At 72.5% G+C, this 57,671-nt stretch carries 43 protein-coding genes and 1 pseudogene (1 of these 44 only partly in view); 26 read left to right on the top strand and 18 right to left on the bottom strand.

What is annotated here, in order from left to right:
• The first annotated feature begins 93 nt into the window (after positions 1-93).
• Positions 94-1,041, top strand: a complete 948-nt coding sequence (locus ACFC96_RS00925; protein WP_376609895.1) for a DUF3048 domain-containing protein — start codon at positions 94-96, stop codon at positions 1,039-1,041.
• Positions 1,042-1,070: 29 nt separating this feature from the next.
• Here the strand turns inward: ACFC96_RS00925 and ACFC96_RS00930 are convergent, their stop codons facing one another.
• A complete protein-coding gene (locus ACFC96_RS00930) occupies positions 1,071-1,532 on the bottom strand; it encodes a MarR family winged helix-turn-helix transcriptional regulator (RefSeq protein ID WP_376251677.1) in 462 nt (153 codons plus the stop codon).
• A gap of 280 nt (positions 1,533-1,812) precedes the next feature.
• Here ACFC96_RS00930 and ACFC96_RS00935 point away from each other — a divergent pair, with 280 nt between their 5' ends.
• The 7 genes from ACFC96_RS00935 to pcaD are packed head-to-tail and all read left to right on the top strand — an operon-like array spanning position 1,813 to position 8,305.
• Complete coding sequence (locus ACFC96_RS00935) at positions 1,813-2,595, top strand: CoA transferase subunit A (RefSeq protein ID WP_376609418.1); 783 nt, start codon at positions 1,813-1,815, stop codon at positions 2,593-2,595.
• Positions 2,595-3,239, top strand: coding sequence for a CoA transferase subunit B (locus tag ACFC96_RS00940; protein WP_376251674.1), 645 nt, complete (start codon positions 2,595-2,597; stop codon positions 3,237-3,239). Before ACFC96_RS00935 ends, ACFC96_RS00940 begins: the two co-directional genes overlap by 1 nt.
• Positions 3,236-4,438, top strand: a complete 1,203-nt coding sequence (locus tag ACFC96_RS00945; protein WP_376251672.1) for a thiolase family protein — start codon at positions 3,236-3,238, stop codon at positions 4,436-4,438. Before ACFC96_RS00940 ends, ACFC96_RS00945 begins: the two co-directional genes overlap by 4 nt.
• 18 nt (positions 4,439-4,456) lie before the next feature.
• A complete protein-coding gene (gene pcaH / locus ACFC96_RS00950; RefSeq protein ID WP_372564424.1) occupies positions 4,457-5,227 on the top strand; it encodes a protocatechuate 3,4-dioxygenase subunit beta in 771 nt (256 codons plus the stop codon).
• A complete protein-coding gene (pcaG, locus tag ACFC96_RS00955; RefSeq protein WP_340460221.1) occupies positions 5,224-5,802 on the top strand; it encodes a protocatechuate 3,4-dioxygenase subunit alpha in 579 nt (192 codons plus the stop codon). The genes pcaH and pcaG overlap by 4 nt, the downstream gene beginning before the upstream one ends.
• Positions 5,799-7,145 carry a 3-carboxy-cis,cis-muconate cycloisomerase gene (gene pcaB, locus ACFC96_RS00960; RefSeq protein WP_376609420.1) on the top strand — a complete coding sequence of 449 codons (1,347 nt, stop codon included), beginning with the start codon at positions 5,799-5,801 and terminating at the stop codon, positions 7,143-7,145. Before pcaG ends, pcaB begins: the two co-directional genes overlap by 4 nt.
• Positions 7,142-8,305 (top strand): 3-oxoadipate enol-lactonase, encoded by a 1,164-nt coding sequence (gene pcaD / locus ACFC96_RS00965; protein ID WP_376251667.1) that lies wholly within the window; start codon positions 7,142-7,144, stop codon positions 8,303-8,305. The genes pcaB and pcaD overlap by 4 nt, the downstream gene beginning before the upstream one ends.
• Before the next feature lie 102 nt (positions 8,306-8,407).
• On the opposite strand, the gene ACFC96_RS00970 is transcribed toward pcaD, so the two are convergent.
• The gene (locus tag ACFC96_RS00970) at positions 8,408-11,080 is read right to left on the bottom strand and encodes an AAA family ATPase (RefSeq protein ID WP_376609422.1); all 2,673 of its coding nucleotides are present in this window, start codon (positions 11,078-11,080) and stop codon (positions 8,408-8,410) included.
• Positions 11,081-11,253: 173 nt separating this feature from the next.
• Between ACFC96_RS00970 and ACFC96_RS00975 the strand changes: the two genes are divergently transcribed.
• Positions 11,254-12,333 carry a DUF2510 domain-containing protein gene (locus ACFC96_RS00975; protein ID WP_376609424.1) on the top strand — a complete coding sequence of 360 codons (1,080 nt, stop codon included), beginning with the start codon at positions 11,254-11,256 and terminating at the stop codon, positions 12,331-12,333.
• Between the two features lie 193 nt (positions 12,334-12,526).
• Here the strand turns inward: ACFC96_RS00975 and ACFC96_RS00980 are convergent, their stop codons facing one another.
• Positions 12,527-13,147 (bottom strand): TetR/AcrR family transcriptional regulator, encoded by a 621-nt coding sequence (locus ACFC96_RS00980; protein ID WP_376251663.1) that lies wholly within the window; start codon positions 13,145-13,147, stop codon positions 12,527-12,529.
• A gap of 149 nt (positions 13,148-13,296) precedes the next feature.
• Here ACFC96_RS00980 and ACFC96_RS00985 point away from each other — a divergent pair, with 149 nt between their 5' ends.
• The gene (locus ACFC96_RS00985) at positions 13,297-14,343 is read left to right on the top strand and encodes a phosphatase PAP2 family protein (RefSeq protein ID WP_376609426.1); all 1,047 of its coding nucleotides are present in this window, start codon (positions 13,297-13,299) and stop codon (positions 14,341-14,343) included.
• The gene (locus ACFC96_RS00990; protein WP_376251659.1) at positions 14,340-15,371 is read left to right on the top strand and encodes a DMT family transporter; all 1,032 of its coding nucleotides are present in this window, start codon (positions 14,340-14,342) and stop codon (positions 15,369-15,371) included. Before ACFC96_RS00985 ends, ACFC96_RS00990 begins: the two co-directional genes overlap by 4 nt.
• Positions 15,372-15,437: 66 nt before the next feature.
• On the opposite strand, the gene ACFC96_RS00995 is transcribed toward ACFC96_RS00990, so the two are convergent.
• Entirely contained in the window at positions 15,438-16,028 is a 591-nt protein-coding gene (locus ACFC96_RS00995; protein ID WP_376609427.1) for a TetR/AcrR family transcriptional regulator, read from the bottom strand.
• Between the two features lie 304 nt (positions 16,029-16,332).
• Here ACFC96_RS00995 and ACFC96_RS01000 point away from each other — a divergent pair, with 304 nt between their 5' ends.
• A complete protein-coding gene (locus ACFC96_RS01000) occupies positions 16,333-17,847 on the top strand; it encodes an MFS transporter (RefSeq protein ID WP_376609429.1) in 1,515 nt (504 codons plus the stop codon).
• A 27-nt stretch (positions 17,848-17,874) separates the two neighbouring features.
• On the opposite strand, the gene ACFC96_RS01005 is transcribed toward ACFC96_RS01000, so the two are convergent.
• The 4 genes from ACFC96_RS01005 to ACFC96_RS01020 all read right to left on the bottom strand — a co-directional run bounded on the left by ACFC96_RS01005 (position 17,875) and on the right by ACFC96_RS01020 (position 25,755).
• Entirely contained in the window at positions 17,875-18,831 is a 957-nt protein-coding gene (locus tag ACFC96_RS01005) for a phospholipid scramblase-related protein (protein WP_376609431.1), read from the bottom strand.
• Between the two features lie 151 nt (positions 18,832-18,982).
• On the bottom strand, positions 18,983-21,040 hold the full coding sequence (locus ACFC96_RS01010) for a phosphocholine-specific phospholipase C (protein WP_376251654.1): 2,058 nt from the start codon (positions 21,038-21,040) through the stop codon (positions 18,983-18,985).
• 192 nt (positions 21,041-21,232) lie between these two features.
• Complete coding sequence (locus tag ACFC96_RS01015) at positions 21,233-24,322, bottom strand: alpha-mannosidase (protein ID WP_376609433.1); 3,090 nt, start codon at positions 24,320-24,322, stop codon at positions 21,233-21,235.
• Between the two features lie 104 nt (positions 24,323-24,426).
• Positions 24,427-25,755 carry a 6-phospho-beta-glucosidase gene (locus tag ACFC96_RS01020; protein ID WP_376609435.1) on the bottom strand — a complete coding sequence of 443 codons (1,329 nt, stop codon included), beginning with the start codon at positions 25,753-25,755 and terminating at the stop codon, positions 24,427-24,429.
• Positions 25,756-25,811: 56 nt separating this feature from the next.
• Between ACFC96_RS01020 and ACFC96_RS01025 the strand changes: the two genes are divergently transcribed.
• From ACFC96_RS01025 to ACFC96_RS01035, 3 genes are all read left to right on the top strand, one after another.
• Complete coding sequence (locus ACFC96_RS01025; protein WP_376609437.1) at positions 25,812-26,651, top strand: hypothetical protein; 840 nt, start codon at positions 25,812-25,814, stop codon at positions 26,649-26,651.
• Between the two features lie 99 nt (positions 26,652-26,750).
• Positions 26,751-28,094: an MFS transporter gene (locus ACFC96_RS01030; protein ID WP_376609438.1), complete on the top strand. Its 1,344-nt coding sequence runs from the start codon at positions 26,751-26,753 to the stop codon at positions 28,092-28,094.
• Positions 28,095-28,192: 98 nt separating this feature from the next.
• Positions 28,193-29,329 (top strand): lactonase family protein, encoded by a 1,137-nt coding sequence (locus tag ACFC96_RS01035; protein ID WP_376609440.1) that lies wholly within the window; start codon positions 28,193-28,195, stop codon positions 29,327-29,329.
• A gap of 387 nt (positions 29,330-29,716) precedes the next feature.
• Here ACFC96_RS01035 and ACFC96_RS01040 read toward each other — a convergent pair whose 3' ends face one another.
• A complete protein-coding gene (locus tag ACFC96_RS01040; RefSeq protein ID WP_376251643.1) occupies positions 29,717-30,331 on the bottom strand; it encodes a hypothetical protein in 615 nt (204 codons plus the stop codon).
• A 396-nt stretch (positions 30,332-30,727) separates the two neighbouring features.
• Here ACFC96_RS01040 and ACFC96_RS01045 point away from each other — a divergent pair, with 396 nt between their 5' ends.
• From ACFC96_RS01045 to ACFC96_RS01075, 7 genes and pseudogenes are all read left to right on the top strand, one after another.
• Positions 30,728-30,955 carry a type A2 lantipeptide gene (locus tag ACFC96_RS01045; protein WP_376251641.1) on the top strand — a complete coding sequence of 76 codons (228 nt, stop codon included), beginning with the start codon at positions 30,728-30,730 and terminating at the stop codon, positions 30,953-30,955.
• Positions 30,956-31,056: 101 nt separating this feature from the next.
• Positions 31,057-31,860 carry an HlyD family efflux transporter periplasmic adaptor subunit gene (locus tag ACFC96_RS01050; protein WP_340458961.1) on the top strand — a complete coding sequence of 268 codons (804 nt, stop codon included), beginning with the start codon at positions 31,057-31,059 and terminating at the stop codon, positions 31,858-31,860.
• Positions 31,845-34,100 (top strand): NHLP family bacteriocin export ABC transporter peptidase/permease/ATPase subunit, encoded by a 2,256-nt coding sequence (locus ACFC96_RS01055; protein ID WP_376251639.1) that lies wholly within the window; start codon positions 31,845-31,847, stop codon positions 34,098-34,100. Before ACFC96_RS01050 ends, ACFC96_RS01055 begins: the two co-directional genes overlap by 16 nt.
• Positions 34,101-34,167: 67 nt before the next feature.
• On the top strand, positions 34,168-36,960 hold the full coding sequence (locus tag ACFC96_RS01060) for an NHLP bacteriocin export ABC transporter permease/ATPase subunit (protein ID WP_376609897.1): 2,793 nt from the start codon (positions 34,168-34,170) through the stop codon (positions 36,958-36,960).
• A 265-nt stretch (positions 36,961-37,225) separates the two neighbouring features.
• Entirely contained in the window at positions 37,226-39,850 is a 2,625-nt protein-coding gene (locus ACFC96_RS01065) for a TIM-barrel domain-containing protein (RefSeq protein ID WP_376609899.1), read from the top strand.
• Positions 39,851-40,394: 544 nt separating this feature from the next.
• Positions 40,395-40,556 (top strand): annotated as a pseudogene (locus tag ACFC96_RS01070) (type VII secretion integral membrane protein EccD); the annotation flags it as partial.
• An 11-nt stretch (positions 40,557-40,567) separates the two neighbouring features.
• Positions 40,568-42,598, top strand: coding sequence for a hypothetical protein (locus tag ACFC96_RS01075; protein ID WP_376609442.1), 2,031 nt, complete (start codon positions 40,568-40,570; stop codon positions 42,596-42,598).
• A gap of 199 nt (positions 42,599-42,797) precedes the next feature.
• On the opposite strand, the gene fabG is transcribed toward ACFC96_RS01075, so the two are convergent.
• From fabG to ACFC96_RS01105, 6 genes are all read right to left on the bottom strand, one after another.
• Positions 42,798-43,535 (bottom strand): 3-oxoacyl-ACP reductase FabG, encoded by a 738-nt coding sequence (gene fabG / locus ACFC96_RS01080; protein ID WP_266675428.1) that lies wholly within the window; start codon positions 43,533-43,535, stop codon positions 42,798-42,800.
• Positions 43,536-43,560: 25 nt separating this feature from the next.
• On the bottom strand, positions 43,561-44,718 hold the full coding sequence (locus ACFC96_RS01085) for a thiolase (RefSeq protein WP_376251635.1): 1,158 nt from the start codon (positions 44,716-44,718) through the stop codon (positions 43,561-43,563).
• Positions 44,715-45,107, bottom strand: coding sequence for a Zn-ribbon domain-containing OB-fold protein (locus tag ACFC96_RS01090; RefSeq protein WP_376251634.1), 393 nt, complete (start codon positions 45,105-45,107; stop codon positions 44,715-44,717). The genes ACFC96_RS01085 and ACFC96_RS01090 overlap by 4 nt, the downstream gene beginning before the upstream one ends.
• Entirely contained in the window at positions 45,104-47,257 is a 2,154-nt protein-coding gene (locus ACFC96_RS01095; protein WP_376609444.1) for an acetate--CoA ligase family protein, read from the bottom strand. The genes ACFC96_RS01090 and ACFC96_RS01095 overlap by 4 nt, the downstream gene beginning before the upstream one ends.
• On the bottom strand, positions 47,254-48,402 hold the full coding sequence (locus tag ACFC96_RS01100; RefSeq protein ID WP_376251630.1) for an acyl-CoA dehydrogenase family protein: 1,149 nt from the start codon (positions 48,400-48,402) through the stop codon (positions 47,254-47,256). The genes ACFC96_RS01095 and ACFC96_RS01100 overlap by 4 nt, the downstream gene beginning before the upstream one ends.
• A gap of 70 nt (positions 48,403-48,472) precedes the next feature.
• Complete coding sequence (locus tag ACFC96_RS01105; protein ID WP_376609446.1) at positions 48,473-49,807, bottom strand: MFS transporter; 1,335 nt, start codon at positions 49,805-49,807, stop codon at positions 48,473-48,475.
• A gap of 251 nt (positions 49,808-50,058) precedes the next feature.
• Between ACFC96_RS01105 and ACFC96_RS01110 the strand changes: the two genes are divergently transcribed.
• Positions 50,059-50,964 (top strand): LysR substrate-binding domain-containing protein, encoded by a 906-nt coding sequence (locus ACFC96_RS01110; protein WP_127826439.1) that lies wholly within the window; start codon positions 50,059-50,061, stop codon positions 50,962-50,964.
• Between the two features lie 29 nt (positions 50,965-50,993).
• Here ACFC96_RS01110 and ACFC96_RS01115 read toward each other — a convergent pair whose 3' ends face one another.
• The 3 genes from ACFC96_RS01115 to ACFC96_RS01125 are packed head-to-tail and all read right to left on the bottom strand — an operon-like array spanning position 50,994 to position 54,171.
• Positions 50,994-51,890, bottom strand: coding sequence for an HpcH/HpaI aldolase/citrate lyase family protein (locus ACFC96_RS01115; RefSeq protein ID WP_376609448.1), 897 nt, complete (start codon positions 51,888-51,890; stop codon positions 50,994-50,996).
• The gene (locus tag ACFC96_RS01120; RefSeq protein ID WP_376251625.1) at positions 51,887-52,780 is read right to left on the bottom strand and encodes a MaoC family dehydratase N-terminal domain-containing protein; all 894 of its coding nucleotides are present in this window, start codon (positions 52,778-52,780) and stop codon (positions 51,887-51,889) included. The genes ACFC96_RS01115 and ACFC96_RS01120 overlap by 4 nt, the downstream gene beginning before the upstream one ends.
• A 5-nt stretch (positions 52,781-52,785) precedes the next feature.
• On the bottom strand, positions 52,786-54,171 hold the full coding sequence (locus tag ACFC96_RS01125; RefSeq protein ID WP_376609450.1) for an MFS transporter: 1,386 nt from the start codon (positions 54,169-54,171) through the stop codon (positions 52,786-52,788).
• A 282-nt stretch (positions 54,172-54,453) separates the two neighbouring features.
• Here ACFC96_RS01125 and ACFC96_RS01130 point away from each other — a divergent pair, with 282 nt between their 5' ends.
• The 3 genes in view from ACFC96_RS01130 to ACFC96_RS01140 are tightly spaced (each overlapping or abutting the next) and all read left to right on the top strand, a layout consistent with a single transcriptional unit that may run on beyond the window.
• Complete coding sequence (locus tag ACFC96_RS01130) at positions 54,454-55,659, top strand: MmgE/PrpD family protein (protein ID WP_376609452.1); 1,206 nt, start codon at positions 54,454-54,456, stop codon at positions 55,657-55,659.
• Positions 55,656-56,888 (top strand): CaiB/BaiF CoA transferase family protein, encoded by a 1,233-nt coding sequence (locus tag ACFC96_RS01135; protein ID WP_376609454.1) that lies wholly within the window; start codon positions 55,656-55,658, stop codon positions 56,886-56,888. Before ACFC96_RS01130 ends, ACFC96_RS01135 begins: the two co-directional genes overlap by 4 nt.
• Positions 56,885-57,671, top strand: the 5' portion of a protein-coding gene (locus tag ACFC96_RS01140) for an acyl-CoA dehydrogenase family protein (protein ID WP_376609456.1). Its footprint extends 380 nt past the window's final position; the window shows 787 of its 1,167 coding nt (coding positions 1-787); its start codon is at positions 56,885-56,887; the stop codon falls past the right edge of the window. Before ACFC96_RS01135 ends, ACFC96_RS01140 begins: the two co-directional genes overlap by 4 nt.

Raw genomic sequence — 57,671 nt, forward strand, 5'->3', positions numbered from 1 at the left:
CCGCTCAGCAGTGAGTACCGTTTCGAACATTTTCGACCTGAGCCGATCCATCCGCCCCCGGGCGGGTATCACCCACACGTGCGCATACGACGGATGCGGGTGACGCGCGTACGGCGGGCCGCGCTCGTCGCGGCGGTCCTGGCCGCCACGGCTGCCGGATGCACCGTGGGCGACGGGCACCCTCCGGACGGCCACTCCGCGACCCCCACCGGCGAGGGGGCCCGCGGCCCCGTCCTCGCGGTGAAGATCGACAACGTGGGTCCGGCGCGCCCGCAGACCGGCATCGGCCGGGCGGACATCGTCTACGCCGAGCAGGTGGAGAGCGGCCTGAGCCGGCTGATGGCCGTGTACGCGACCCGGCTCCCGCCCGTGGTCGGCCCCGTGCGCAGCGCCCGTGAGACCGATCTCGAACTGCTGCGGCAGTTCGACCGTCCCGCACTCGCCTTTTCCGGCGCCCAGTCGAAGCTCCTGCCGCTGATCGCCGAGGCCCCGCTCACCGCGCTCCCGCCCGGCAAGGCGCCGGCCGCGGCATACTTCCGCGGCAGCGACAGGCCGGCGCCGCACAACCTCTACCTCCGCCCGGCCGACCTGGGAGTGACACCGAAGGCGAGCGCGCTGGCGGCGGCCGGGGTCACGTTCGGAGCGCCCCCGGCGGGCGGACAGCCGAAGAACGCCCTCACCGTGCGCTTCCCGGCGGCCCGCTTCGCTTTCAACTGGTCCGCGCAGAGCGGCAGTTGGCAGGTGTCGATGGACGGCACCCGAGCACGCACCACGGACGGCGGCGCCCTGAACGCCTCGACCGTCGTGGTCCAGTACGTGGATGTCCGCGGTTCGCGGTTCCACGACCGGTCGGGAAGCACGTCACCGTTCTCCGACACCGTGGGTACCGGCAAGGCGACGGTGCTGCGGGACGGGCGGTCCTACGACGTGCGGTGGGAGCGGCGTTCGGCGGCCGACGGCACACAGTTCACGACGGCGGCGGGCGGCAAGCGCATGACGTTCGCGCCCGGACAGGTGTGGATCCTCTTCGCCGAGCGGTGAGAGCCCCGGCTCCTCCCGGGACGCCGTCCTCAGGCCTTCGCGACCGGCTCCGCCGGGTGACGGAGCCCTTCCGCGGCGTCCGAGACGCGCTGGATCAGGTCGAAGAAGACGGCCTGCTCCTCGGCCGACAGCGGGGCGAGGAAGATCTGGTTCATCCGGGCCGTGCGCACGGTCAGCTTGCGGTGGACGCGCGCGCCCTCGTCGGTGAGACGCAGCAGGGAGCGGCGGCCGTCCTGCGGGTCGCGCACCTTGTCGATCAGCCCGCGGCGACTGAGGCGGCTGATGACCTCGGCGATGGTCGAGCGGTCGAGGCCGACGCGCTCGCCCACGGTGCGCTGGTCGAGGCCGGGCTCGGCGACGAGCGCGTTCAGGACGGCGAACTGCGGTGAGGTGATCTCCTCGGAGACCATCGTGTTCCACAGCAGGTAGTGCGCCTGCTGGAGGCGCCGGGCCAGGTGCCCCGGGTGGGTGGTCAGGTCCACCGCGGCCATCGCGGACCTCCGGTCTTGAGTCGGCGGGGCTTGCGGGCCGCGCCGCCCCGCGCCGTGCGGGGCGTCCGATCCACGACCCGCTTTTCGGGTGTGTACTGACCAATACTCGACCATAGGGTGCCCCGTGTCGAGTCGACTCCCCACACCAACCGTCCCTACCCTGGACTATTGACGGTCCGGACAAGCGGTGGCACCGTAAGCGCCAGTCACATAAATGCTCAGTGCGCTGAGTAATTGAGTGGCGAGTGATCGGTTGACGTACGTGGAGAGGCTGGCTCGGATGGACAAGGTGGTGGCGACGGCCGCGGAAGCGGTCGCCGATGTGGGGGACGGGGCGTCCCTCGCGGTCGGCGGGTTCGGTCTCGTCGGCGTCCCGAACGTGCTCATCGGCGCGCTCCACGAGCGCGGCACCACGGGCCTGAGCGTGGTCTCCAACAACTGCGGGGCGATGGACTCGGGCCTGGCCGTGCTGCTCGCGGCCGGGCGGATCGCCCGGGTCACCGGGTCGTACATCGGCGCCAACAAGGAGTTCGCCCGCCAGTACCTGGCCGGCGAGGTCGAGGTCGAGATGATCCCGCAGGGCACACTCGCCGAGCGCCTGCGGGCCGGTGGCGCCGGCATCCCCGCCTTCTACACGCCCGCCGGCGTCGGCACCCAGGTCGCCGAGGGCGGACTCCCCTGGCGCTACGACGGTCAGGGCGGCGTGGCGCTGGCGTCCCCGCCCAAGGAGGTCCGCACCTTCGACGGCACGGACTACGTCCTCGAACACGGCATCCGTACCGACTACGCCCTCGTGCGCGCCGCCAGGGGCGACCGCCACGGGAACCTCGTGTTCAACAAGTCCACCCGCAACTTCAACCCCCTCGCCGCGACGGCCGGACGCATCACCATCGCCGAGGTGGAGGAACTCGTCGAACCCGGCGACATCGACCCCGACGCCGTGCACCTGCCCGGCATCTTCGTCCAGCGCGTCGTCGCGCTGACGCCCGAGCAGGCGACCGACAAGCAGATCGAACGGCGCACCGTCTCCGCGCCCGTGGCACGAGGAACGGTGAGCAGCTGATGGCCTGGACCCGCGAAGAGATGGCCGCGCGCGCCGCCCGCGAGCTGCGCGACGGCCAGTACGTCAACCTCGGCATCGGCCTGCCGACCCTCATCCCGAACCACCTGCCGCCCGGCGTCGAGGTGATCCTCGAATCCGAGAACGGCATCCTCGGTGTCGGCCCCTACCCTGCCGACGACGAGGTCGACCCCGACCTGATCAACGCCGGCAAGGAGACCGTCACCGTCCTGCCCGGCGCCTCCTACTTCGACTCGGCGCTCTCCTTCGGCATGATCCGCGGCGGCCACATCGACGTCGCCGTGCTGGGCGCGATGCAGGTCTCCGCCCGCGGCGACCTCGCCAACTGGGCCGTCCCCGGCAAGATGATCACCGGCATCGGCGGGGCCATGGACCTCGTCCACGGCGCGCGGACGGTCATCGTCGCCATGACCCACACCGCCAAGGACGGCACACCCAAGATCGTCGAGGACTGCACGCTGCCCCTGACCGGAAAGTCCTGCGTCGACCGCGTCATCACCGACCTCTGCGTCCTCGACGTCACCGCCGACGGGCTCGAACTCGTCGAGCTGGCCCCCGGTGTCACCACCGCCGACGTCACCGCGAGGACCGCCGCCAAGGTCCGCATCCCGGAGGAGACCCGATGAAGGACGTCTACGTCGTCGATGCCGTCCGCACCCCGTTCGGCAGGTACAACGGCTCCCTCGCCACCGTCCGCCCGGACGACCTCGGCGCGCATGTCATCCGTGAGCTGCTCGCGCGGACACCGGAGCTGGACCCGGCCCTGATCGGCGACGTGTACTTCGGCAACGCGAACGGCGCGGGCGAGGAGAACCGCAACGTCGGCCGCATGGCGGGCCTCCTCGCCGGGCTGCCCACCTCCGTGCCCGGCGTCACCGTGAACCGGCTGTGCGCCTCCGGCCTCGAAGCCGTCATCCAGGCCGCGCGGGCCATCGCACTCGGCGACGTCTCCATCGCCCTGGCCGGCGGTGTCGAGTCGATGACCCGCGCCCCCTACGTGCTGCCCAAGAGCGACCGGCCGTTCCCCGCGGGCAACGCGGAGCTGTACTCGACGACCCTGGGCTGGCGCATGGTCAACCCGCGGATGGAGCCGCAGTGGACCGTGCCGCTCGGCGAGTCGGCCGAGCTGATCGCCGACAAGCACGGGATCACGCGTGAGCAGCAGGACGCGTACGCGCTGAGCAGTCATCGGAAGGCGTCCGCCGCCCACAAGAACGGACTGTTCGACGCCGAGATCGTGCCGGTGGCCGTCCCGCAGCGCAAGGGCGACCCGCTTGTCGTCGCACACGACGAGTGCGTGCGCGAGAGCGCGTCGCTGGACGCCATGGCCACGCTCAAGCCGTCGTTCCGCACCGGGAACGGAACGGTGACGGCGGGCAACGCGTCACCGCTCAACGACGGCGCCGCCGCGCTGCTGCTCGTCGACGAGGAGGGGCTGAAGGCCACCGGCCGCGAGCCCCTCGCCCGGGTCACGGCCTCCGGGGTCGCCGGGATCGACCCGCACTACTTCGGGCTCGGCCCCGTCGAAGCGGTCGACCGCGCGCTCGCCAGGGCCGGCAAGGGTTTCGGCGACCTGACCACACTCGAACTGAACGAGGCGTTCGCCGCTCAGGTCCTCGGCTGTGTCGCCGAGTGGCCCGAGTTCGACCCCGCGATCCTCAACCCCCGCGGCGGCGCCATCGCGATCGGCCACCCGCTCGGCGCGTCCGGCGCACGGCTCGCCGGATCCGTCGCGCACCAGCTCAAGGCCGCCGGTTCCGGGACCGGCGTCGCCACCCTCTGCATCGGTGTCGGACAGGGCCTCGCGCTCGTCCTCGAACGCTGAAGGACTCAGGAACCCACCATGGCACTCACCCAGTCGGACATCGACGTCGAGGTCGCGGACCTCCAGAGCGCGTACGACAAGGCGCGCGCGGGCGGCGCGCCCGTCCAGCACCACCCGGCGCGTGACTACGCGCCCTACCGCAGCTCGCTGCTGCGCCACCCGCAGCAGCCGCTCGTCGCCGTGAACGGCGGCGACCCGGAGACCGTCGAGCTGTCCGGGCCCGTCTTCGGCGCCACGGACATCACCGACATCGACCAGGACCTGACGCGTCAGCACGCGGGCGAGCCGCTCGGCGAGCGCATCACCGTGTCCGGACGGCTGCTCGACAGCGACGGCCGCCCCGTGCGCGGCCAGCTCGTGGAGATCTGGCAGGCCAACGCGTCGGGCCGCTACGCGCATCTGCGCGACCAGCACCCGGCGCCCCTCGACCCCAACTTCACCGGCGTGGGACGGACCCTGACGGATGATCAGGGACGGTACTCCTTCACCACCGTCAAGCCGGGCGCGTACCCGTGGCGCAACCACACCAACGCGTGGCGCCCCGCGCACATCCACTTCTCCCTGTTCGGCGACGCGTTCACACAGCGGCTGGTGACGCAGATGTACTTCCCGAACGACCCGCTGTTCCGCTACGACCCGATCCTGCGCTCGGTGACGGACGAGTCGGCCCGCAACCGCCTGGTCGCGGCGTACAACCATGACCTGTCGCAGCCCGAGTTCTCGCTCGGCTACGAGTGGGACATCGTCCTCGACGGTCCCTCCGCCACCTGGATCGAGGAAGGCCGATGACCTCCGTGCCCGAGAAGCTGCTCCCCACGCCGTCACACACCGTCGGCCCGTTCTACGGCTACGCCCTGCCCTTCCCCGAGGGCGAGCAGGTCGCACCGAAGGGGCATCCCGACACGATCGTCCTGCACGGCCACGTGCTCGACGGCCAGGGCGACCCGGTGCCGGACGCCATCCTCGAGTTCTGGCAGGCAGGACCCGACGGCTCGCTCACGGGGGCGCCGGGCTCGCTGCGCCGCGACACCACGACCGGCGGCCACCTCGGCCGCAACGGCACGGACTTCACCGGGTTCGGCCGGGTCGCCACGGACGCCGACGGGCACTACGCCCTCTTCACCCTGCCGCCGGGCAACGCGGGACTGCCGTACATCAGCGTGTGCGTGTTCGCGCGCGGACTGCTGCACCACTTGTTCACCCGCGCCTACCTCGCCGACGGCGCGGACCCGCTGCTCGACGCCCTGCCCGCAGAGCGGCGCGCGACGCTGCTCGCGCAGCCGCAGGAAGGCGCGCACCGCACGTACCGTTTCGACATCCGCCTTCAGGGCGAAGGCGAAACGGTCTTCCTGGAGTTCCAGTGACACATGTCGGTCCCGACGCCGATCCCGACGCCGGGCTGCTCTCCCCCGGCCGGGCGGGTTCCCCCGCCGAGTCGGCCACCTCGGACGCCGCGGTCCTGCGCGGCCTGCTCGACGCGGAGGCCGGGCTCACGCGGGCGCAGGCCGCCCTGGGCCTGGCGCCCGCGGCCGCGGCGGACGCGGTGACGCGGGCTGCCGCGGACGAGGGGCGCTTCGACGCCCGTGACCTCGCGCTGCGCGCCCGCTCCGGGGGCAACCCGGTGATCCCGCTGGTCGCCGACCTGACGGCCGCGGTGGCCGGTGAGCACGCCCCGTACGTCCACCGGGGCGCCACCAGCCAGGACATCCTGGACACGGCGCTCATGCTGGTCGCGGCCCGGACGCTGGACGGGCTGCTCGGCGACCTGGCGCGCACGGAGAGTGCCCTCGGGCGGCTCGCCGCCGCGCACCGGGACACCGTCATGCCGGGCCGTACGCTCACGCAGCACGCCGTGCCGACGACGTTCGGTCTGAAGGCGGCGGGCTGGCGCTCCCTCGTCCTCGACGCACGCGACCGGCTGCGCACCGTACGGGCCTCGCTGCCCGTCCAACTGGGCGGTGCGGCGGGCACGTTGGCTGCCTTCGGCGTGTTCGGCGCCACGCACGCCGGTCGGCTGACCGAGGGGTACGCGACCGAACTCGGCCTGGTCGCGCCCGTGTTGCCCTGGCACACCCTGCGCACCCCGGTCGCCGACCTCGCGGGCGCGCTCGCGTTCACGGCCGGCGCACTCGGCAAACCGGCGGCGGACGTGCTGACGCTGTCCCGTACCGAGATCGGCGAGCTGAGCGAGGGTGCGGGCGGCGGCTCCTCGGCGATGCCGCACAAGGCGAACCCCGTCAGGGCCACGCTCGTCGCGGCGGCCGCCCGCCGCGCCCCCGCGCTCGCCGCGACGCTGTACGCGTCGATGGCGGCCGAGGACGAGCGCCCGGCCGGCGCCTGGCACGCGGAGTGGGAGCCGCTGCGCGACCTCCTGCGGCTCGTGGGCGGCGCGGCACGCGACGCGGCCGAGCTCGCCGAAGGGCTTCAGGTCCACGCGGACGTGATGCGTGAACACCTCTTCGCCACCCATGGGCTGATCGTCTCGGAACGCCTGGCCGCCGAGCTCACCCCCCTTCTCGGGCGAGCCCGCGCGAAGTCCCTGCTCACCGAGGCGGCGCGGCGCACCCGCGCCGAGGGCAGGACACTGGCCGGGATCCTGGCCGACGAGCCCGACCTCAAGGGCGTCGACCTGGCCGACCTCACCGACCCCGTCCGTTACACCGGCTCCGCAGGAGCCCTCACCGACCGCGCTCTGGAGCGACGTTGAGCACTGCATCCCCCGACCACGGCACGCACGGCGAGCTGTTGCATCACCGCGCCGAAGGCCCGGCCACCGCTCCCCCGCTCCTCCTGGGCCCCTCGCTCGGCACGTCCACCGCACTGTGGGACGCGGTGGCGCCCGAACTGTCCGTCACCCACCGGGTGGTGCGCTGGGACCTGCCGGGGCACGGCAGGTCCCCGGCAGCGCTGATCGCCCCCGGCGCGACCGTCGCCGATCTGGCCGGGCTCGTCCTGGACCTCGCCGACTCCCTCGGCATCGAGCGCTTCGCGTACGCGGGGGTGTCGCTCGGCGGCGCGGTGGGACTGCACCTCGCGGTCCACCACCCGGAGCGGGTCACGAGCCTCGCGGTGATCTGCTCGTCGGCGCACTTCGGCGGCTCGAAGCCCTGGGAGGAACGGGCAGCGCTGGTGCGCAGCGAAGGGCTCGGCCCGGTCGCCGAGACCGCCGACCGGCGCTGGTTCACCCCCGGCTTCACCGTGCCGGCCCTCGTCGAGGACCACCGCACCGCCGACCCCGCGGCGTACGCGGCCTGTTGCGACGCGCTCGCCGCGTTCGACATCCGCGCGGAACTCTCCTCGATCACGGCTCCGACGCTGCTCATCGCGGGCCGCGAGGACCCGGCGACCCCGCCCGCGCATCTGCGGGAGATCGCCGACGCGGTGGCGGGTTCGTCGCTCGTCGAGATCGCGGGCGCCTCGCACCTCGCCCCCGCCCAGTGCCCCGAACCCGTGATCACGGCGCTGCGCGCCCAGCTCGGCGGGGGTGCCCGACGTGGGATGGAGGTGCGCAGGCAGGTGCTCGGCGACGCGCACGTCGACCGCGCCCAGGCGCGGCAGAGCGCGTTCACGGCCCGCTTCCAGGACTTCATCTCGCGCTATGCGTGGGGCGAGATCTGGACGGACCCGACGCTGGCGCGCCGCGAACGCTCCATGATCACGATGACCGCGCTGGTGGCCCACGGCCACTACGACGAGCTGGCCATGCACGTGCGCGCCGCACTGCGCAATGGCCTGACGCCCGACGAGATCGGCGCCGTACTGCTGCAGACCGCGGTGTACTGCGGTGTCCCCGCGGCCAATTCGGCGTTCGCGGTGGCGCAGCGGGTCCTCGCCGAGGAGAGCGGAGAGGACCTGTCCGGCGTCTGACCCCTGCGCACCGACTGCCCGTCACCTCCTGGACAGCGGTGACGGGCAGTCGGCGTACCGGCAGTCGGCGGCGGTCGGTGTCCGGGCGCACCGCCGCCCGCGTCAGCGCAGGCCGCGTCCCGTGTCGAGCACCTCGCGGGCGCGGGCGGCCAGGCCGTCCGCGCCGCACGACTTGGCCAGGGTGAGACCGCGGGTGAGCTCCGCGACCGAGCGGGCCGCGATGCCGTACTCGACGCGAGCCACCGCGTGTTCGTACGCGCAGGGTGACGCTTCGAGGTACGTGACCGACTTGGCGTACAGGGTCAGGGAGCGCTGGCCGGTCTCCAGGGCGGCCTCGCAGCGCAGGGCCTCACCGATCGCCGTGTCCGTACCGAAGCGCTCGGCCTGGAGCCGGGCGTCGGCGGCGAGTTCCCCGGCACGCCCGGGGTCCTCGGTGGCGAGCGCGCGGGCCAGGTCGCAGGCCCAGGGCGCCATGATCGTGTTGTGTCCGCCGCGGGCGGTGGCCGCCTTGGCCGCCGCCTCCAGCTCGCTGACGCCCTCCTCCGTGCGGCCCGCGGCGATCAGCAGGCGGCCGCGGACGGAGTGCGCGTCGGGCAGGACGATCGTCGAGGGGTAGGGCGGGCCGAAGGAGTAGCGGTCCGCGATCTCCATGGCCTCGCCGATCCGGCCGCGTGCCACGAGCGTGTCGATGAGCATGCACGCGGCGTCCCAGTGCATGGGCAGACCGCGGCCGACGCGGTCTGCCAGGCGCAGGCTCTCGCGCAGAACGGCCTCGGCGTCCGTGAGACGCCCGCGCCTGCGGTGGACGTAGCCGACGAAGGCGTGCGCGAGCGCCAGATGGCCGCCGCTCCAGCCGGCGGTCTCGTAGGCGCGTACGGCCTCGGTGAACAGGCTCTCCGCTCGGTCGAGCCGGTCGGAGAAGAGATACGCGCTGCCGAGCATGGCCAGAAGTTCGAAACCCCACTCGGGGTCGGTCCAGCCGAGGCCCGGCGCGAGGCGTTCGTTGACGAGGGACCGGTCGCAGAGTTCGACCACCACCTCAGCGTTCTCGCCGCGGGTCATCGCGTCGAAGGCGCGCAGGACGAGCAGGACCCGCTCGGGGTTGTCCCGGCCGGTGAGGGAGCCCGCGAGGGCGGCGAGGCTGCGGGAGCGGCCCGGGGAGTCCTCCTCGCCGGCGTGGATGCCCTCCCACATGTAGCGCATGGCCTGGAGGCGCAGGCGGGCCGGGCCCGGATCGAGCCGCGCGGCCTCGGCGTCGATCTCGCGCAACGCCTCTTCCAGCTGGTTGTTGTGGACGAGGGCCTGGGACAGCCGGCACACGGCGTCCACGCGCGCGTCCCCGTCGAGCCCCGGGGTGGTGTCGAGGGCCTGGCGCAGGTGGCCGATGGTGACGGCGGGCGAGGTGAGGAGGGTGGCGCAGCCCAGTTCGTAGAGGAGTTCGGACCGTACGTCGGGCAGCGGCGGCTCCTGGAGCGCGCGCTCCAGACAGCGGCGGGCGGCCTCCGGGGCGCCGACCGCGAGGTGTTCACCGGCCGCCGTGCGCAGTTGCTCGACGAGTTCGGGGTCGTCGTCCGGGTGCACCTGGAGCAGATGCCGGGAGGCGGCCGCGGCGCCGTGGCCCGAGGCCGTGACGGCCCAGGCGGCCTGCCCGTGCATGGCGGTGCGGGTGGCCGGCGGGATGGAGCGGTACACGGCGCTGGCGATCAGCGGGTGCACGAACTCCAGCCCCACGGCGCCGCCTTCGTACGTCGCGTCGGTGAGGATGCGGGCGCCGCGCAGCCGCTCGGCGCAGCGGTCGGCCTCGCCGGGGGTCATCCCGGCGAGCCGCGCCGCGAGGTCGGGGGCGATCCGGGTGCCGAGGATGGCGGCGGCCCACGCCAGGCGCGTCGCGTCGGTGCCGAGGCCTTCGAGGCGGTCGACGAGGCCGCGGCCGCGCGCCGACTTGTTCAGGGCGCGCAGCTCGCCCGCCGAGCCCTCGGCGGGTTCGAGATCGCTGTCCTGGACCTTGGCGAGGAGCTCCACGGTCTCGTACGGGTTGCCGCCGGTGACGGCCCACACTTCACGGCAGAACGGGGCGTCGGCATGCTCGCCGAGGGTGGCGCGGGTGAGTCCGGCGGTGGCGTCGGGGGTGAGGGCGGACAAGGTGGTGCGAGGCCGGGCGGCGGCGCCCACGGCTTCGAGGTGGCCGGTGGAGGCGGCGGTGGCCTCGCCGTCGCGGTGGGCGACCACGACGAGGACGGGCAGGTCGTCGAGGCGTTCGGCGAAAGCGGCGAGCCAGTGGAGGGTCTCCTCGTCGGCCCACTGCGCGTCGTCGACGAGCAGGACGAGCGGCCAGTGCAGCCGGGCGAGCCGGGACACCGCCGCGACGAGACCGTCGCGCACACCCTGCGGGTCGGCCTGGCGGCCGCCCGGTTCGGCTATGCCGAGGGCGGGGCCCGCGATCTCGTACCAGTCGCCGAAGTACTCGCGGGCCTCCTCCTGCGAGAGCGCGAGGAGGGCGGGCTGCAGCAACTGGCGTACGACGTTGAAGGGGACGGAGGTGACGGTCTCGCCGCCGCGGGCCGACCAGACCGTGGCCCGTCCCGCCGCGATGCGGCGCACCTCTTCGAGGAGGGCGGTCTTGCCGATCCCCGCTTCGCCCCTGAACACGACGAGGCTGCCCGACGACGCCGCGTCCCCGCAGAGTTCGCCGAGCGCCCGCTCGACGACCGCGATCTCCCTGTCCCGCTCCCACAGGGCTGCCGAGGCGGCTCCGTCAGGCCGACTCTGCGTCATCCCGCACCCTCCCGAAGTCGCTCGATCGACGTACAGATGTCGAGAGTAGTCGCAGCCGGAGGGTTGTGGGTGGGGTCTGCGCAGGTCCTCTTCATAAGTGGGAAGGTGCCCTTCCGGAAAGGGACCCGCCCCCTCTCATGCCTCTTTCACGCACGCCTCATACTGTGGCGCCCATGACCCAGGTGACTCCCCCCGGCTGGTACCCCGATCCCGGCCAGAAGCCCGAAGGCCCCCGCACCGAACGCTGGTGGGACGGCAGTGTGTGGACGGAGCAGACCCGTGCCGCCGAGACCGGCGCCGCGCCGGGCCTGCCCGCGTACGCGCCGGCGGCTCCCGGCGCGCATCCGCAGGCGTACGGCTATCCGCAGACCTCGCAGCCGCCGGGGCAGTTCGGCCACCTCGGGTACCCGGGCTACCCCGCGTACCCGGAGCCGAAGCCGAGGCGCGGCCTCAAGATAGCCATCGCCGCCGGCGTCGCCGTGGTGGTGCTCGGCGGCATCGTCGGCGGGGTGTACGCGCTGACCTCCGGTGACGGCGACGGGAAGAGCGACCGGGCCGGCTCGTCGTCAAGTCCCTCCGCGCGTCCGGGACTTCCCCAGGGGCCGGGCGACGGTCCCGGTGGGGGTGGGGGCAGTGGCGGCCCCGGCGACTCCGGCGGCCTCGGCGGTTCCGGCGGGGAGAGCGGCGCTCCGCAGGCGCCGGGTCCGGGCGACGGTTTCGCCGCGGACCTCGTCAACGGGGTGTCGATGCCCGTGCTCGACGGCTGGACCGGCGGCACGACGAAGGGCGGCAACGCGGGGGTGACGACCGGCCCGTACGCCTGCCCCGGCGACACGAAGCAGCAGTGCGTGCGCGGCGGCGCGTTCTCGTCGTCGGCCGAGGCGCTGAAGCTCAAGGCGACGGGCGCGGAGGCCGCGGCGAAGGAGGACATCTCCAAGAACGCGCAGCAGTCGTACGGCGGCGCGATCTACGGGAAGATCACCTCGCACAAGGAACTGGCGTCCGAGGCCGTCACCGTGGCCGGCCAGAAGGGCTACCTGGTGCGCTGGCAGGTCGTCACGGCCAAGGGCGACGACGGCTACGTCGAGTCGCTGGTCTTCCCCGCGCCCGCCAACCCCAAGTCGCTCGTCGTCGTCCGCTTCGGCATCGACGTGAACGACAAGGCGCCGGACGTGACGTCGATGGACAAGATCACCAAGGGCATCAAGAAGTCCGCGATCGCCGAGGGCGGCGGCAACGGGCAGAACGTCTAGCACCCGCGCAAAGACGTGCGGACCCCCGTGGGACACCCGGGGTGTCACCCCCGAGAAGACCCAGGGGCCGGGCAGGTCCCCCTCCGCTCAAGGAGGGACCCGCCCGGCCCGGGGGTGCGCGCCGCGCCCGTCCCCACGGTGCGGCGCGGGCAGACCGCCGTCCGGTCATCCCGACAGACGGCGGTCTCCCGTTTCAGGTGGCTTCGCCCAGGCCGAGTGCGGGCAGCACCACGGCGTCGACGAAGCGGGTGAGGTAGTCCGCGTCCGCGTACCGGCCCTCCAGGACCGGGCGGATGCGCTGTACCCCGAGCAGTTGGGCGGCCAGGAACTCGACGGCCGGATGGTCCGCGGCGATCTCGCCGCGCGCCACCGCGCGGTCGACCATCTCTCCGAGCGCGGCCAGCTCCGGCTCGACCAGGGCCTCGCGCAGCGCCCCCTGGAGTTCCTCGTCGCTGAGGACCGCGTGACCCAGGGCCTGGACGAGCTGGGTGTCACGTCCTGCCTGCTGCGCCGCCGCGCGGGCGGCCGAGCGCAGGTCCCCGGCGAACGTTCCCGTGTCGACACTGGCGAACTTCACGCAGCGCCCCGCCCGCAGGGCGGCGGCCACGAGCTGCGGCTTCGTCTTCCACTGCCGGTAGAGCGTGGACTTGCTGCAGCACGCCTGGGCCGCGACGCCCTCCATGGTGAGCGCCTCGTAGCCGTTCTCACGGAGCTGGTCGAGGACCGCGTCGTAGAACTCCTGCTCGCGCTCTGGAGTGATCTTGGAGCGGCGCGAAGTGGTCACTGATGTGCCTGCCTGCTCCTGGGACGTCATGGCTCTTCTCCTCGCGATCTTCGCTATCGATACGCCAGTGTACCGGTACGCCAGCGTTTCGGTACACTGGCGTATCGATGAGCACGGTTCATGCCGCGCTCACCTCCGCATCACCGCACCACCCAGTCGTCATGAAAAGGGGCCGGGGGATGAATTCCCTTACCGAGCCTGCCGAACCGGAGCCGGACACAGCCGGCCGCGAGACGGACGCCGTCGGCCACCAGCCGGACGTCGTCGCCCGCCCGCCCCTGGTCCGGGAGCTCCTGCTGGTCGTCGGACTGTTCCTCGTCTACAAGTTCGGCAGGCAACTGGCCAATGGCCACACCGGCGAGGCGTACCACAACGCGCACCGCGTGTGGGACCTCGAACGCGCCGTCCACCTGCCGGGCGAGGGCGCGGTGCAGCACGTGCTGATGCACAGCGACGACCTCGTACGCATCGCGAACACGTACTACGCGACGGTGCACTTCCCGGCGACGGCCGGCTTCCTGATCTGGCTGTATCTGCGCAGGCCCCGGCACTACACATGGACGCGCCGGGTACTGGCCGCGCTCACCGCCGCGGCCCTTGTGCTGCATCTCACCTTCCCGCTGGCACCGCCCCGGATGCTGGCCGCTGCGCACCTCGTGGACACCGGCCAGGTGTACGGGCCGACCGTCTACGGCGCCACGCCGCAGACCGACTCGATGGCCAACCAGTTCGCCGCGATGCCGTCCCTGCACTTCGGCTGGGCCCTGATGGTCGCCGTCGGCCTCATCGCCGCGACCCGCTCGCGGCTGCGCTGGCTGTGGCTGCTGCACCCGGCACTCACCCTGTTCGTCGTCGTCGGCACGGCGAACCACTACTGGCTGGACGCGATCGTGGCGACAGCCCTCCTGGGCACCGCGCTCGCCGTGATCAGGCCGCCCGGCACCCCACAGGCCGCGAAGCCCGGACAGTCCATCGGCCGGCGCCTGCTGCCCGCCCCGCGGCCCGCCGCCTCGCTCATGGCGACGGCGCAGACCATGGGCGCGGCACTGCCCGCCCCGTGGACCCCGGCGCACCAGCGCGGCGGATCCCTCTCCGCGTCCGAGGTACTCGCGCGCATCCCGGTGTCGGTGACCGCGGGCTCCGCGTCCGCCATAGACGCACCGGTCCCGTCGGGAGCGACGGGTCCGGGTCGCACCGTCCTCACGGCGACGGGAGCGCACCGGTGAACGCCACCCTCCTCGCCGTCGCGCTCTCCCTCGTCTCGGCGGTCGCCTACGCGGCTGCCGCCGTCGCCCAGGAACGCCTCGCGTCACGCACCGCGGGGACCGACTCCGGTGTCCTGCGCCTGCTCGGCACCGGCGCCTGGTGGGGTTCGGTCCTGCTCAACGCGTCCGCCGCGCTGCTGCACGTGGCGGCCCTCAAGTACGGCCCCCTCACCCTCGTACAGCCGCTGGGCGCGCTGACGCTCGTCGCGGCGGTGCCCCTCGGGGCGCGCATGGCAGGACGGCGTGTCCTGTCCGTCGAATGGCGCGGCACCGCGCTCACGCTCGCCGGGCTCGGCGCGCTCCTGCTCACGGCCTCGGGTCCGGCCCCCGACGACACGCTCAGCCTCGGCGAGGCGCTCACCGTCGCCGGTACGACGGCCGCGCTGATCGGCCTCCTGTCGCGGCGCGGCGCGAAGCCGGGACTGCGACACGCGACGGCCTCCGGTCTCGCCTCGGGCATCGCCTCGGCGCTCGCCCAGACCGTGACCGTCGCGGTCACCGACCGGACGGGGTCGCTGCTCAGCGTCGAGGTGATCGTCGTGGCGCTGCTGATCGCGGCGTTCGCCGCGGGTGGCCTGCTCCTGTCCCAGGTCGCCTACCGCGGTGGCCTCGGCGCCCCGCTCGCGATGGTCACCCTCTCCAACCCGGTGGCCGCGGCGGTCATCGGTGTCACGCTGCTCGGCGAGCGGCTCCAGGGCGGGCTCACGGGGATCCTGCTCGCGGCGGCGGGGGCGACGCTCGCGACCCGGGGGGTCCTGCTCCTCACGCGTACGTCGCCGAACGCTCAGGAGTCCCGACCGGAACCGTCGCTCATCGCGGCGGAACGCCGGCCCGAACTGCCGCCCCGGGCGACGGAGACGGGGCCGCTCGCGGCCCTGCCGGACCTTCAGGGTCTTCCCCCGATGCCCGTACTGCCCGGCACCGTCGTCGTCCTGCCGTCGATCCCCCCGCAGCCGGAGGCGACACCGGGCGCGCTCCAGCCCTCCTGAGCGCGATCCCTTCACGGGGCCGCGCGACGAGTTCCGCCCCAGAGGTTCCGCCTCACGGGTTCCGCGTCACGGCTTGCCCGGCGCGGGACGCGTCCTCATCCCGTCGAGTGTGATGCCGAAGACGCGGTCCCGCTGCTCGGTGTCCACGTAGGCAGCGCCGGTGACGCCCGAGACCAGGCGGAGCAGGTCGTCGAACGACATGTCCGAGCGGACCTCCCCGGCGGCCTGCGCGCGCAGCAGCAGCGGTTCGCCGGCGTCGAGCATGGCGCGGCGGCAGGCGACGAAGATGTCGGACTCCCCGCTGAGCGCGTCCCTGATGGCGCGCTTCGTGACGGTGTAGTCCACGAAGCGGCGCAGCCAGCCGGCGAGCCCGTCCCACGGCGGGGCGTCCGCGAGTTCGTCGGCGCGCCGGCACAGGGCGTCGACCTCTTCCGCGTAGACCGTCTCGAAGAGGTGCCTGCGCGTGGGGAAGTTGCGGTAGAGGGTGCCGATACCGACCCCGGCCTGGCGGGCGATGTCCTCGAGTGACGCCTCCGCGCCCTTCTCGGCGAACGCGTCGCGCGCCGCGGCCAGGAGAGCGTCGAAGTTGCGGCGCGCGTCCGCGCGGCGCGGGCGCTGGGCCGCGACGATCCCGCCGACGAGTTCCCTGTCCGTCATGCGTGCCACTCCCGGGGTGAGGCAGCGCGGGCTGCCGAGGTTGTACCGGAGGCTTCCCTCCGCTATCGTTATCTAAGTCGAGGGATGCCTCCACTTTAACAGTCGACGCACCCCGCGCCCCGCCGCACAGCGCTGCGGGCAGACCGGCCGAAGCGGCCGGAACCCACATCCTCCCAGCTCGTGCGCGCCCGCGGACCGCGGCTCCTGCCGCAGGTCACGCCGGTGTGCCCGGCCACCTTCCGTTCAGAGAGACACCGCCTTGAACCGGAATCGCACGCCCGCTCGTCGCACGACCAGGAACCACATGCCCGGGAATCCCTCGTCCGGGAATCCCCTGCCCGGCACGCCCGTCGCGCCGGGCCCGGCGCCCAGAAGCTCCAACCGCCTCACCTTCGCGGTCCTCGCGACCGGTGCCGGCGTGTTCTCGATGATGCAGTCGCTGGTCGCTCCGGCTCTGCCCACCGTCCAGCACGCGCTGCACACCAGCCAGGCCACCTCGACCTGGGTGATGACCGCCTATCTGCTGTCCGCCTCGATCTTCACGCCCATACTCGGCCGGGTCGGCGACCTCGTCGGCAAGAAGCGCACGATGGTGGCCGCGCTCGTCGCGCTGACCATCGGCTGTCTGCTCGCGGCCCTCGCCCCCAGCATCACCGTGCTCATCGCCGCCCGCGTCGTCCAGGGCATCGGCGGCGCGCTCTTCCCGCTGTCGTTCGGCATCATCCGCGACGAGTTCCCCGGCCACCGGGTCAGCCCCAGCATCAGCAACCTCTCCGCGGTCATCGCGGCGGGCGGCGGTGTGGGCATGGTCGCGGCCGGGCCGATCGTGGGCGCGCTCGACTACCGCTGGCTGTTCTGGCTGCCCGCGGCCGTCGTCGCGGCGACGGCGCTGATCGCGCACCGCTACGTGCCCGAGTCGCCGACACGCGGCACGGGACGCGTGAACTGGCTCGGCTCCGTGCTGCTCTCCGGCTGGCTCGTCGCCCTGCTGCTGCCCATCAGCCAGGCCACGTCCTGGGGCTGGGCGTCGATCAAGGTCGTCGGTCTGCTGGCCGCCGCCGTGGTCCTGTTCGCCGCATGGGTGCTGTCCGAGGCCCGCTCCGCGAGCCCGCTGATCGACCTGCGCGTCATGCGGCTGCCCGCCGTGTGGACCACGAACACGGCCGCGCTGCTCTTCGGCGCCGGGATGTACGCGGTGTGGTCGTTCCTGCCCGGCTTCGCCCAGACGCCTTCGTCCGCCGGCTACGGCTTCGGGGCGAGTGTGACGGGTGCAGGGCTCCTGATGCTGCCGATGCTCGTGGCGATGTTCCTCGCCGGGGTGCTCAGCGGCAGGCTCGAACCGGTCGCAGGGGCCAAGGCGTTGCTCACCACCGGCGCCGCGCTCGGTGCGGTCTCCTGCGCGATGCTCGCCGCCTGGCACACCGAGCAGTGGCAAGTCGCCCTCGCGGCAGGCGTGTTCGGGCTCGGCATCGGGCTCGCGTTCGCGTCCATGGCGAACCTGATCGTGCAGAACGTCCCGGCCGCGCAGACCGGAGCGGCCACCGGCATGAACGCCAACATCCGCACCATCGGCGGCTCGATCGGCGCCGCCGTGATGAGCAGCCTGGTCACGGGGCACCTCCAGGCGTCGGGACTCCCCTACGCCTCCGGGTACACCCACGGCTTCACGCTGCTCGCGGCGCTGTGCCTGGCCGCCGCGCTCGCGGCCCTGCTGGTCCCGGCCGCGCGCCGCGCGGGCGGACCGCGTGTCCCGGCCGCGCACGGGACGACGGCCGGGGCGGACGAGCGGGCCGGCCTGGAGCAGCCGACGCCGCGGTGAACCGGCGCCCGCCGGGCGCCGGTCCGGTCAGCCGAAGCCGCGCGCGTCCTGCTTGAGGGCGGTGTCCACGGTGAGGGCGGTCGCCACGACGAGGCTCAGGAGCGGCTCGGGCAGCTGGTAGTGGATCTGGAGGACGTAGTTGTCCGCGGTCGTGAACATCGTCTTGGCGAGTCCCTCCCACGTCTTGGTGATGCGGGCGACCTCGTTGTCGGCGTGGTCGACGATCGAGAAGTTCCAGGCCCGCCAGTTCTCGGCCTTGATGGCGCCGATCTGCTGACCGTTCACGTTGATCGCGAAGTTGATCTTGCCGATCATGTTCTGCTGGACGATCTCGCCGACCGGCGAGCCGTCCGGACGCTCCACCACGACACGCGACTTCATGAACTTCGCGGGCCGCGTCATGACGAGCTGCGGCTGCCCGTACGCGTCGCGGATCTCCAGCTTGTGGGTCATGAACTGGTCGAGGCTGGAGACGAAGCGCGCGACCTTCTTGAGCGTGCTCTGGCCGACCTGGACGACGGACCCGATCTGGCCGCCGTTCTGATCCATGACGGTGTACTCGTTCGTCAGCTCGATCAGCTTGGCCTTCTGGTTCACCACCAGGACCGGCTCGGTGAAGAGGCTGCCGCCGCCCGGCGCGGTGGGGGCGACACCGGCCTGGTGCTGCACCTGGCGCTGCACCTTGGCGGGGTCGACGTAACTCTGCTGCTGCGGGGCCTGCTGACCGTACGGACCGGCGGCATGCTGCTGGGGCTGCACAGGCTGCTGCGACTGCTGCTGCTGAGGGGCGAACTGGCCCTGGGCCGCCTGCTGCACGGGCTGCTGCTGAGGCTGCTGCGCCTGATGCGGAACCTGCTGGCCGGCGGGCTGCTGCACGGGGCTGGTGTGCTCGGTCCACTGCGCGCCGTCCCACCACCGCAGGGTCTGGGGCGCGCCCTGGGGGTCCGGGTACCAGCCTGCAGGGGTGTTCGATTGCGTCGTCACCCGGGCACACTATCGCGCCATCCTGTGGCGGTATCCCGTGCGGACAGATGTGACGTACGCCGCCGCCCGAACCGGCACGGAACGGGCGGCGGCGCGAATTTCGAACGCCTTCAGGATCGACGCGCCGTCGGGATCGGCGCGCCTACGGAGGTCAGACCGTGAGGATCCCGGGGTCGCTCACGCCGGCCTGTCCGTTCTCGACATGACCCGCGAGGCGGCGCAGGTACGTGCTGTCACTGTCGGCGGTCACCTTCAGGTCGTACCAGCGCTTGGTCGCGCGCAGGTCGACGGTCTGCGTGACCGTGGCACCGGCCCGCACGGTGTACGTCTGCGGCTGTCCGCCGTAGGCGTTGGTGACGGTGAGGTGGACGTCGGCGCCGGTGGGGTTCGTCAGCGTGAGCGTGAGGTTGCCCGTGCTCGCGTCGTGGCGGGCCGTGAGCCCGGGCTCGGCGGCGGTGTTGGTGCCCTTGAAGGCGCGCAGGAATCCGTTCGGGCCGTGCACCGTGAGGTCGTACTTCCCGGCGGAGTAGGCGGAGTTCCAGGCGTCCGAGATCGACTTTCCGGCCTCGGTGGAGTACGTCCAGGGGCCGTCCGTGCGGTTCTGCGACCTGACCTGGAAGGCCGCGCCCGCGGAGGGGCCACCGCTGAACGTGAGCTGGAACTTGCCGGTCGACGGCGTGGAGACCCCGTCGACGTACGGCGCGTACGGCAGCGGGCGCGCGGGCCGGGAGCCCGACTCCTGCTTGGGCAGCACGGGCGTGGACGGCGGCTTCGGCACGTAGCTGGAGTGCCGGTCGTGGTCCGGCGGCACATAGCCGGCGGTGCTGGGCAGTTGCGCCGGGGCCGTGTTCGTGAGGGAGAAGTCGAAAGCGGAGGAGAGGTCGCCGCAGATCGCGCGGCGCCACGGCGAGATGTTGGTCTCCTTGACGCCGAAGCGCTTCTCCATGAACCGCAGGATCGAGGTGTGGTCGAGCGTCTCGGAGCAGACGTAGCCGCCCGTGGACCAGGGCGAGACGACGATCATGGGGACGCGCTGGCCGAGGCCGTAGGGGCCCGCCGCGTAGCTCGCGTTGCCCTTGAAGTAGTCGAGCGTGGTGTCGGCGGTGGACAGGCCCTGGTTCGCGGAGGCGGGGGCGTAGGGCGGCACGACGTGGTCGAAGTAGCCGTCGTTCTCGTCGTACGTGATGAACAGGGCCGTCTTGCTCCACACCGCCGGATTGGAGGTGAGCGCGTCGAGGACCTGCGAGATGTACCAGGCGCCGTAGTTCGCGGGCCAGTTGGGGTGCTCGGAGAACGCCTCGGGCGCCGCGATCCAGGAGATCTTGGGGAGCTTGCCGGCCTTGACGTCGGCCTTCAGGACGTCGAAGTAGCCGTCGCCCGCCTTGGCGTTCGTGCCGGTGCGGGCCTTGTCGTACAGGGCATCGCCCGGCTTGGCGTTGCGGTAGTTGTTGAAGTACAGGAGCGAGTTGTCGCCGTAGTTGCCGCGGTAGGCGTCGTCGATCCAGCCCCAGCTCCCCGCCGCGTCGAGACCGTCGCCGATGTCCTGGTAGACCTTCCAGGAGACCCCGGCCTTCTCCAGACGCTCGGCGTACGTCGTCCAGCCGTAACCGGCCTCCTGGTTGCCGAGGACGGGCCCGCCGCCGGTGCCGTCGTTGCCGACGTGGCCCGACAGCATGTAGTAGCGGTTGGGGTCGGTGGCCCCCATGAACGAGCAGTGATAGTCGTCGCACACCGTGAACTTGTCGGCGAGCGCGTAGTGGAACGGGATGTCCTGGCGCGTCAGATACGCCATCGTGCCGGTGCCCTTGGCGGCGATCCAGTTGTCGTACTTGCCGTTGTTGAACGCGCTGTGCCCACCGGCCCAGTCGTGGTCGAGGCCCGCGATGAACTGCATGCCGAGGTCCGCCGCGTCGGGGTGGTACGGCAGGACCTCCTTGCCGCCGCTCGCCTGGTTCCACACGGGCTTGCCGCTGGGGAGCGTCACCGGACGCGGGTCACCGAAGCCGCGGACGCCCTTCATCGTGCCGAAGTAGTGGTCGAAGGACCGGTTCTCCTGCATCAGGACGACGATGTGCTCGATGTCCTGGACGGTTCCCTTGACGCGGGCGGCCGGGATGGCCGCGGCGCGGTCGATGCTGTTCGACAGGGCGGTGAAGCCCGCGGTCGCGCCCGCTATCTGCAGGAAACGACGCCGGTTGAGTTCAGGCATGGGTATGGAGCCTCTTGGGTGTGTGGGGACAGAAGCGAGCAGAGTGTTCCAAGAGGACCGGCCAGAGGGGAAGGGGTGATGACACTTGCATGAAAACTCGCCGTATGCGTCAGAAACAATCACCCCTGTCTGCGAGCCTCGACCGGCGGGGAGGACCGGCCGGATACCAACCGGTCCTCCCCGCCGCCGACTTCAGCTCCGCCCGCCCACCGCGAGCCGCAGCGTCACGATCTGGAACGGCCGCAGCGCCACCCGCACCGCGTCACCGGCGTCCGCCGACTGCCCGACCTGGTCCGGCTGTTCGGACAGCGGCCGCTCCAGGAGGTCGGTCACCTGCACACCGGCCAGCGGGAAGCCCGTCCGCAACATGCCCGCCGCCCGGCCGCCGAGCGACTCGTAGAGCCGCACGACGACATCGCCCGAGCCGTCGTCGGCGAGCTTCACCGCCTCCACCGTCAGACCGTCGCCGTCCACCGACACCACCGGGTCGGGCGCACCACCCGAAGCCGCCACGCGCAGCGGCAGGTTGAGCGCGTACCCCTCGGCGACGGCGTCGGCGACGCTCGCGCCGGGCAGCAGGGAGTAGGTGAAGCGGTGCGCGCCCTGGTCCGCCTCCGGGTCGGGGACCCGCGGGGCGCGCACCAGGGAGAGGCGGACGGTGGTGGTCGTGCCGCCGTCGTCGCGGGTCGTGCGCGACACGTCGTGGCCGTACGTGGAGTCGTTGAGGACCGCGACGCCGTAGCCGGGTTCACCGATGTGGACCCAGCGGTGGCCGTAGACCTCGAAGCGGGCCGCCTCCCAGCTGGTGTTGGTGTGCGTGGGGCGCTTGACGTGGCCGAACTGGATCTCGGCGCTGGAGTGGTCGGCGCGGACGTCGACGGGGAACGCGGCCTTGAGGATCTTCTCGGTCTCGTGCCAGTCGATCTCGGTCTCGACGTCGACGCGCTTGCTGCCCGCGCGCAAGGTCACGGTCTGCGTGATGCGGGAGCCCTTGCCGAAGGCGCGCTCCACACGGACGGCCGCGAGCAGCGGTCCCTCCTCGCTCACCGTCACGGACTCCGCGTCGAGGAGGTCGCGGTAGTGGTTCTTGTAGTGCTTGTCGATGTCCCAGGCGTCCCAGTAGTTGGGCAGGTCGCTGTGGAGGCGGAGCAGGTTGCCGGGACCGGCGAGGACCTCGCGTTCCGCTGTCAGGTCGTACACGGAGGCGAGCGTCCCGTCGGGGCCGAGGACGACCCGCACGAGCCCGTTGTCGAGGGTGCGGCCGTCCGTGACGGTGACCGGGTGGTCGGGGGCGGTGGGGGCGAGGGGCGCCGACCCGCCCGCGGGCACGTGGGTGCGCGCCGACTCACCGTCCGGGGTGCGGATCACTTCGGTACGCGCGTACGGGCTGGTGTTGAAGACGTGCGGCACGCCCTCCCCGGGTGCGCCCTCACCCAGCGCGGCGACCGCCTCCGCCGTGATCGCTTCGAGTTCGCCCGCCACGCGCGCGTACTCCGCCTCGGCCTCCCGGTGCACCCAGGCGATGGACGACCCGGGCAGGATGTCGTGGAACTGGTGCAGCAGCACCGTCTTCCACAGCCGGTCGAGCTTCTCGTACGGGTACGCGTACCCCGGCGCGCGCAGGGCCGCGGCCGTGGCCCACAACTCGGCCTCGCGCAGGCGGTGTTCGCTGCGGCGGTTGCCCTGCTTGGTGCGGGCCTGCGACGTGTACGTCGCGCGGTGCAGCTCCAGATAGAGCTCCCCCGACCACACCTGGTCCTTGGGGATCTCCTTGCTCGCCTGCGTGAAGAAGGCGTCCGGATGCTCGACCCTGACCCTCGCGGAGCCCTCCAGGTCCGCGAGCCGGCGGGCGCGCTCCAGCATCTCGCGGGTGGGGCCGCCCCCGCCGTCGCCGTGTCCGAAGGGCGCGAGGGAGAGGGTGCCGCGTCCCTTGTCCTGGTAGTTGCGGACGGCGTGCGCCATCTCGCGGCCGGAGAACTCGACGTTGTAGGTGTCGACCGGAGGGAAGTGGGTGAAGATCCGCGTGCCGTCGATGCCCTCCCACCAGAAAGAGTGGTGGGGCAGCTTGTTGGTCTGGTTCCAGGACAGCTTCTGTGTGAGGAACCACTCGTTCCCGGCGAGCCTGGCGAGCTGCGGGTACGCGGCGTTGTAGCCGAACGAGTCGGGCAGCCACACGCCCCTGGTCTCGACGCCGAAGTGCTCGATGAAGAAGCGCTTGCCGTGGACGAGCTGGCGGGCGATGGCCTCGCCGCCGGGCAGATTGCCGTCGGACTCGACCCACATCCCGCCGACGGGCGCCCACTGGCCCTTCGCGACGGCCTCCTTGATGCGGTCCCACACGTGCGGGTGGTTGTCCTTGACCCACTCGTACTGCTGGGCCTGCGAGCAGGCGAAGACGAACTCGTCGTACTCCTCGGCGAGCGCCGTCACGTTCGAGAAGGTGCGGGAGGTCTTGCGTTTGGTCTCGCGGATCGGCCACAGCCAGGCCGAGTCGATGTGCGCGTGGCCGACGGCGGACAGGGTGTGGGCGCCGGCGTGCGCGGGCTTCGCGAGGGCGGGGGCGAGGACGGCGCGGGCCGCGGCGGCCGTGCCGGCGACGTCGTCGAGGTCGAGGGTGTCGAGCGCCGCTTCGAGGGTGTGCGCGATCTCGTGGCGGCGTGGCTCGTGTTCGCTCAGTTCCAGCATCAGCTCGCGCAGGACCTGGAGGTCGAGCGACAGGTGGAAGACGTCCTCGTCGAGGATCGCGAGGTCGGCGCTCCTGAAGGTGTAGAGCGGCTCGTCGCCCGCCGTGCGCGGGTCGCCGAGCGGCGTCGGGTGGGCGAAGCGGTCGGCGAGGATGTCCGGGTTGGAGGCGGCCTCGATGAGGTACTCGACCTCTTCACCGCCCTGGGCCGGGCGGGCCACGGGCACGTACTGGTTCTGCGGGTTGACGGCCTTGAGGGGGCGGCCGTCGGGGAGGTGGACGAGGGCCTCCGCCTGGTTGCCGGGCCAGTCGTTGACGAAGCCGAGGTCGAAGACGGCCTCGACGCGGCGGCCCGCCCACTCGGCGGGGACGGTGCCGTGCGCCGTGAACCAGGTGGTGCCCCAGGGCGGCCCCCACGGGGTGCCGACGCCGAACGGCTTGTACGCGGCCGCTTTCGCCTCGGCGAAGGGGACGGGCTCACCGGGGGCGTGCCAGGCCTGGAGGGCGAGCGGGACCCTGGCGCCGTGGACGGCGGGCTTGACGCGCTGGTCGTGGACGCGGGCGACACGCTGCTCGATGCGGCGGAGTTCGTCGTGCATACCTGCTCCTCTGCTAGGGGTGCCCGGCGGATCCCGGACGGGGGCGCGACGCCCGGCACGGCACCTCGCCGCGACCTACCCGAGGCTGCCCCGCCGGACACCCCCTAGCGGGTCAGGTAGGCGAGGCCGGGGTGGGCCGCCGTGTATCCCTCCAGGAGGCGGCGGGCCACGGTCACGGAGTCGACGAGGGGATGCAGGGCGAACGCCTTGACGGCGGTGGCGCGCGAGCCGCCCTCGGCCGCGGCGAGCACCTCGCGCTCGACGGCCTTGACGCAGGAGACGAGGCCCGTGGCATGGCCGGGCAGCGGGGCCACGTTCATGGGGTGGGCGCCGTTGGCGTCGACGAGGCAGGGGATCTCGACCACGGCGTCGTCGTCGAGGGACGGCAGGGCGCCGCGCCCGCGCACGTTGAGGATCAGCGTCGCGCGCTCGTCGCGGGCGATGGCGCGCATCAGGGCGAGCGCCACCTTCTCGTAGCCTCCCGACTCTTCAAGGTCGGCGGCGTCCCGCTCGCCCGCGCCGGACGCCTCGCGGTTGTGCGCCATGTACGTGGCCTCGCGCTCGGCCCGGGTGCGGTCCCAACTGGCGTACGACGGGTCGGAGTAGAAGGCGGCCTGCTGGTCGAGCAGGAAGGCGCCGCGGGTGCGTTCGGCCTCCTGATAGGCGCGCACCGTCTCGCGGTTGAAGTAGTAGTAGTGCAGGTACTCGTTGGGGATCGCGCCGAGGGAGCGGAGCCAGTCCGGGCCGAAGAGGCGGCCCTCCTCGAAGGAGCCGAGCAGCTTCTCGTCGGCGAGGAGCCGGGGCAGCTCGTCATGGCCGTTCACCCTGAGTCCGCGCAGCCAGCCGAGGTGGTTGAGACCGACGTAGTCGATCCAGGCCTCGCCCGGGTCGGCGCCGAGGACGCGCGCCACGCGACGGCCGAGTCCGACGGGCGAGTCGCAGATGCCGATGACGCGGTCGCCGAGGTGCCGCGACATGGCCTCGGTGACCAGGCCGGCCGGGTTGGTGAAGTTGATGACCCAGGCGTCGGGGGCGAGTTGCCTCACGCGGCGCGCGATGTCGACGGCGACGGGCACGGTCCTCAGGCCGTACGCGATGCCGCCCGCGCCGACCGTCTCCTGGCCGAGCACCCCTTCGGCGAGGGCGACCCGCTCGTCGGCCGCGCGGCCCGCGAGGCCGCCGACGCGGATCGCGGAGAAGACGAAGTCGGCGCCGCGCAGCGCCTCGTCGAGGTCGGTGGTGGCGCGCACGGCGGGCGCGTCGGGGACGCCGGTGGCTTGTTCCGCCAGTACGCCGGTGACGGCCCGCAGCCGGTCCGGGTCGGTGTCGTGCAGCGTGACCTCGGTGACCCGGCCTTCGGCGTGGTCGCCGAGCAGCGCTCCGTACACCAAGGGCACTCGAAATCCGCCACCGCCGAGAATCGTCAGCCTCATGCGCCGATCGTAGGGCAGCCTGGTCCGCGACCCGATCTTCGACCGGCGGAGGCCGCATGAAACCCCCCACGCAACGACGGACGAGACGCCAACTCCTCACTCTGGCCGTGACCCTGGGCGCCCTGTCGCTCGGCGCGGGCACGGCGTCGGCCGCGCCCGCCTGGACCGAGACCGGCACCGCGCGGGTGAGTTCACTCACCGGCGGCCAGGGCCTGGCGAGCCGCGCCGACGGCTCGCTGGTGTACCGGGGCCTCGCCTCCGTACCGCTCGACCTGCGCACGGCGGGCTGGTCACACATAGGCGACCCGGACGTGGCGCAGGGCTACACGTTCGACGCGTACCAGGGCGGCGACGGCGCGACGAAGAAGATGTTCGCGGTGACGGCCCCCGACGGGCGGCGCACCACGTACGAACACAGCCTTGATCAGGGCGAGTTGCTCAACAACTCGTTCGCGTCCGTGTCGCCCGACGGGCAGTGGCTGGTGGCGGGCGAGTGGGGCACCATGAACCGGCTGCAAGTGTTCCCGGCTCCCGTGCTCAACCCGTCCGCGCCCGCGTCCGGCGCGAACCTCCCGCAAGCGGGACAGATCAGCCTCGACAAGCCGGTCGACAACATCCAGGGCTGCGACTTCACCGACGCCACGCATCTGGTGTGCTCGTCCGACGGCTCGACGAAGGAGGTTCTGGAGGTCGCCCTCGACCGCCCGCTGGACGGCTCGCCGGTCGCCGGGCACGTCACAGCTGCGTTCGCGATCCCGCAACGCAGCATCTGCTCGGGCACGTTCGAGGCCGAGGGTGTCGACTACGACGCGGCGCGCGGCACGCTGCGCGTGGAGGTGGTGCCGCCCTCGCCGTGCCTGGTGACGACGACGGTGATCTCGTACCGCAAGGGCTGAGCCGACGGTGATCCCGTACCGCCGGAGCTGAGCCGACCGTGGCCTCGGACCGCGAGGGCCGAGGTGTGGGACGGCGGGGTTCGGGGGATGGTCGCGATCATGACAGATCGCCCGTCCCCCACCCCGTCGTCCCCGTCCGGCCCCCCGGACCCGTCGAAGCCGGCGGCCGGGGCCCTCACCACCGCTCCCCCGCACCGCCCGCTGCGCCAGCTCCTCGCCGCCTCCGTCGGCAACGCCGTCGAGTGGTACGACTGGTACGCGTACACCTTTCTGGCCACGTACATCGCGGACCAGGTCTTCCCCAAGAGCTCGGGCAACTCCCTGGTACCGCTGCTCTCCACGTTCGCGGTGTTCGCCGTGGGGTTCTTCATGCGGCCGGTCGGCGGGCTCCTCATGGGGGCGGTCGCCGACCGGCACGGCCGCCGGGCCGCGCTGACCGTGACCATCCTCCTGATGGGCGGCAGCAGCCTGCTGGTCGGACTCACCCCGACGTACGCGGCCGGGGGTGTCCTCGCGCCCGTCGTGCTCGTCCTCGCGCGACTGCTCCAAGGCCTCTCCGTCGGCGGTGAGTTCGCGGCCTCGACCACCTTCCTCGTGGAATCGGCAGGCCCGGGACGGCGCGGCCTGTTCTCGTCCTTCCAGTACGTGTCGACGTCCGCCGGACAGCTCGCGGCGTCCGGAGTCACGGCCGCGCTGGTGAGCACGCTCGGCGACGGGCAGATGGACGGCTGGGGCTGGCGCGTGCCGTTCGTGCTCGGCGCGCTCCTCAGCCTGGTCGGTTTCTGGATCCGGCGCGGCGCGTACGAGACGCGCAGCGCCGAGCAGCGCGCGGCCGAGCGGCCCGGACTCTTCGACGCGCTGCGCCATCACCCGCGCGAGTCGCTCCTGATCTGCGGCATCACCGCGGGCGGCACGCTCGCCTACTACACGTGGACGTCGTACCTGCCCACGTACGCGGAGCTGAACGCGGGCATCGACAAGGCCGACGCCCTGGTCGCCGGCACCGTCGCACTGGCCTTCTTCGCCCTGCTCCAGCCGGTCGGCGGCATGCTCTCGGACCGGTTCGGGCGCAAGCCGCTGCTCCTCTTCTTCGGCCTCGGTTTCGCGCTGCTCAGCGTGCCGCTGCTGCGCTCACTCGGCAGTTCGTTCGCCTCGCTGCTCCTGGTGCAGTGTGCGGGGATGGTGCTGCTCACCGGTTTCACCTCGATCTCGGCCGCGGTCAACGCCGAGGTGTTCCCGGCGCGGGTGCGCGCGGCGGGCATCGGCTTCCCGTACTCCCTGACCGTCGCCCTCTTCGGCGGGACGGCCCCTTATGTCGGCACGCTGTTCAAGGAGACCGGGCACGCCGGACTCTTCCCCTGGTACGTCGCCGTGCTCTGCCTGGTGTCGTCCGTGGTGTACCTGCGGCTGCCGGAGAGCGCGCACAAGGAGCTCGACCGCTGAGGCGTTGCACCGTGTGCAACCACGGTTGCGCCTCTTGTCAGTTGAGGGGGCACGCACCAGGGTAGGACCACGTCACTCTGACACCGGAGGTACCAGGAATGAGCAGCAGCACCGGCCGCCGCCGCCTCCTCGGCGGGATCGCGGCCGTCGCGGCCGGCGGTGTCGTCACGGCGGCGACTCCCGCCCAGGCCAGGACGCCGCGCGCCGGGCGGCCCCTGTTCCTCGGCACGTACACCTCGCAGGACGGCGGTGGCGGCGGCATCGGGCTCGCGACGTACGACGCGAGCACGGGCCGGATCACGGGTGCCGGCACGATCGACGGGGTGGCCGACCCTTCATATCTGGCGGTCCACCCGCGCGGCCACACCCTGTACGCGGTCGACGAGGAGCAGGACGGCGGCGTGACGGCGGTCAGGCTCGCAGACCGGCGCGTGCTCGGCCGGCGGAGCACCGGCGGCGCGGGCCCCTGCCATCTGTCGGTGCACCCGAGCGGCCGGTGGCTGCTGAGCGCCAACTACCTTTCGGGCAGCGTCGCCGTGCACCCCGTCGCCGCGTCCGGCTCGCTCGGCGAACGCACGGCGCTCGTCACGCACACGAAGCCCGCGCCCGGCCCCGGCCAGGAGGGCCCGCACGCGCACCAGGTCATCACGTCCCCGGACGGGCGGCACGTCCTCGCCGTCGACCTGGGCAACGACACCGTCTACACGTACCGCCTCGACACCGCGGCCGGGACGCTCACGCAGGTGTCGTACGCGTCGCTGCGTCCGGGTGCGGGCCCGCGTCACCTCACGTTCCACCCGGGCGGCCGCTTTGCGTACCTCGCCAACGAGGTGGACAACACGGTGGTCGTCTGCGCGTACGACCCGACGACGGGACGCCTCACGCCCGGCGAACCGCAGCCCACCGGCACCGGGTCCGGCACCAGCTACCCGGCGCAGATCCTGGTCACCGCCGAGGGCGGCTTCGCCTATCTCGCCAACCGCGGGCACAACAGCCTGACCCGGTACGCGATCGAGACGGACGGCGCCCGGCTGCGCCTGCTCGACACGGTCCCCGTGGGCGGCGACTTCCCGCGCCACATCGCCTTCTCGCCCGACGAGCAACTGCTGTTCGCCGCGAACCAGAAGTCGGGGTCCGTGACCGTCTTCCACGTCGACCACTGCGACGGCGGGCTCGCCCCGGCGGAGGGCCCCGCGTTCGCCGCACCGATCGCCGTCTGCGCCCTGCCGCTTTAGCGCGTGGTCCAGAAGTGCCGCGGACGGGCGTGAGAGGCCCGCCCGTGGCCGCCCGCGCTCTGAGACCCGGCACTCCACGGCAGTCAGCCGACGACGCCCGACGGATCCACGGGCAGCCTGGCGACGACGGTTCCCGTCACGAGACTCTCCGCGGGGGCGGCGCGCCAGGCCTGACGTTCGGATCAGGCAGGATCAGGCCGGATCAGGGAGCGGGTGCCGGCGCCGTGCGTCGCGAGGCGGAGGAAGGAGCCCACGCGGAGCGTCTGCGACCGACGACAACCCCGCGAGGCGCGGTACCGGCACCCGCGAGCCCGGCATGATCCGAACGACGGGCCCCGGCCCTGATGGGGGTCTCCGGGGCGGGGCTCCAGGGGGACGGCCGTCAGGTCACCGCATGATCCCCGTGAGCGCGTCCCCTTCCTTCGCGCACTCCCACGTCCCGTCGCAGCACGCCTGCCAGGACCGGGCGTCGGGCCCGAGCAGCGTGACGCTCTGGCCGGCGGCCGCGGGCGTCAGCAGGGACAGGCGCAGTCCCGCGGTCTCGACGACCAGGCCGGTGGCGGTCCGGCCCGCTCCCGCCGCCGGGCCGTCCGGCAGCCGCGTGGCCTCGGGCAGCGCCTCGGCGACCTCGCCCGCCGGGTAGCCGAAGAGGTCTATGTCGTCCCAGGCGACCGGTGTCGCGGGGGCGGGGACCGTGGTGGTGACGTCGAGCCGGCACAGCCGGTCCGCCGCGCCGGGGCCGCCGCCCCGGAAGCCGAGCGTGACGCCGTCGAACTCCGCCTCGAAGGCCCAGTCCGGTTCGTGGAGAAGCCCGTTGAGCCAGGCGTCGTGCGCGTGCCGCAGCTCCGGGTACTGCTCGAGCGTCAGCGTCATGCACTGCCGCCTGCGTGTGATCGCGCCCTCGGTGAGTGTGGAGAGCACCTCGTCGGGCGTCATCCCGAACCGCACCGCCCCCGCACCGCCGGGCAGCGTCACGCCTGTGTCCTGCGACAACTCCAGCATTGCCCCATTCTTCACGGCGGGGCCCGGGAGACAACCCCCTTGCGGCCCCGCGCGCTCCTCCAGCAAACCTGCACACCGAATGCGCAGTCCGGTCACGGCGTGCTGTGAATGCGCACAACCCTCGAATACGGACCCGGCCATAAATGCGGGAGTGTCCATTTTGCAGAAATTCATGGAGCCCGCGGGAAAATTCTTACCTGTGGATCCTGTGAAGGGTCTGCTCCCACGATGTGAACACTCCTGCACGCGGCGGTAATTACGTGCCCACACGGCCTCTGACCGGGGACCTTCCGATTGGATGTGCGAGGCGTCATCGTGCTTTGATCCTCCGCACTGCGGGAGTTGCGCAAGTGATTCACGCATTCTGGTAATTACCAATGAGAAGGGCAGCTCATCATGAACTCCACCCCCCAGGTTCAGACCCTTGAGATCTCCGACGCCGACCTCGACAACGTGTCGGGCGGCCTCGTGGGCGGCGTCGCCGCCAACCTGACCAACACGGCCGACTCGATCGCCCCGATCTCGGGCGTCGTCGGTGGCCTGACCGGCACCGTCGAGGGCCTGACCGGCGTCAACACCGCCGCCGTCACCGGCCTGGCCACCGGCCTGACCGCTGGTCTCTGAGCCACGGCTCTGCCAGGGCCCCGGAACCTCCCCCCGGTTCCGGGGCCCTTGGGCACTCCCGGCACCTCGCCGGACCGGAAGACACGTAAGGGAAGTACGTCGTGCAGTTCCGCCAACAGGCCCTGTCCAAACTGCAGTCGCCCGAGGAACTCGACCTTCCCGTGCGGCTCGCCAGGCCCCAGGGCGTACTCGCGCTGGCCGTGACCCTCGTCGTCATGGCGGCCGCGTCCGTGTGGGCGGTGACCGGGTCGCTCTCCTCGACGCTGCGGGTCCCCGGCGTCCTCACCCACGCGCAGGGCAGCTACGTCCTCCAGAGTCCCGTCACCGGTCAGGTCACGGGCGTGCTCGCCAAGGAGGGGCAGCACCTCGCCGCGAACTCCCCGCTCCTCAAGGTCAGTACACCGCAGGGCGACCGCTATGTGCGGACCGTCGACGCGGGCCGCGTCACCACCCTCGTCGCCCGGATCGGCGCGGTCGTCACCACCGGTTCCGACGTGGCGACCGTCGAGAAGACCGGCGCCAAGGACCCCCTCCTCGCGATGCTGTACGTCCCCGCGGACCGCGCGGGCACCGTGCCCGTCGGGGCGGACGTCGACCTCACCGTCCAGTCGGCGCCGTCCCAGCAGTACGGCACACTGCGCGGCCGCGTGCAGGCGGTCGGGCGCGGCGCGCAGAGCGGTCAGCGGGTCGAGGCGTTCCTCGGCGACAAGGAACTGGCCACGCAGTTCACGAAGGACGGCCCGACGGTCGCGGTCCTCGTGAAGCTCGTCGCGTCACCCTCCACCAAGTCGGGCTACGCCTGGTCGGCCAAGGGCGGACCCCCGTACGCGCTCGACTCGATGACCCCCGCCTCCGGCGCCGTGCACCTCGCCGAGCAGCGCCCGATCGATTGGCTGCTCCCGTGAGCCCCTCCCCCGCAGTCCAGCAGCAGCTGCCCCCCGCCGGACACGGCCGCCGCCGCGCGCGCCCCGCGCCGAAGCCGCCGCGGCGGCGCCACCGCACCGTCCGCACACCCACCGTCCTCCAGATGGAGGCCGTCGAGTGCGGCGCCGCGTCCCTCGCGATGGTCCTCGCGCACCACGGCCGCCACGTCCCGCTGGAGGAGCTGCGCATCGCGTGCGGCGTCTCGCGCGACGGCTCGCGGGCCAGCAACCTCCTGAAGGCGGCCCGCAGTTACGGGATGACCGCGCGCGGCATGCAGATGGAGCCGGCCGCGCTCGCGGAGGTCGAGGCGCCCGCCATCCTGTTCTGGGAGTTCAACCACTACGTCGTCTACGACGGCATGGGCCGGCGCTTCGGGCGGCGCGGCGTGCACATCAACGACCCCGACAAGGGCCGCAGGTTCGTCCCCTCCGAGGACTTCGACACCAGTTTCACGGGCGTCGTCCTCGTCCTCGAACCCGGCGACGGCTTCCGCCCGGGCGGGCGCAGGCCCGGCGTCCTGCGAGCGCTGCCCGCGCGCCTTCGCGGCACGACGGGCACGATGCTCGCGGCGCTGCTCGCCAGCCTCCTGCTGGTCGCGGCCGGCGCGGCGCTGCCCGCGCTGAGCCGCACGTACATCGACATGTTCCTCATCGGTGACCAGACCTCGCTCCTCGGCGCGCTGTTCGCGTCGATGGGCGCGATGGTGGCGCTCACGGCCGTGCTCACCTGGCTGCAACAGGCCAATCTGCTGCGCGGGCGCGTCATCGCGTCGACGCTGAGCAGCGCCCGGTTCTTCGGCCATCTCCTGCGGCTGCCGGTGACGTTCTTCGCGCAGCGCAGTCCCGCCGATCTGGTGCAGCGCCTCCAGTCGAACGACGCCGTCTCCGAGACGCTCGCGCGCGACCTGACCGCGGCGGGCGTCGACGGTGTCGTGGTGCTCCTGTACGCCGCGCTGCTGTGGACGTACGACCCGCAGCTCACGCTCGTCGGGGTGGGCATCGCGCTCGGGAACGTCGTCGCGATGCGGATCGTGATCCGGCTGCGGGCCACCCGTACGCAGAAGCTGCGCGCGGACACGGCGCGGCTCACCAACACCTCGTACACCGGCCTTCAGCTCATCGAGACGATGAAGGCGACGGGCGGCGAGAACGGGTACTTCCGGCGCTGGGCCGGGCAGCACGCGACCACGCTGGAGGAGCAGCAGCGGCTCGGGGTGCCGAGCGCGTGGCTCGGGATGGTGGCGCCGACCCTGGCCACGCTCAACAGCGCCCTGATCCTGTGGATCGGCGGCCTGCGCGCGGTCGAGGGGCATCTGTCGGTGGGTCTGCTCGTGGCGTTCCAGGCGCTCGTCACGCGGTTCACGGCGCCGATCACCCGCCTCAACGGTGTCGCGGGACGCATCCAGGACTTCGCCGCCGACGTGGCGCGCCTCAAGGACGTGGAGAGCTTCCCGGCGGACGCCCTGTACACACGGGCCGACGCGACGGCGAGCACCCGCCGCCTGAAGGGGCACGTCACGCTCGACGACATCACCTTCGGCTACAGCCCGCTGGACAAGCCGCTCCTCACGGGCTTCTCGCTGGCGGTCGGCCCCGGGCAGCAGGTGGCGCTCGTCGGCGGCTCGGGCAGCGGCAAGTCGACGGTGTCCCGGCTGATCTCCGGGCTCTACAGCCCGTGGGAGGGCACGATCCGGATCGACGGACAGCGCCTTGAGGACATCCCGCGTGGCGCCCTTTCGGCGTCGGTGTCCTTCGTCGACCAGGACGTGTTCCTCTTCGAGGGCACGGTCCGCGACAACGTCGCCCTGTGGGATCCGTCGATCCCGGACGAGGCCGTCGTCGACGCCCTCAAGGACGCGGCGCTGTACGACGTCATCGCGCGCAGGCCCGGGGGCATCCAGGGCCGGGTCGAGCAGGACGGGCGGAACTTCTCCGGCGGCCAGCGACAGCGCCTGGAGATCGCGCGGGCCCTGGTGCGCCGGCCGAGCATCCTCGTGCTCGACGAGGTGACCAGCGCGCTCGACGCCGAGACGGAACAGCTCATCATCGACAATCTGCGGCGCCGCGGCTGCGCCTGCGTCGTGATCGCGCACCGCCTCAGCACCGTGCGCGACAGCGACGAGATCGTCGTCCTCGACCACGGCCAGATCGTGGAGCGGGGCCGGCACGAGGCGCTCGTCGCCGCCGGCGGACCGTACGCCGAGCTGGTCAAGGAGCACTGACGTGACGTACGCAGATCAGGAGTACGCGGCCGGCGACCAGGTGACCGCCTCCTTCGGCTCCCTGGGCATGCCGGTGGACTGCGCCGGCATGCGCAGCCTGAACCTCGAAGGGCCGCAGGTCCTGTGGCTGGTCGTCCAGGGCGCGCTCGACCTGTTCGCGGTCGACGCGGCCGCCCAGGGGCACTGGCACTTCCTGGGCCGCCTGGAGGCGGGCACCCTGCTGCTCGGCCCGGTCGAGGGACCCCAGCACACCTTGGTGGGCCGCCCGTTGCAGGGCTGCCTGCTGCGCCGTATCGGCCTGCGCGAACTCCAGCGCCCCGACTACGGCGACGCCTCGTGGTCGTACGATCAGCAGTACCTCAGCCAGTACGACACCCAGGACGCGGCCCTCAGTCTCCTCGAGCACGCCTTCGCCCTCGGCGTGGGGCGCAGCCAGCGCGTCCTGTTCGAGGCACCGCTCGACGGCCGGACGGCCGGCGACGACTCCGTGGGCGACGACGACATCCTGTGGTTGCCGATCCTGCCGGGCAGCGTGCAGTACGGGGCCTCGTACAGCGCGGACACCGTGGGCGAGCTGCTCGTCGACGGCTCGATGTGGCAGCGCATGGTCAACCAGCAGTTCCGTCTCCTGTCGGCGCTCGACCGGTGGATCGAACGCCTGGAGAGCGCGCACGAGACCCGGACCGCGGCCGGCATCAAGGCGGGCGAGACCGTCCGCGAGGAGGCCGACCGGACGCTCCTCGCGTCCATCGGCCGCCAGGGCAAGGGGGGTTCGCGGCGCGGCTCCTCCTCGGCGAGCGGGGACGACGCCACGTACGCGGCGTGCAAGCTGGTCGCGGGCGCGGCCGGGATCACGCTCACGGCACCCGAGCGGAGCGGCGCCGTCAGCGACCGCGTCGACCCGGTCGAGCAGGTCGCCGTCGCCTCACGGATCCGCACCCGCGCGGTCCGGCTCGACGGGCGCTGGTGGCGCGAGAACGCGGGTCCCCTGGTGGGTCACCGCTCGGCGTCCGGCGCCCCGGTCGCCCTGCTGTGGCGGCGCGGCGGGTACGAGGCCGTGCATCCGTCGAGCGGGCGGCGGACCCGGGTGGACGAGGACAACGCGCAGGAGTTCGAACCGCGGGCCGTCATGCTCTACCGGCCGCTGCCCGACCGGGCGCTGAGCCCACTGCGGCTGCTGCGGTTCAGCGCGCGCGGCACCCGGGCCGACGTGCGCAACCTGCTGCTCGCCGGGCTCGTGACGGTCGCGATCGGGGCCCTGGTGCCGGTCGCGACCGGGCGGGTGCTCGGCGTGTACGTGCCGAACGCCCAGACGGACCTGATCGTGCAGGTCTCCCTCGCGGTCATGGTGACGAGCATCGTGTCGGCCGCGTTCATGCTGCTGCAGAACCTGACGATCCTGCGCATGGAGGGCCGGATCGAGAGCGCGCTCCAACCCGCCGTGTGGGACCGCCTGCTGAGGCTGCCGACGCGGTTCTTCGCGTCGCGTTCGACGGGCGAGCTGGCGAGCGCCGCCATGGGCATCAGCTCGATCCGCCGCCTCATGTCCGGCGTCGGCCCGGTGGTGGTGCAGTCCGGCACGGTCGGCGCGATGAACCTCGTCCTGCTCCTCCTCTACAGCGTCCCCCTGGCGCTGACCGCGCTCGCCATGCTCGCGGTGATCGCGGGCGTGTTCCTCACGCTCGGGCTGTGGGAGCTGCGCTGGCAGCGCCGTCTCGTCGTCCTCGGCAACAAGCTCAACAACCAGGCGTTCCAGACGCTGCGTGGCCTGCCGAAGCTGCGGGTCGCGGGGGCGGAGAGCTTCGCGTACGCCGCGTGGGCCGGGGAGTTCGCGCGCAGCCGTGAGCTCCAGCGGCGCGCGGGCCGCATCAAGAACCTGACGACGGTCCTCAACGCGGTCTATCTGCCGCTGTGTTCGCTCGTGATGTTCATGCTGCTCGCCGGTCCCGCGCGGGGCACCCTCTCCGCGGGCGACTTCCTCACGTTCAGCACCGCGGTGACGATGCTGCTGTCGTCGGTCACGCAGCTCACGGGCGCCCTGATCTCCGCGGCGGCCGTCCTGCCGATGTTCGAGCAGATCAAGCCCGTCCTCGACGAGGCCCCCGAGGTGCGGGCCGCCAGCACCCAGCCGGGTGAGCTGACCGGCGAGATCGAGGCGCGCGGTGTGTCCTTCCGGTACACGGACGACGGGCCGCTCGTCCTGGACGACGTGAACCTGTCCATCAGGCCGGGCGAGTTCGTGGCGGTCGTCGGGCCGAGCGGCTGCGGCAAGTCCACGCTCCTGCGCCTGCTCATCGGCTTCGACAAGCCGGTCTCCGGCGGTGTCCTGTACGACGGTCAGGACCTCGGCGCGCTGGACCAGGCCGCCGTGCGCCGGCAGTGCGGCGTCGTGCTCCAGAACGCTCAGCCGCTGACCGGGTCCATCCTGGACTGCATCTGCGGCGCCGAGGTGTTCACGCAGGAGGAGGCGTGGGAGGCGGCGGCGATGGCGGGGCTCGCCGAGGACATCAAGCGGATGCCGATGGGCCTGCACACCATGATCGCCGGCGGCGGCGCCATCTCCGGCGGCCAGCGCCAGCGCCTGATGATCGCGCAGGCGCTGATCCGCCGGCCGCGCATCCTGTTCTTCGACGAGGCCACGAGCGCGCTGGACAACGAGACCCAGCGCACCGTCATCGACAGCACCCGCGCCCTGAACGCCACGCGCGTCGTCATCGCGCACCGGCTGTCCACGGTGATGGACGCGGACCGGGTGATCGTCATGGCGGACGGCCGCGTCGTCCAGCAGGGACCGCCGGCGCAGTTGCTCGCGGACACCAACGGGCGGCTGCACGAGCTGGTGCGGCGTCAGATGGCTTAGGCCGCACACGGATCGCGGCTCACACGGGGGCCACACCCGCCGCGAGGACGCGGCCCGCGCGAGGACATTGACAGAACCTCCGAACCCTGTGAACCTTCGTGCTCGAAGTTGCTCGAAACAGCAATAGTTCAAGCACTGGTAAACATCGACCGGCCGGGCTCCACGGGTCACTCGGGTTGAGCGGAGATGCACCTTGCACAGATTGCGAAGACTGCGGCAACGGCGGCCGAGACGGCAACGACCGTCTCACGGGGGCACCTTGGCGGTGATCGGCACGGCCGCGCTCCTCGGCGCGACCCTCCTCGGGGCCCCCGCCCAGCAGGCGAAGGCGGCGACCCCCGGCAGCGGCGTCCTGGACGACGGCCACAAGAGCGTGACCTGGCAGAGCCCCGTGTACGCCGCGGGGACCGTGGGCGATCCCGGCAAGTGCCCGGCCGCCGCGGACGACCCCGACAACAAGGTGTGCGACCGCTTCGACCTCAAGGTGTCGGTCCCCGACGGCTACTGGGACGACAACCCCGAGGGCGGCGTGCCCGTCTCGATCGAGTGGGCCAAGCAGCCCACCGACGACTTCGACATGTACGTCTTCGACGACGCGGGCAAGCAGGTGGCCGCCAGCGCGGGCACCGCCGACCCCGAGGCCACGGTGATCCCGAAGGCCGACGGCACGTACCACGTCGTGGTCGTCCCCTACGACGTGCACGACAACTCCTTCGTGGGCAAGGCGTATCTGCCCGAGACGACCGACGCGGGCGACCTGACCTCCTTCACGGGCAAGGACGGCAGCTACACCATCGGAGCCGGCACCCTCAAGGCGCGGGCCGACTTCCTGACGGGTGGCCGACTGAGGCTCCAGGCCGACCCCTCGGGCACGTTCAGCGACCCGGCCGGTTCGCAGATCGTGCGCAAGCAGCCGGCCCTCGACCCGCACACGTCGTCCTTCGACGCGGGCGCGTACTACGGCATCCGCTCCGCCGGCGCCGTCCTGCGCGTCTACAAGAAGCCGCTGCGCTTCGGCCTCTACAAGGCCGACAACCGGACGCGGATCTGGCAGGAGGACAAGCCCCTGCGCTGGTCCACCGGTGGCATGCGGCAGAGCCTGGAACGCGGCAAGGACGAGCAGTTCTTCGGCGGCGGCGAGCAGAACGGCTCGTTCTCGCACCGCGACAAGACGGTCTACGTCGCGAACAACACCAACTGGAACGAAGGCGGTTACAACAACTCACAGCCGTTCTACCTCTCTTCGGCGGGCTACGGCGTCTACCGCAACACCTTCGCCCCGGGCGTCTACGACTTCGGCCCCTCGGTCCACGCGGGCCAGCAGGAGCGCCGCCTCGACGCGTACTACTTCCTCGGTGACGCGAAGAAGGTGATCGGCGGCTACACGTCGCTGGTCGGCAAGCCGTTCATGCCGCCGGTGTACGGCCTCGAACCCGGCGACGCCGACTGCTACCTCCACAACGCCAACCAGGGCGAGCGCCACACCCTCGACTCCCTGAAGGTCGCCGACGGATACGTCGAGAACCAGATGCCGCTCGGCTGGATGCTCGTCAACGACGGCTACGGCTGCGGCTACGAGAACCTCGCCGAGACCGCGAAGGGCCTCCAGGACCGGGGCACCGAGATGGGCCTGTGGACCCAGGACGGCATCGACAAGCTCGCCGACCAGGTGAAGGCCGGACAGCGCGTCGCGAAGCTCGACGTCGCCTGGGTCGGCAACGGCTACGGCATGTCCCTGGACGCCTGCGACAAGGCGAAGGCCGGCATCGAGGACAACAGCGACGCGCGCGGCTTCGTCTGGATGCCCGTCTCGTGGGCGGGCGCGCAGCGCTGCGGCGTGCTGTGGAGCGGTGACCAGAAGCTGTCGTGGGACTTCGTGCGCTGGCAGATCCCGACGTACGCGGGCGCCACGATGTCGGGCATCGCGTACAACACCGGTGACGTGGGCAGCATTTACAGCCACGACGCCAAGATGTACGCGCGCGACCTCCAGGCCAAGACGTTCCTGCCGGCGATCATGACGATGGACGGCTGGGCCAGGGACATCACCACCGGCAAGAAGATCAACCAGCAGCCGTGGGTGGACGGCGAGCCCTACACGTCCATCAACCGCAAGTACCTCCAGCTGCGCGAGCGCCTGCTGCCGTACCTGTACACGCTGTCCGCCGAGGCGGCCAGGACCGGCGTCGGCGGTGTGCGCCCGCTCTACCTGGAGTACCCGGACGACCCCGCCACACTGGGCGCGAACGCCAAGTACGAGTACCTGGCGGGTGACGACTTCCTGGTCGCCCCGGTCTACCAGGACTCGGACACACGTGACGGCATCTACCTGCCCAAGGGCACGTGGACGGACTACTGGACGGGCAAGACGTACCACGGTCCGACGACGATCGACGGCTACCACGCGCCCATCGACACGCTCCCCCTCTTCGTCAAGTCCGGTGCGGTCGTGCCGATGTGGCCGAAGGGGACGACGTCGTACAAGTCGCGTGACGTCCACGAGCTGGACTGGGACGTGTACCCGCAGGGCCGCTCCTCCTACACGCTGTACGAGGACGACGGCGTGACCCGCGACTTCGCCAAGGGCGCGTCGGCGACGCAGCGCGTCACCGTCGAGCAGGACAAGCACGCGACGGAGGTCAACGTCGGTGCCAGCAAGGGCAGTTACAAGAACAAGCCCGACTCCCGTGCCTACCGGTTCACCGTCCACGGCGAGAGCGCGCCGCACCGGGTGTCGGCGGAGGGGCGCACGCTGCCCCGCGTCGCCTCGGCGGACGCGCTCGCCGCGGCGGGGTCCGGCTGGTACTACGACGCGGACACGGGGGTGACGACGGTGAAGACCGCGCGCCAGTCCCTCGACCGCGACTTCACGGTGACGCTGCGGCGCTGATCCGCAGGACGGAGTGAAGGGGGCGGGTCCGCAGACGCGGGCCCGCCCTCGGCCATTGTCCCGTACGGCGAGTCGGCTCCCACCGATGCTGCAGCTCGCGGCGCCGTGCGTACCGACAGGCATCGCCGCCGGCGTCAGCGGGGTCCGGCCGCCAACCGGACGGCGAGCACACGGAGAACACGGAGAACACCTTCACCGCAGGATTCCCGGCCGCCTCCGGCCGCCTGCCCGCGCACCAGCGGGTTTGCTCGTGCGACTCGGGCTGCTCGTACGATGGCTGCCAGCGGTCCGCGCGAGCGTGCGGAGGAAGGGGTGAGGGTGTCCGCCACAGTCGACTCGCGGCGTCGCGTCCGCGTTGCGCCGGCCAACCCCGAGGCGGCCGGTCCGGCCGGAGCCCCGTGCGCCACGCCGACCAGCACGTCTTCGGCCCGATGATAGGTTCGACCGCGTGATATCGACGGGGCCACTGAGCCGTACGGCGCTGAGCCGAGTCACCTTGGTGGGTGCGCGCGGACGCGTCGGACTCGTCCTGCCGTCCCACGAGCCGCTCGGCGTGCTCCTGCCGGACGTGTGGCCCGCGGAACGCGTGCGGGTCCGGCTGCGCCGGGTCGGCGACGTACTCGAATCAGTCGGTGTGATCGCGCTGCTCCCGTTGGTGATCGGCGTGTTCGGTGTGTACGGGCGTCTGCTCGGCACGTTCACGTAAGGGCTCGGGGAATGACGCAGAACGACTGGCAGAACAACGTGCTGCGGGACCTGCTCCGGCAGACCCAGGCACAACTGGGCGGGGAGGGCGGCGGGATGACGGCCTCCGAGGCGCCCGGTTCCGGGCCGGCGGGGCAGGACTCCGAGGCGGGCGGCGAGGCCGGGACGTCAGTGGCGCCACCGCCCGCGCCCGGACGTGCCCGGCTTCCGCGCCGACGTCCCAACACGGCCCCGTCACCGGACGCGGGCCCCGGCCCGTCGCCCTCACCGCCGCTCGACCCGGATGTCGACACCACGGACGAGCCCGCTCCCGGGGCGGCCACCCCGGCGCCGCTTCAGACATCCGCCCCGGCCCCGCGCCGGACGGCGTCACTCGCGGCGCGCCTGGCGGCAGGCCGAGCGGAGCGGCCGACCCCACCGACGGACGCGAAGGCCACCCTCGCGGTGCCAGCACCCCCGCATGCCCCGGCGCCGGACGCGCCGACGTCTGCGCTCATGGCCTACGTCACGGACGCGGCACCGGTCCCGGAGGCATCGACCGACACCCCCGCCGACGCACCGCAGGCCCCAGCGCCCCCGGCGCCGGCGCCCCGGCCCACCAGCACGGGCGCGTCCGCGATACCGAACGTGTCCATCGAGATCCAGACGAAGACCACGCCGCCCCCCGCACCCCGGACCGAGACCACGGACGCCGCAACGCCCGCCCCCGTGACGGCCACCCACACCCCGGCCCCCGGCGCACCCACCCCCACACCCTCAGCCAACATCCAGAACACCACGCCACCCGCCGCAGCGACAGCCACCCACGCACCGGCCACACCGACCCTCGCACCCCGGACCGAGGCCACGGTCGCCGCAACGCCCGACCCCGTGACGGCCACCCACACCCCGGCCCCCGGCACACCCACCCCCACACCCCGGCCCCAGATCACGGACGCTCCGCCCACCCCCAGCTCCCCCGCCCACACCCCACCCCCGTACACCCCGGCCTCACCGCTGCCGCCCGCTCCGGCCCTCTCAGGGCTCCCCGCCCCCTACACGCCCGCGGCCGCGCCGACGCCCCAGCCGCACGTGCCCGCAGTCGCGCCCCACTCCCGCTCGCGGAACTCCCTCCTCCCCGCCGTCACCCCCGAATCCGTTCCCACCGTCGACCCGCGGCTCGCGGGGGCGCACGGGCGGGCTCAGCACGGGGACACCGTGGCGCGGCGTACCGGGCGCTCGCTGCGCAGGCTCGCCTCGTCCGTCGCGCAGGACTCGTCCGAAGAGACGCGTCTCGCACGGGAGTTGCAGCAGCCGGTGGCCGGCGGCCGGGTGATCGCCGTGACGTCCATCCGCGGGGGCGTGGGCAAGACCACCGTGTCGGCCCTCCTCGCCCGCACGCTCAATCACTACCGTCACGACCCGGTGCTCGCGCTGGAGGCGGACGCCGCGCTCGGCACGCTGCCGGTACGGCTGGGCGCCGAGTCGGTGCGCTGGTCGTGCCCGGACCTCGCACAGATCCTCAAACCGTCGATGCAGCTCACCGACGTCACCGGCTATCTCGTACCGGTCACCGACGGCGGCTGGCTGCTGCCGGCGAGCCAGGGCCGCGTCGGCGCTCCGCTGGACGTGCGCACGTACAGGACCCTGTCGCTCGCGCTGCGGCGCTACTTCGCGGTGACGGTCGTGGACTGCGAGACGCTGCCGGGCGAGGTGGCGCGTACGGCGATGGACACGGCACACGCGCGCGTGGTGGTCGCCCCGATGACGGCGGAGGGCGTGGGCGGCACGCGTGTGGTGCTCGACTGGCTGGCGCAGCTGCCGAAGGCGGCCCTGGCCGCCACCGTCGTCGCGCTCACGTCGAGCGCGCCCGACATGACGCTCGACCTGAAGGCGGCGACCGCGCACCTGCGGGAGACGGGGGTCGCGGTCGTCCATCTGCCGTACGACCGTCATCTGGCCGCGGGTGGCCCGATCAGGACGGCGCTCCTGTCGGAGGCGACGCAACGAGCGGCGACGGGCCTGGCGGCCGAGGCGGTACAGCGGGCGGCCGCGGCGAGGTAGCGGCACGCGGAGCGCTCCACCGGAACCCGGCTCCCGCGACCGGGCCCCGACCGGGCCGAACCGTCGTCACCGGCGGCAGCACCGGCCCCGAAGCCCACGCTCGCCCCCGCCCCCCGAGCCGGTCGCCCGGTCCGGGTCGCCGGAGAGCGCCGGGGACTGACGGCGCGCCCGCGGGCGACCCGTCGGACGAAGACACACGTCAGATGAAGCGGCCGCCCGCCACCTCCAGGACGCAGCCCGTCGTGTACGACGACAGGTCGGAGGCGAGGAACAGGACCGTGCCCGCGACCTCCTCGGGTTCGCCGGCGCGGCGCATCGGCACCTCGGCGAGCTTGGCGTTCCAGATGTCCTCGCGAAGGGACTCCGTCATCTCGGTGCGGATCAGGCCGGGCTGGACGGCGTTGACGCGTACGCCCCGGTGGGCGAGTTCCTTCGCGGCGGCCTTGGTGAGGCCGACGAGACCGGCCTTGGCCGCGCTGTAGTTGGTCTGTCCGACCATGCCGACCTTGCCGGAGATCGACGAGATGTTGACGATGGAGCCGCTCCCCTGCTCGCGCATGACTTCGGCGGCCGCCCGGGTGCCCAGCCAGGCCCCCTTGAGGTGGACGTCGACGACCGCGTCGAAGTCGGCCTCGGACATCTTGCGCAGCGTGGCGTCCCGGGTGATACCCGCGTTGTTGACCATCACATCGAGGGAACCGAACCGCTCGACGCAGCCGCGTACGGCGGCCTTCACCGCGTCGGCGTCGGTGACGTCGCAGGTGACGGCGGCCACCTGGGTACCGGTGGAGTCGAGGGCGCGGGCGCTCGCCTCGGCCGCGGGGCCGTCGATGTCGGCGATGACGACGCGCGCCCCGTTCTTGTGGAAGGCCGTGGCGATGGCGAGGCCGATCCCCTTGGCCGCCCCGGTGACCAGGGCGCTCCTGCCGTGCAGCATGGGTCGAATCTCCTTCTCGGATGTGTCAGTTGAGGGTGTCGGCGGTGCCGAGCAGCGCGGTGACCTGGCTGGAGAGCACGCCTCCGTTGCCGTGGGCGAGGGCGACGCGGGCCCCGTCGACCTGGCGTTCGTCGCAGTCGCCGCGCAGTTGGCGTACGGCTTCGATGACGGTGAAGATGCCGTACATGCCGGGGTGGCCGTACGAGAGGCCGCCGCCGTTGGTGTTGACGGGCAGCCTGCCGCCGGGCGCGATGCCGCCGTCGGCGACGAAGGGACCGCCCTCCCCCTTGGCGCAGAACCCGAGGTCCTCCAGGAACAGGACGGGGTTGATGGTGAACGCGTCGTACAGCTCGACGACGTCCACGTCGCCGGGGGTGAGCCCCGCCATGTCGAAGGCGCGGCGCCCGGACTCGGTCGCCGCCGTCACCGTGAGGTCGGGCATCCGCGAGATGTTGCGGTGCCAGGTGGCCTCTCCCCCGCCGAGCAGATAGGCGGGCGCGGCGGCCAGGTCGCGGGCCCGCTCGGCCGAGGTGACGACGAGGGCGCCGCCGCCGTCGGTGACGAGACAGCAGTCCCGTACGGTCAGCGGGTCGCTGATCATGCGGGAGCCGAGGACGTCCTCGCGGGTGAGCGGCTTGCGTTCGAAGGCGGCCGGGTTGAGCTGCGCCCACGCGCGGGCCGCGACCGCCACATCGGCCAGCTGCTCCCGCGTGGTCCCGTACTCGTACATGTGCCGCGAGGTGGCGAGCGCGTACATGCTCAGCGGGTAGCGGGGGCCGTACGGCTCCTCGTACGCGTCCGGCCTGGTCGGGGAGACGAGGCGGCCGCCGTCGGAGCGCTGCGTGCTGCCGTACACGATCAGCGCGGTGGTGCACAGGCCCTGCTCGATCGCGGCGGCCGCGTGCAGGAGGTGGGAGACGAACGAGCTGCCGCCGATGTTGGTGCCGTCGAGGTGGCGGGGGCGGATGCCGAGGTACTCGGCGGTGTCCATGGCGGCCATCGGCAGGTACGACGAGGCGGTGAACAGGCCGTCGACCTCCGACTTGGCGATGCCCGCGTCCTCCAGCGCGCGGGCGGTGGCCTGGCCGACGAGATCGAGGTGGGTGAGGCCGGGGGCGACCTCGCCGAGGTCGGACTCGGCCACACCGACGACGGCGGCCCTGCCGCGCAGCGACTGTGTCATCGGGCGTCCTCCTTCGGCTCGAAGACGGCGGCGTCGCCGTCCGCAGTCGTACGGAACCGGACGCGGTCGCCGATCGCGACGTCCTTCGGAGCGGGCCCCTCGACCCGCGACATCATGCGGAAGCCGTCGTCGAGGTCCACGAGTACGACGTTGTGCGCGCCGTCGCGGCCGCGCACGACGGTGGTCGCGTACACGGTGCCGTCACCGGTGCTGCGCTCCCAGCCCAGCTTCTGCGTGCCGCAGTCGGGGCAGAGGGTGCGGGGCGGGAAGACGGCGGCCGCGCAGTGCGCGCAGCGCTGGTAGCGCAGTTCGCCGCGGCTGAGGCCGGCGCGGTGGGCGTGGGCCGGGGACGGGTGTTCGGGTGTCTGCAGGGGTTCGGGTGGGTTCATCGTGCGTCCTGTTCCGAAGGGTCGCTCAGCAGGGCGAGGCAGTCCACGGCGACGGCGCCGTCGCCCGCGGCGCCGCACAGCAGCGGGTTCACATCGAGTTCGAGGAGGTCGTCGGCGAGGTCGGTGGCGAGCCAGGACAGGCGGACGAGCGCGTCCGCCACGGCGTCGACATCACGCGCGGGCGCGCCGCGCACCCCGTCGAGGACGCGCGCCGCGCGCAGCGAGCGCAGCATGCGCACCGCCCCCGCGTGGTCGACGGGGGCCACGGCGACCTGGCTGTCGTCGAGCACGTCGACGAGGACACCGCCGAACCCGGCGACCACGACGGGCCCGAACGCGGCGTCGCGCTGGATCCCGAGGATCAGCTCGGTGCGGTCGCCGTCGGCCATGCGCTGCACGAGGAGCCGCGCGTCGCCGACGCCCTCGCGGGCCGCGGCCGCGAGGATGTCCCGCGCGGCGTCACGCACGCCGTCCGGCGTGGTCAGGCCGAGCCGGACGCCCCCCATGTCGCTCTTGTGGGCGATCTCCGCCGACAGCAGCTTGACGGCCAGGGGCCCTTGGAGGTCCGCCGCCGCCCGTACGGCGTCCTCGGGGTCGCGTGCGGTGCGGGCCTGCGCGCAGTGGAGTCCGTAGGCGGCCACGAGCCGGGCGGACTCGTGCTCGTCGAGCCGGGTGCGGCCCTGGGCGCGGGCCTCGTCGACGATCGCGCGGGCGGCCTGCGGGTCGGTGCCGGTGGGGCGTGCGCCCGTCGGAAGGGGCGGGCGGAGGCTGAAGTCGGCGAGGTGCCCGAGAGCGGCGGCGGCCCTGCCCGGGTCGCTGTAGCAGGGCACGCCCAGCTCGCGGAGCCGCTGCCGCGCCCTGCCGTTGCCGCCGGTCCAGACGACGACGAGCGGCTGGTCGGTGGAGCCGTGGGCCTTCGCGATGGCGTCGGTCAGCTCGTCGATGTCGCCGTCCGCGTTGCCGAGCAGCACGCCGATCATGTCGGTGCCGGGGTGTTCGAGGGCCACGTCGAGGGCGCGGCGCAGCATGTCGGGTTCGCTGACCAGTGCGGCGGTCAGGTCGACCGGGTTGCGGGGCGAGCCGAACGGGGGGATGACGGCGGCCATGCGCCGCTGCCACTGTTCGTCCCAGGTGTCGACGGTGATGCCGTGGGTGGCGGCCTCGTCGGCCATGAGGACTCCGGCGCCGCCCGACAGGGAGAGGGTGGTGAGACGGCGGCCCCTGGTGCGCCGGCCGGTGGCGAAGATCTGGGCGGCGTCCAGCATGGGTTCGACGCCGCTCACACGGGTGAGGCCGAACTGCCGTGCCGCGCCGTCGAAGACGCGGTCCTCGCCGGCCAGTGACGCGGTGTGCGACTGGGCGGCGCGGGCACCGGCGGCGGAGCGGCCCACCTTCACGGCGACGACGGGCTTGTCGGACGCGTGCGCGGCGCGGGCCGCTTCGAGGAGTCCAGGGCCGTCGCTGACGCCTTCGAGGTAGGCGAGGAGGACCTTCGACTCGTCGGTCGCGGCGAACGCGCCGAGGAGTTCGGACACCGAGATGTCGACCTCGTTGCCGGTGTTGACGTAGTGGGCGAGGCCGATGCCGTACTGGCGGGCCTCGCTGAAGATGAACGAGCCGAAGGCGCCGCTCTGGCTGACGAACGCGACGGGCCCCGGGCGCAGTTCGATGTTCTCGTCGAGCGCCGACGTGAAGGTGGGCACGGCCCGGTCGTGGACGCTGATGAGGCCGAGACAGTTGGGCCCGAGGACGCGGACGCCGCTCTCTTCCCCGGCGGCCCTCAACTCCCTTTGAAGCACGGCGCCTTGTTCACCGGTCTCGGCGTAGCCGGCGGCCGCGACAATCGCCACCCGGATGCCGCGGCGCCCGCACGCCCGGACGCCGTCGGCCGCGTGGGCGGCGTCGAGCATGACCATCGCGAGGTCGATGTCGCCGTCGATCGCGTCGAGCGTGGGGTGGGCGGGCAGGCCCTGGACGGTGGCGCGACGGGAGTTCACCGGCAGGATGCGGCCCCCGTATCCGAAGCGCTTGAGGTAGTCGACGGGACGGCCCGACAGCTTTCGCGGGTTGTCGGAGGCGCCGAGTACGGCGATGGAGCGGGGGTGGAGCAGGGTGTCGACGAGGTCCGTGCGGGACGGTCGCGCGCTCATGCCCCGGCCTCCCGCAGCAGCCCCTTGCCGATGATGAGTTTCTGGATCTCGCTCGTGCCCTCGTAGATCCGGAAGAGGCGCGCGTCGCGGTAGAGGCGCTCGACGGTCGAGTCGCTCATGTAGCCGCTGCCGCCGTGCACTTGGACGGCCCGGTCGACGACCCTGCACACCATTTCGCTGCAGAACAGCTTGGCGCTGGAGGGCCCCATGCGGGTGTCGGTGCCCGCGTCGAACGCCTCGGCGGCGGCAAGCACGAGGGAGCGGCCCGCGAGGAGTTCGGCGTGCGACTCGGCGAGGAGTTCCTGGACGAGCTGGAAGCGGCCGATGGACTCGCCGCCCTGCTCGGCGGTGGCGGCGTAGCGCACGGCCTCGTCGAGTGCGCGGGCCGCGAGGCCGACGCACAGGGCCGCGATGTGCAGGCGGCCGCGCGTGAGGGAGGCCATCGCGGCGCGGAATCCGGTGCCGGGTTCGCCGCCGAGCACGGCGTCGGCGGGGACCCGCGCGTCGTCGAAGTAGACCGGTGCGGTGTGGGCGCCGCGCTGGCCCATCTTGCGGTCCGGCGGCCCGATCCGTACGCCCGGCGCCGTGCTCTCCACGAGGAAGGCGGAGATCCCGGCGTGGGCCTCGGCGTCGGGGTCGGTCCGGGCGAAGACGACGAACAGGTCGGCGTGGTCGGCGTTGGTGATGAACCGCTTGGCGCCGGACAGGACCCAGCCGTCGCCCTCGCGGACGGCGCGGGTGCGTACGCCGCTGGGGTCGGAGCCCGCGCCGTCCTCGGTGAGGGCGAACGAGGCGACCGCGGAGCCGGCGGCGAGCGCGGGCAGCCAGCGCTTCTGCTGCTCGGGCGTGCCGAAGTTCACCAGGGCCTTGCCCGCGATGCCGTTGTTGGTGCCGAGCATGGACCGGAACGCCGGTGTGGTCCAGCCGAGTTCGATGGCCAGGCGCACGTCCTGGCGCATGTCGAGGCCGAGCCCGCCGTACTCCTCGGGCAGTGCCCAGCCGAACAGGCCCATGTCGGCCGCGCCGCGCCGCAGCCGCTCGGGTATGGCGTCGCTCTGCTCGATCTCCTCCTCCAGCGGTACGACTTCACCGCGGACGAAGTCCTTCACGGTGCGCAGGATGTCCTCGAAGACATCGGAGTCCATGGCTGTGTCTCCCTCATGTCGGGTTCGGGGGCCGGGGCCGGGGTCTGCCCGACCCGTACTTGACTGATCGTCAGAGCGCGGCCGGCTGTTGCGTGGCGGCGCCTGTCGCCGTGGCGTCCCGCTCGTCGGCCGCCGCGGTGCGCGTGAGCAGGGCGCGCGCACCGAAGAGCGAGAGCAGCACCATCAGGACGGCGAAGGCCACGACGGGCACGATCGATCCGGTGGCGGTGAGCAGCGCCTGCCCGATGAGGGGCGTGCCGCCGCCGAAGAGCATCCCGGCCGCGGAGTACGACACCGAGATGCCGGTGTAGCGGACGCGGGCGGGGAACGCCTGGGCGAGCATGCCGGCGAGGAGTGCGTAGAACATGACGTGCGGCAGCGTCGCGACGACCATGCCGAGCAGGGTGAGACCGAAGCTGCGGGTCGAGATCAGCCAGAACAGCAGTGGCATGGCCGGGATCTCGAGGATCAGCAGGACGGTGACGACCTTGCGGGTGTTCCATCGGCTGCCGAGGACGGCGCCGAAGGGCTGGGCGACGAACTGCGCGACCGTGGCGAGCAGGATGATCGTGAGCATGCTGTCGCGGGACATGCCGAGGTCGTTGGTGGCCCAGGACAGGGCGAAGGTGTTCTTCAGGTACGAGGCGACGTACGCGACGACGGAGGCGGCGAGCCCGAGCGCGACCGTCGTCCTGTGGGTGCGCAGCAGCTCGACGAGGGGCAGCCGTGCGACCTGGTCCGTCTCCTTGAGCCGCAGCAGCTCGGGGGATTCCTGGATGCGCATGCGCACGATCAGGCCGACGATCACGAGCAGCGCGGAGGCGAGGAAGGGCAGGCGCCAGCCCCACGTCACGAAGGCGGCGTCGGGGAGCTGCGAGACGGCGGTGAAGGCGAGGACGGCGAGGATCTGGCCGGTGGGCGAGCCCTGCTGGGCGAAGGCGCCGAAGAGGAACCCGCGGCGCCGCTCGGTGTGCTCGGTCGCGATGAGTACGGCTCCGCCCCATTCTCCGCCCACGGCGACGCCCTGCACGACGCGCAGCAGGACGAGCAGGACCGGGGCCAGGACGCCGACGGCGTCGTACGTGGGCAGCAGGCCCATGCCCGCGGTGGCGACACCCATGAGGAGGAGCGTCGCGATGAGGGTGTTCTTACGGCCGATGCGGTCGCCCAGGTGCCCGAAGACGATGCTGCCGAGGGGACGGGCGACGAAGCCGATCCAGAACGTCGCGAAGGACGCGAGGACGCCGACGGCGGGTGACGCCTCGGGGAAGAAGAGTTTCCCCAGGACAATCGCCGACGCGGTCCCGAATATATAGAAGTCGTACCACTCGATGGTGGTTCCGATGAATGCGGCAATTCCCGCCCGCCGCCCCATCTTCTCGTCTGCGACGAGTTTGCGTCTCACCCTTGCCACACTCCTTCGGGAGGCAATTCGGATTTTCACCGAAAGCCCATCTCACGTGGGTAGTTGGGCTGCTGGCGCGCTTATTGAATTCCGGCTCCGTGTGGCCGTTCTCGCGTCTTGTGGCATTTACCGTACCACTGGGTGTGTGATGCAACTAACACATTGTTGACCATCGATTTATTCGCCGGGTCGACATAATCTCGACACGTCGGAACGAAACGGCTTCCGGCGGATGTGGAGGGTGGAAGGGCATGGAACTGCGCCGCCTGCAGGCTTTCGTCGCGGTCGCCGAGGAGCTCAGCTTCAGCCGGGCCGCGGCCCGGCTGCACATGTCGCAGCCACCGCTCTCGCAGCAGATCAAGCGTCTCGAGCAGGACGTGGGCGTCGAGCTGCTGCACCGCACCACCCGCAGCGTCGAACTCACCGCCGCCGGGGCGGCGTTCCTCACCGAGGTACGGTCCGCGCTCGACTCCCTCGAGGCGGCGAAGCGCGCGGCGCACCGGGCGGCGGAAGGGGTCACCGGGGTGGTGCGGCTCGCGTTCAGCGGCCCCACGTCCTACCGCGAACTCCTGGCCATCGCCCGCGAGTTCAGGCTGCGGCACCCCACCGTCCGACTCGACATCGTCGGCCCCTACTACGGCGGCGAGCTGGCCGAGCGCCTGCACCTGAGGGAGGCGGACGCGGGTCTGGTGCGGCTCCCGCTGCCGGACGCGGGTCTGCGGGTGCGGGAGCTGCTGCGGCACCCGCTGGTCGCGGCAGTACCCTGCGAACACCCCCTCGCCGCACGGGAGTCGCTGACCCTCGCCGATCTGCGGGACGTGCCCTTCGTCAGCTATCCGGCAGGCCGGGGCTCGATCGTGCGCGACCTGGTGATGTCGGCGTTCCTGGCGCAGGGCACGACCCCGCGCATCGTCCAGGACGCGCCCGACACGCACACCCTGCTCTCCCTGGTGGGGGCGAGTGTCGGCATCGGGCTCACTCCGGACTCCGCGGGGCATCTGGCGGTGCCGGGGGTGACGCTGGTCCCGGTGCTCGACGCCCCGGCACTCCCGCTCGGCCTCGCATGGCGGGCGGACGACACCGATCCGGCGGTGGCGGCCCTCGTCGACCTGGTCGACACGTTCGCCGACGGGCTCAGGGACTTGCCTGCGGCGTGACATCGCCGGGCGTCCCCCGCTCCTTCGCCTTACGGCGTCTCGCCAGGGCCGGTGCCGAGCTTCACCCCGAGCAGCCGTCGCGCCCGCTCCTGCACCGGCCTGTCGACCATCACACCGTCGACGGCCGACACCGCGTCGCCCGCGGCGAGCACCTTCCTGGCCCATGCCAGCTCCTCCTCCGAAGGCGCGAACGCCTCGGCCACCGCGGGGAGTTGCCTCGGATGGATGCACAGTTTGCCCCCGAAGCCGAGCCGTCGGGCGTGCCGGATGTCCTCGGCGAGCGTGTCGGAGTCGTCGAGCGCGGTCGTGACGCCGTCCAGCGGGGGCGCGACACCGGCGGCGGCGCCCGCCATGACCAGCCGGGACCGCGCATACGCCAGCGCCAGGGTGTCGTCGTGGCGGACGCCCAGCTCGGTGGCGAGGTCGACGCTGCCGAACGCCGCGCGGACGACGCCGGGCGCGCAGCACACGTCGAGGGCGCGCTCGATCCCGGCCGCCGTCTCGACGAGCGGGATCACGGCGCAGACCTCCGCGATCCGTGCGATCACGTCGGTGTCCTCGGCCTTGGGCAGCATCACCGGACAGCCGAACGCGGTGACGAGGTCCAGGTCGGCGTCCCACCAGGGCGTGCCGGGCGCGTTGATCCGCACCACCGCGTCCCTGCCCCGCGCGAGCCAGTCGGCGGCGTGCCGGCGGGCCGCGTCCTTCCCGTCGGGCGCGACGGCGTCCTCCAGGTCGATGATCACGGCGTCGGCCCCGGCCGCGGCCGCCTTCTCGAACCGGTCAGGGCGGTGCCCCGGGACGAAGAGCAGGGTGCGGGCGGCGGCGAGGCGGGCGCGGTCACGGCCGAGGCGTGCGGCGCCGGCGGGTCCGGGACGCGCGGGGTCGCTGTGCGCAGGTTCGACCGTGGTGTGCTCAGCGCTCACTTGAACGTCACCTCCGCCGTCGCGTGCCGCTCGTCCCGACGCGTGGCGATCCGCAGCCCGGCCGACCTTCCGTCGTCCGCCACGTCGCCGAGCGCACACACCTGTTCGCCCGCGAACACGGGCTTGCGCAGCCGGTAGGAGAGCGTGCGCACCTCCCTCTGCGGGGCCTCGCGGCGGGCGAGTTCCAGCATCAACTGGACGAGGAGCGGCCCGTGGACGACGAGGCCCGGGTAGCCCTCGACGTCGCGCACATAGGGCTCGTCGTAGTGAATGCGGTGGGCGTTCGCGGTGAGCGCGCTGTAGCGGAACAGCAGGGCCGGCGAGGGGCGCAGGGTCAACCGCCAGTCGGCGTCGGCCGGTTCGGCCTCACCGAGGTCGAGGCCGAAGCCTCCGCTCCTGCGCTCGTCCTCGCCCACCCGGTAGACGAGGTCCTGCTCCTCGGTGACCCGCGTCTCCCCTTCCTGCGCGATCTCATGGCGTACCGTCACGAACGCCATCTCGCCGGTGCGGCCGCGCTTGATCTCGACCTTGGCGAGGGAACTCGTACGCCGGGCAGGCACGCCCACCCGCAGTGGCGCGGTGAACTCCGCGCGGCCTCCGGCGAACATGCGCCTGCGGTCCGGGAGGGGCGGCAGGAAGTGGCCGTGCGCGGGGTGCCCGTCGGCCCCCAGGTCCCGCTGTGCGGGCCATTCGAGGAAGTGCAGCCAGTGCCACAGCGGCGGCAGCGGTTCCCCCTCACCGGCCACGGGCGCCTCCTGGTCGAGCACCTGGCTCAGCGCGGCGACGGGCGCGGCGGCGACGGGATCGTCCAGGGTCACGGGCGCCGGGGCCCAGGCGTCCAGGTACCGCGCGAGCGCGGAATCGCCCTGGAATGCTTCCTGTTGGGGCATGTTTCTCATTCTCCGATGCGTTGCGAAACGGGTGCCGCGGAAGCCACCGGGGCCGCCGCCGCGTCGTGCAGGGTCTCCAGCGACCGGCCGCGGGTGTCGACGCCGAAGAAGAACACGGTGGCCGTGGCGACCAGCCAGCATCCCGCGATGAACACGAACACGGCGATGTAGCCGAGCCCCGGCGTGGTGTAGATCGCGGCGACGACCAGCGGCGCGACGACGTTGCCGATCCGGCCGACGCCGTTGCCGAGCCCGGCGCCCGCCGTGCGCAGGCGGGTGGGGAAGACCTCGGGGGTGTACGAGTAGAGCACCGCGATGAACGTCTGGCTGAGCGCGGCGACGAGCGTGCCGAACACGACGACGGCCACGACGGACGAGCTGAGCCCGTACCCGATGCCGAGCACCGCGACCACGAGACCGAGGACCACCGCGAGGTGCTTGCGCGGGTAGCGGTCGATGAACGGCCAGGCGAGGAACGCGCCGGGCACCGCCCCGATGGTGGTGACCGCGGACATGGTCATGCTCTTCGCGAAGTCCTGGCCGTGGTCGGCGAGCAGCGTCGGCACCCAGGACTGGAACCCGTAGAAGCCGACGAGTCCGAAGAGCCACAGGACCATGAGGGCCACGGTGTTACGCCGCTGGCCCGCGGCGAAGAGTTCGGAGAACCGCGGCCGGTCCGCCGGAGCGGGCGGCGCGGCGAGCGCGTCGGCGGAGGGCTCCCAGTCGGGCACGAAGGCGCGTGTGACCTGAACGGCTTCGGCGGTGCGGCCGCGCGCGAGGAGCCAGCGCGGCGACTCGGGCAGGCGTATCAGGAGGGGTACGAGCAGGACGCCGAGGGCGCCGATGACGAAGAGGGCGCGCCAGCCGCCGGGGTCGTCGGCGGTCAGGCCGCGGGCCGTGAAGGCCACGACGGGGATGCCGATCAGGCCGGTGCCGAGCGCCGTCGCCTGGGCGCGCCCACGGCGTGCGGCGGGGGTGACCTCGGCGAGGTAGGTGATCGCGACGGAGGTCATGGCGCCGAGGCCGAACCCGGTCGCGAAGCGGGCGGCGGCCATCGCGCCCACCGCCGTGACCAGAGCGTTGACCACGGAGGCCGCGGAGAAGAGCACCACGGACCCCGCCATGATCCGGCGTCGGCCCACCTGGTCGGCGAACCGGCCGCCGAGGATCGCGCCGACCGCCATGCCGGCGAAGGCCAGGGCGGTGACGAACGCGATGTCGTCGACGGTGAACAGGTGCGCCCGGCGGATGGCGGGCGCGGCGAACGCGAACGTGTTCAGGTCGGCGAGATCGAAGGAGAACATGGCGCTGACGGTGAGCAGCACCCGCCGGTGCAGGGCACCGTGCCGGGCGCCGCTGAGTGCGGCGAGCAGGGGATGCGCATCACCCATGCGAGACCTCCAGGGGACGGGCGGCCGGACAGCCGGTGGACAGGTGGATCGCCAGGTGCCTGGACGGGTGGCTGCACCGACCGATTGATGTGGCCGCCTCAATGACGGATTGTGCCGTACAAAACGCGGCCCAGCGTCCGCCCCGCCGGGCTTCGAGTCAACCCCCCTGGGGTGAAGTTGCATGTGAAAGCTTTAAGTTGCCCTGCGGTGGCGCCATTGACGACCCCGTCATTTGGCCGTACAAAGTAACCACGCAGTGCAGGACCTGTACGAAGGGAAGCCATGCCGGCCATCGCGGAATCGCTCGCCGAGTGGGCGTACGGATACGAACCCGACCCCGAGGACCTGGCGCTCGCCCGCCGCTCTCTCCTGGACACGGTCGCGGTCACGCTCGCCGCCCGCGACCACCCGGTGAGCGCGCTGGCCGCCGAGCTGCCGGACGCGGCGCGGTGGGCCGCGGTCGGGCACGTCCTCGACTTCGACGACCTGCACATCGAGTCCACGACCCACATCAGCGTCGTGATCGTCCCCGCGGTCCTCGCGGCGGGCGGCGACGCGCGTGCCTATCTGGCCGGGGCCGGCGTGATGGCCCGGCTCGGCACGCTGCTCGGCTGGTCGCACTACGCGTCCGGCTGGCACGCCACCTGCACGGCGGGCGCCCCCGCGGCCGCCGTCGCGGCGGGCGTCGCCTGGGGCCTCACGCCCGAGCGGCTGGCGACGGCCATGGCGCTCGCGGTGCCCGGCGCGAGCGGGGTCCAGGCCGCGTTCGGCACGCACAGCAAGTCGCTCCAGGTCGGCTTCGCGGCGGAGGCGGGGGTGCGGGCGGCGCGCCTCGCCCGCGCCGGCGCCACGGCCGACCCGCGGGCGGTCGACGCGTGGCTGGAGCTGGTGGGCGCCCGGGGAACGGCGCCGCAGACCGGCGGCCCCGCCGTGCCCGGCGGCCTCGCCATCAAGATGTTCCCCTGCTGCTACGCGATGCAGCGCCCGATCGCGGCGCTGCGCGACCTGCGCGCCGCGTGCGGCCCCGACGACGTCACGGCCGTCCGCGTCACCACGCCGGGGGCCACCGTCCACCCCCTCATCCACGACGACCCGGACACCGGCCTCGAAGGCAAGTTCAGCCTCCCGTACGCGGTGGCGACGGCCCTGCTCGACGGGTTCCCCGGCTTCGGGGCCTTCACGGACGACGCGGTGGGCCGGCCCGAGGCGCGGCGTCTGATGGCCACCGTCGAGACGGAGCGCACCGAGGGCGGTGCCGGGCTCCTCGACGGCGAGGTCGACCTCGAGGTGACGCTCACCGACGGCCGGGTCCTGCGCTCCTGCCTCGCCCATCCCCCCGGCTCGCCCCGACGTCCGCCCATGGACGAAGAGCTGGCGGAGAAGTTCGCCGCGTGCGGAAGCGACGTACCCGCTCTGCTCAAGGACACGACCTGGGAGTCGGCCCGCGCCCTGCTTCTCACCGAACTTCCCGGGAAGGACCCCGCATGACCGAGCCGCTCCCCCTCGAAGGCATCACGGTCGTCAGCCTGGAACAGGCCGTCGCCGCGCCCTTCGCCACCCGCCAGCTCGCCGATCTCGGCGCCCGCGTCATCAAGGTCGAGCGTCCCGGCGGCGGCGACTTCGCCCGCCGATACGACACCACGGTGCACGGCCAGGCCAGCTATTTCGTGTGGCTCAACCGCTCCAAGGAGTCCCTCACCCTGGACCTCAAGACCCAGGAGGGCCGGGACATCCTGGAGGAACTCCTCGCGGACGCCGACGTGTTCGTCCAGAACCTCGCCCCGGGTGCCGCCGACCGCATGGACCTCGGCCCCGCCGCGCTCCAGGCCCGCCACCCCCGCCTGATCCCCTGCACCATCAGCGGGTACGGCACCAGCGGCTCCTGGTCCCGGCGCAAGGCGTACGACCTGCTCGTGCAGTGCCAGACCGGACTGCTCTCCATCACGGGCTCGCCCGACGAGCCCGCCCGCGTCGGCATCTCCGTCGCGGACATCTCGGCGGGCATGTACGCGTACAGCGGCGTCCTCTCCGCCCTCTACACGCGCGCCACCACCGGGCGGGCGCCCGCCGTCGAGGTCTCCCTCTTCGAGGCGCTCGCGGAGTGGATGAGCCAGCCCGCCTACTACACGCGGTACGGCGGCACGCAGCCGCCGCGCATCGGCGCCCAGCACGCCACGATCGCGCCCTACGGCCCGTTCACCGCCTCCGACGGGAAGGAGGTGCTGCTCTCCATCCAGAACGAGCGGGAGTGGCAGGCCCTGTGCGCCACGGTCCTCGGCCGTCCCGAGCTCACCGACGACCCCCGCATGGCCACCGGCGCCGACCGCGTCGCCCACCGCGACGAGGTCAACGCGGCCGTCTCCGCGCGCTTCGCCGAGCTCGGCAGCGAGGACGCCATGGCGCTCCTCGACAAGGCCGGCATCGCCAACGCGGGCGTCAACTCCATCGCCGAGTTCCTCGCCCACCCGGCCCTCGCCGAGCGCGACCGCTGGCGCGACATCGCGGTGCCGGGCGCGCAGGAACCCGTACAGGCATTGCTTCCCCCGGCGGACCTCTCCGGCGTCACGCCCCGGATGGACCCCGTCCCCGCCGCGGGAGAGCACACCGAACAGATCCTCACCGCCCTGGGCCGCAGCACCGCCGACATCGAGCGGCTGCGGGCGCGGGGCGTCATCGACACCACGCACGACCACGAGCAAGGAGCGTCCGCGAAGTGAGCACCCTCGACACCCTCTCCTCCGACGAACGGCTGATCGTCGAGACCGTGCGCGACTTCGTGGACCGCGAAGTCAGGCCGGTCGTCCGGGAGTTGGAACACGCCAACACCTACCCCGAGGCCCTCATCGAGCAGATGAAGGACCTCGGCATCTTCGGCCTCGCGATCCCCGAGGAGTACGGCGGCACGCCCGTCTCCACGCCCTGCTACGTGCTGATCACCGAGGAGCTGGCGCGCGGCTGGATGAGCCTCGCCGGTGCCATGGGCGGCCACACCGTCGTGTCCAAGCTGCTGCTCCACTTCGGCACCGAGGAGCAGAAGAACCGCTACCTGCCGAAGATGGCGACCGGCGAGATCCGCTCGACGATGGCCCTCACCGAACCGGGCGGCGGCTCCGACCTCCAGGCGATGCGCACGGTCGCGCGGCGCGACGGGGACGCGTACGTCGTCAACGGCGGCAAGACCTGGATCACCAACTCCCGCCGCTCGCGGCTGATCGCGCTGCTGTGCAAGACGGACCCCGAGGCCGAGCCGAAGCACCGCGGCATCTCCATCCTGCTCGCCGAGCACGGCCCGGGGCTCACCGTCTCGCGCGACCTGCCGAAGCTCGGCTACAAGGGCGTCGAGAGCTGTGAGCTGACCTTCGACGACTACCGCGTCCCGGCCGACGCGCTGCTCGGTGGCGTCGAGGGCAAGGGCTTCGGGCAGATGATGAAGGGCCTGGAGACGGGCCGCCTCCAGGTCGCCTCGCGCGCGCTCGGCGTCGGCAGGGCCGCGTTCGAGG

It is taken from the genome of Streptomyces sp. NPDC055955 (assembly GCF_042270245.1).
Lineage (GTDB): Bacteria > Actinomycetota > Actinomycetes > Streptomycetales > Streptomycetaceae > Streptomyces.

Excerpts from the sequence above, each read along its gene's own strand:
- ACFC96_RS00925 (WP_376609895.1), top strand. The coding sequence starts at position 94 with ATGCGGGTGACGCGCGTACGGCGGGCCGCGCTCGTCGCGGCGGTCCTG.
- ACFC96_RS00930 (WP_376251677.1), bottom strand. The coding sequence starts at position 1,532 with ATGGCCGCGGTGGACCTGACCACCCACCCGGGGCACCTGGCCCGGCGC.
- ACFC96_RS00935 (WP_376609418.1), top strand. The coding sequence starts at position 1,813 with ATGGACAAGGTGGTGGCGACGGCCGCGGAAGCGGTCGCCGATGTGGGG.
- ACFC96_RS00940 (WP_376251674.1), top strand. The coding sequence starts at position 2,595 with ATGGCCTGGACCCGCGAAGAGATGGCCGCGCGCGCCGCCCGCGAGCTG.
- ACFC96_RS00945 (WP_376251672.1), top strand. The coding sequence starts at position 3,236 with ATGAAGGACGTCTACGTCGTCGATGCCGTCCGCACCCCGTTCGGCAGG.
- pcaH (WP_372564424.1), top strand. The coding sequence starts at position 4,457 with ATGGCACTCACCCAGTCGGACATCGACGTCGAGGTCGCGGACCTCCAG.
- pcaG (WP_340460221.1), top strand. The coding sequence starts at position 5,224 with ATGACCTCCGTGCCCGAGAAGCTGCTCCCCACGCCGTCACACACCGTC.
- ACFC96_RS00970 (WP_376609422.1), bottom strand. The coding sequence starts at position 11,080 with ATGACGCAGAGTCGGCCTGACGGAGCCGCCTCGGCAGCCCTGTGGGAG.
- ACFC96_RS00975 (WP_376609424.1), top strand. The coding sequence starts at position 11,254 with ATGACCCAGGTGACTCCCCCCGGCTGGTACCCCGATCCCGGCCAGAAG.
- ACFC96_RS00980 (WP_376251663.1), bottom strand. The coding sequence starts at position 13,147 with ATGACGTCCCAGGAGCAGGCAGGCACATCAGTGACCACTTCGCGCCGC.
- ACFC96_RS00985 (WP_376609426.1), top strand. The coding sequence starts at position 13,297 with ATGAATTCCCTTACCGAGCCTGCCGAACCGGAGCCGGACACAGCCGGC.
- ACFC96_RS00995 (WP_376609427.1), bottom strand. The coding sequence starts at position 16,028 with ATGACGGACAGGGAACTCGTCGGCGGGATCGTCGCGGCCCAGCGCCCG.
- ACFC96_RS01000 (WP_376609429.1), top strand. The coding sequence starts at position 16,333 with ATGCCCGGGAATCCCTCGTCCGGGAATCCCCTGCCCGGCACGCCCGTC.
- ACFC96_RS01010 (WP_376251654.1), bottom strand. The coding sequence starts at position 21,040 with ATGCCTGAACTCAACCGGCGTCGTTTCCTGCAGATAGCGGGCGCGACC.
- ACFC96_RS01015 (WP_376609433.1), bottom strand. The coding sequence starts at position 24,322 with ATGCACGACGAACTCCGCCGCATCGAGCAGCGTGTCGCCCGCGTCCAC.
- ACFC96_RS01020 (WP_376609435.1), bottom strand. The coding sequence starts at position 25,755 with ATGAGGCTGACGATTCTCGGCGGTGGCGGATTTCGAGTGCCCTTGGTG.
- ACFC96_RS01025 (WP_376609437.1), top strand. The coding sequence starts at position 25,812 with ATGAAACCCCCCACGCAACGACGGACGAGACGCCAACTCCTCACTCTG.
- ACFC96_RS01030 (WP_376609438.1), top strand. The coding sequence starts at position 26,751 with ATGACAGATCGCCCGTCCCCCACCCCGTCGTCCCCGTCCGGCCCCCCG.
- ACFC96_RS01035 (WP_376609440.1), top strand. The coding sequence starts at position 28,193 with ATGAGCAGCAGCACCGGCCGCCGCCGCCTCCTCGGCGGGATCGCGGCC.
- ACFC96_RS01040 (WP_376251643.1), bottom strand. The coding sequence starts at position 30,331 with ATGCTGGAGTTGTCGCAGGACACAGGCGTGACGCTGCCCGGCGGTGCG.
- ACFC96_RS01045 (WP_376251641.1), top strand. The coding sequence starts at position 30,728 with ATGAACTCCACCCCCCAGGTTCAGACCCTTGAGATCTCCGACGCCGAC.
- ACFC96_RS01060 (WP_376609897.1), top strand. The coding sequence starts at position 34,168 with ATGCCGGTGGACTGCGCCGGCATGCGCAGCCTGAACCTCGAAGGGCCG.
- ACFC96_RS01075 (WP_376609442.1), top strand. The coding sequence starts at position 40,568 with ATGACGCAGAACGACTGGCAGAACAACGTGCTGCGGGACCTGCTCCGG.
- fabG (WP_266675428.1), bottom strand. The coding sequence starts at position 43,535 with ATGCTGCACGGCAGGAGCGCCCTGGTCACCGGGGCGGCCAAGGGGATC.
- ACFC96_RS01085 (WP_376251635.1), bottom strand. The coding sequence starts at position 44,718 with ATGACACAGTCGCTGCGCGGCAGGGCCGCCGTCGTCGGTGTGGCCGAG.
- ACFC96_RS01090 (WP_376251634.1), bottom strand. The coding sequence starts at position 45,107 with ATGAACCCACCCGAACCCCTGCAGACACCCGAACACCCGTCCCCGGCC.
- ACFC96_RS01095 (WP_376609444.1), bottom strand. The coding sequence starts at position 47,257 with ATGAGCGCGCGACCGTCCCGCACGGACCTCGTCGACACCCTGCTCCAC.
- ACFC96_RS01100 (WP_376251630.1), bottom strand. The coding sequence starts at position 48,402 with ATGGACTCCGATGTCTTCGAGGACATCCTGCGCACCGTGAAGGACTTC.
- ACFC96_RS01110 (WP_127826439.1), top strand. The coding sequence starts at position 50,059 with ATGGAACTGCGCCGCCTGCAGGCTTTCGTCGCGGTCGCCGAGGAGCTC.
- ACFC96_RS01120 (WP_376251625.1), bottom strand. The coding sequence starts at position 52,780 with ATGCCCCAACAGGAAGCATTCCAGGGCGATTCCGCGCTCGCGCGGTAC.
- ACFC96_RS01125 (WP_376609450.1), bottom strand. The coding sequence starts at position 54,171 with ATGGGTGATGCGCATCCCCTGCTCGCCGCACTCAGCGGCGCCCGGCAC.
- ACFC96_RS01130 (WP_376609452.1), top strand. The coding sequence starts at position 54,454 with ATGCCGGCCATCGCGGAATCGCTCGCCGAGTGGGCGTACGGATACGAA.
- ACFC96_RS01135 (WP_376609454.1), top strand. The coding sequence starts at position 55,656 with ATGACCGAGCCGCTCCCCCTCGAAGGCATCACGGTCGTCAGCCTGGAA.